56 protein-coding genes and 1 tRNA gene (2 of these 57 running past the window's edge) are annotated in these 55,871 nt (G+C 67.2%); 30 read left to right on the plus strand and 27 right to left on the minus strand.

Annotated features, from left to right (window positions below; all coding sequences use genetic code 11):
- From ACIG5A_RS12780 to ACIG5A_RS12790, 3 genes are all read left to right on the plus strand, one after another.
- Positions 1-482, plus strand: partial view of a hypothetical protein gene (locus tag ACIG5A_RS12780; RefSeq protein ID WP_397240317.1) — the 3' portion only. 76 nt of this gene lie to the left of the window's left edge; the window shows 482 of its 558 coding nt (coding positions 77-558); the start codon falls outside the window, past its left edge; it ends in the stop codon at positions 480-482.
- A gap of 27 nt (positions 483-509) precedes the next feature.
- Positions 510-1,814 (plus strand): carotenoid oxygenase family protein, encoded by a 1,305-nt coding sequence (locus ACIG5A_RS12785; protein WP_397240318.1) that lies wholly within the window; start codon positions 510-512, stop codon positions 1,812-1,814.
- Positions 1,815-1,918: 104 nt separating this feature from the next.
- A complete protein-coding gene (locus tag ACIG5A_RS12790) occupies positions 1,919-2,386 on the plus strand; it encodes an SRPBCC family protein (RefSeq protein WP_397240319.1) in 468 nt (155 codons plus the stop codon).
- Here the strand turns inward: ACIG5A_RS12790 and ACIG5A_RS12795 are convergent, their stop codons facing one another.
- Entirely contained in the window at positions 2,387-2,665 is a 279-nt protein-coding gene (locus tag ACIG5A_RS12795) for a hypothetical protein (RefSeq protein ID WP_397240320.1), read from the minus strand.
- Positions 2,666-2,991: 326 nt separating this feature from the next.
- Here ACIG5A_RS12795 and ACIG5A_RS12800 point away from each other — a divergent pair, with 326 nt between their 5' ends.
- A complete protein-coding gene (locus ACIG5A_RS12800; protein WP_397240616.1) occupies positions 2,992-3,264 on the plus strand; it encodes a hypothetical protein in 273 nt (90 codons plus the stop codon).
- Between the two features lie 93 nt (positions 3,265-3,357).
- Positions 3,358-4,767: a DUF1254 domain-containing protein gene (locus tag ACIG5A_RS12805; RefSeq protein WP_397240321.1), complete on the plus strand. Its 1,410-nt coding sequence runs from the start codon at positions 3,358-3,360 to the stop codon at positions 4,765-4,767.
- Here ACIG5A_RS12805 and ACIG5A_RS12810 read toward each other — a convergent pair whose 3' ends face one another.
- Positions 4,768-5,211, minus strand: coding sequence for a group II truncated hemoglobin (locus ACIG5A_RS12810; RefSeq protein ID WP_397240322.1), 444 nt, complete (start codon positions 5,209-5,211; stop codon positions 4,768-4,770).
- Between the two features lie 111 nt (positions 5,212-5,322).
- On the opposite strand from ACIG5A_RS12810, the gene ACIG5A_RS12815 reads away from it, so the two are divergent.
- The 3 genes from ACIG5A_RS12815 (at position 5,323) to ACIG5A_RS12825 (ending at position 8,703) form a co-directional block, all read left to right on the plus strand.
- Entirely contained in the window at positions 5,323-6,582 is a 1,260-nt protein-coding gene (locus ACIG5A_RS12815) for an epoxide hydrolase family protein (RefSeq protein WP_397240323.1), read from the plus strand.
- Between the two features lie 145 nt (positions 6,583-6,727).
- Entirely contained in the window at positions 6,728-7,957 is a 1,230-nt protein-coding gene (locus ACIG5A_RS12820; RefSeq protein WP_397240324.1) for a cytochrome P450, read from the plus strand.
- 8 nt (positions 7,958-7,965) lie between these two features.
- Complete coding sequence (locus ACIG5A_RS12825; protein ID WP_397240325.1) at positions 7,966-8,703, plus strand: TetR/AcrR family transcriptional regulator; 738 nt, start codon at positions 7,966-7,968, stop codon at positions 8,701-8,703.
- A 13-nt stretch (positions 8,704-8,716) separates the two neighbouring features.
- Here ACIG5A_RS12825 and ACIG5A_RS12830 read toward each other — a convergent pair whose 3' ends face one another.
- Together ACIG5A_RS12830 and pabB are read right to left on the minus strand one after the other, a co-directional pair.
- Positions 8,717-10,543: a TerD family protein gene (locus ACIG5A_RS12830; protein WP_397240326.1), complete on the minus strand. Its 1,827-nt coding sequence runs from the start codon at positions 10,541-10,543 to the stop codon at positions 8,717-8,719.
- A gap of 94 nt (positions 10,544-10,637) precedes the next feature.
- Positions 10,638-12,842 carry an aminodeoxychorismate synthase component I gene (gene pabB, locus ACIG5A_RS12835; RefSeq protein WP_397240327.1) on the minus strand — a complete coding sequence of 735 codons (2,205 nt, stop codon included), beginning with the start codon at positions 12,840-12,842 and terminating at the stop codon, positions 10,638-10,640.
- Between the two features lie 80 nt (positions 12,843-12,922).
- On the opposite strand from pabB, the gene ACIG5A_RS12840 reads away from it, so the two are divergent.
- From ACIG5A_RS12840 to ACIG5A_RS12850, 3 genes are all read left to right on the plus strand, one after another.
- The gene (locus tag ACIG5A_RS12840) at positions 12,923-13,987 is read left to right on the plus strand and encodes a phosphotransferase family protein (protein WP_397240328.1); all 1,065 of its coding nucleotides are present in this window, start codon (positions 12,923-12,925) and stop codon (positions 13,985-13,987) included.
- A gap of 72 nt (positions 13,988-14,059) precedes the next feature.
- Entirely contained in the window at positions 14,060-14,590 is a 531-nt protein-coding gene (locus tag ACIG5A_RS12845; RefSeq protein WP_397240329.1) for a DinB family protein, read from the plus strand.
- 140 nt (positions 14,591-14,730) lie between these two features.
- A complete protein-coding gene (locus tag ACIG5A_RS12850) occupies positions 14,731-15,861 on the plus strand; it encodes an NDMA-dependent alcohol dehydrogenase (protein WP_397240330.1) in 1,131 nt (376 codons plus the stop codon).
- Between the two features lies 1 nt (position 15,862).
- On the opposite strand, the gene ACIG5A_RS12855 is transcribed toward ACIG5A_RS12850, so the two are convergent.
- The 5 genes from ACIG5A_RS12855 to ACIG5A_RS12875 all read right to left on the minus strand — a co-directional run bounded on the left by ACIG5A_RS12855 (position 15,863) and on the right by ACIG5A_RS12875 (position 18,915).
- Positions 15,863-16,213, minus strand: a complete 351-nt coding sequence (locus ACIG5A_RS12855) for an iron chaperone (protein WP_397240331.1) — start codon at positions 16,211-16,213, stop codon at positions 15,863-15,865.
- A 42-nt stretch (positions 16,214-16,255) separates the two neighbouring features.
- The gene (locus ACIG5A_RS12860) at positions 16,256-16,756 is read right to left on the minus strand and encodes a GNAT family N-acetyltransferase (protein WP_397240332.1); all 501 of its coding nucleotides are present in this window, start codon (positions 16,754-16,756) and stop codon (positions 16,256-16,258) included.
- 20 nt (positions 16,757-16,776) lie between these two features.
- Positions 16,777-17,388 (minus strand): uridine kinase, encoded by a 612-nt coding sequence (locus tag ACIG5A_RS12865; protein WP_397240333.1) that lies wholly within the window; start codon positions 17,386-17,388, stop codon positions 16,777-16,779.
- Positions 17,389-17,451: 63 nt separating this feature from the next.
- Positions 17,452-17,988: a DUF3145 domain-containing protein gene (locus tag ACIG5A_RS12870; RefSeq protein WP_397240334.1), complete on the minus strand. Its 537-nt coding sequence runs from the start codon at positions 17,986-17,988 to the stop codon at positions 17,452-17,454.
- A gap of 96 nt (positions 17,989-18,084) precedes the next feature.
- The gene (locus tag ACIG5A_RS12875) at positions 18,085-18,915 is read right to left on the minus strand and encodes a serine hydrolase domain-containing protein (RefSeq protein WP_397240335.1); all 831 of its coding nucleotides are present in this window, start codon (positions 18,913-18,915) and stop codon (positions 18,085-18,087) included.
- A gap of 66 nt (positions 18,916-18,981) precedes the next feature.
- Between ACIG5A_RS12875 and ACIG5A_RS12880 the strand changes: the two genes are divergently transcribed.
- Positions 18,982-20,184 carry a serine hydrolase domain-containing protein gene (locus ACIG5A_RS12880; protein WP_397240336.1) on the plus strand — a complete coding sequence of 401 codons (1,203 nt, stop codon included), beginning with the start codon at positions 18,982-18,984 and terminating at the stop codon, positions 20,182-20,184.
- 7 nt (positions 20,185-20,191) lie between these two features.
- Here ACIG5A_RS12880 and ACIG5A_RS12885 read toward each other — a convergent pair whose 3' ends face one another.
- Positions 20,192-21,136: a hypothetical protein gene (locus ACIG5A_RS12885; protein WP_397240337.1), complete on the minus strand. Its 945-nt coding sequence runs from the start codon at positions 21,134-21,136 to the stop codon at positions 20,192-20,194.
- A gap of 104 nt (positions 21,137-21,240) precedes the next feature.
- On the opposite strand from ACIG5A_RS12885, the gene ACIG5A_RS12890 reads away from it, so the two are divergent.
- The 4 genes from ACIG5A_RS12890 to ACIG5A_RS12905 all read left to right on the plus strand — a co-directional run bounded on the left by ACIG5A_RS12890 (position 21,241) and on the right by ACIG5A_RS12905 (position 25,656).
- A complete protein-coding gene (locus tag ACIG5A_RS12890) occupies positions 21,241-21,723 on the plus strand; it encodes an adenosine-specific kinase (RefSeq protein WP_397240338.1) in 483 nt (160 codons plus the stop codon).
- A 218-nt stretch (positions 21,724-21,941) separates the two neighbouring features.
- A complete protein-coding gene (locus tag ACIG5A_RS12895; protein ID WP_397240339.1) occupies positions 21,942-22,541 on the plus strand; it encodes a hypothetical protein in 600 nt (199 codons plus the stop codon).
- 708 nt (positions 22,542-23,249) lie between these two features.
- Positions 23,250-24,866, plus strand: a complete 1,617-nt coding sequence (locus ACIG5A_RS12900; RefSeq protein ID WP_397240340.1) for a hypothetical protein — start codon at positions 23,250-23,252, stop codon at positions 24,864-24,866.
- Positions 24,867-24,933: 67 nt separating this feature from the next.
- Positions 24,934-25,656, plus strand: a complete 723-nt coding sequence (locus tag ACIG5A_RS12905) for a class I SAM-dependent methyltransferase (protein ID WP_397240341.1) — start codon at positions 24,934-24,936, stop codon at positions 25,654-25,656.
- Between the two features lie 42 nt (positions 25,657-25,698).
- Here ACIG5A_RS12905 and ACIG5A_RS12910 read toward each other — a convergent pair whose 3' ends face one another.
- The 4 genes from ACIG5A_RS12910 to ACIG5A_RS12925 all read right to left on the minus strand — a co-directional run bounded on the left by ACIG5A_RS12910 (position 25,699) and on the right by ACIG5A_RS12925 (position 28,837).
- Positions 25,699-26,550, minus strand: a complete 852-nt coding sequence (locus ACIG5A_RS12910; protein ID WP_397240342.1) for a hypothetical protein — start codon at positions 26,548-26,550, stop codon at positions 25,699-25,701.
- Positions 26,551-26,634: 84 nt separating this feature from the next.
- Positions 26,635-27,405 carry a DUF4239 domain-containing protein gene (locus ACIG5A_RS12915; RefSeq protein ID WP_397240343.1) on the minus strand — a complete coding sequence of 257 codons (771 nt, stop codon included), beginning with the start codon at positions 27,403-27,405 and terminating at the stop codon, positions 26,635-26,637.
- A 193-nt stretch (positions 27,406-27,598) separates the two neighbouring features.
- Positions 27,599-28,423: an SDR family oxidoreductase gene (locus ACIG5A_RS12920; protein ID WP_397240344.1), complete on the minus strand. Its 825-nt coding sequence runs from the start codon at positions 28,421-28,423 to the stop codon at positions 27,599-27,601.
- A gap of 63 nt (positions 28,424-28,486) precedes the next feature.
- On the minus strand, positions 28,487-28,837 hold the full coding sequence (locus ACIG5A_RS12925; protein WP_397240617.1) for a winged helix-turn-helix transcriptional regulator: 351 nt from the start codon (positions 28,835-28,837) through the stop codon (positions 28,487-28,489).
- A 105-nt stretch (positions 28,838-28,942) separates the two neighbouring features.
- On the opposite strand from ACIG5A_RS12925, the gene ACIG5A_RS12930 reads away from it, so the two are divergent.
- Together ACIG5A_RS12930 and ACIG5A_RS12935 are read left to right on the plus strand one after the other, a co-directional pair.
- The gene (locus ACIG5A_RS12930) at positions 28,943-29,806 is read left to right on the plus strand and encodes an NAD(P)-dependent oxidoreductase (protein ID WP_397240345.1); all 864 of its coding nucleotides are present in this window, start codon (positions 28,943-28,945) and stop codon (positions 29,804-29,806) included.
- Between the two features lie 113 nt (positions 29,807-29,919).
- A complete protein-coding gene (locus ACIG5A_RS12935; RefSeq protein WP_397240346.1) occupies positions 29,920-31,293 on the plus strand; it encodes a serine hydrolase domain-containing protein in 1,374 nt (457 codons plus the stop codon).
- A 52-nt stretch (positions 31,294-31,345) separates the two neighbouring features.
- Here the strand turns inward: ACIG5A_RS12935 and ACIG5A_RS12940 are convergent, their stop codons facing one another.
- From ACIG5A_RS12940 to ACIG5A_RS12955, 4 genes are all read right to left on the minus strand, one after another.
- Positions 31,346-32,572 carry a VWA-like domain-containing protein gene (locus ACIG5A_RS12940; protein ID WP_397240347.1) on the minus strand — a complete coding sequence of 409 codons (1,227 nt, stop codon included), beginning with the start codon at positions 32,570-32,572 and terminating at the stop codon, positions 31,346-31,348.
- On the minus strand, positions 32,569-33,780 hold the full coding sequence (locus ACIG5A_RS12945) for an AAA family ATPase (protein ID WP_397240348.1): 1,212 nt from the start codon (positions 33,778-33,780) through the stop codon (positions 32,569-32,571). Before ACIG5A_RS12945 ends, ACIG5A_RS12940 begins: the two co-directional genes overlap by 4 nt.
- A 115-nt stretch (positions 33,781-33,895) precedes the next feature.
- Positions 33,896-35,272, minus strand: a complete 1,377-nt coding sequence (locus tag ACIG5A_RS12950; RefSeq protein ID WP_397240349.1) for a hypothetical protein — start codon at positions 35,270-35,272, stop codon at positions 33,896-33,898.
- A 152-nt stretch (positions 35,273-35,424) separates the two neighbouring features.
- Positions 35,425-36,378 (minus strand): MBL fold metallo-hydrolase, encoded by a 954-nt coding sequence (locus tag ACIG5A_RS12955; protein ID WP_397240350.1) that lies wholly within the window; start codon positions 36,376-36,378, stop codon positions 35,425-35,427.
- Positions 36,379-36,482: 104 nt separating this feature from the next.
- Between ACIG5A_RS12955 and ACIG5A_RS12960 the strand changes: the two genes are divergently transcribed.
- Both ACIG5A_RS12960 and ACIG5A_RS12965 read left to right on the plus strand, forming a co-directional pair.
- Entirely contained in the window at positions 36,483-36,953 is a 471-nt protein-coding gene (locus ACIG5A_RS12960) for a MarR family winged helix-turn-helix transcriptional regulator (protein WP_397240351.1), read from the plus strand.
- A 134-nt stretch (positions 36,954-37,087) separates the two neighbouring features.
- The gene (locus ACIG5A_RS12965; protein WP_397240352.1) at positions 37,088-38,470 is read left to right on the plus strand and encodes an LVIVD repeat-containing protein; all 1,383 of its coding nucleotides are present in this window, start codon (positions 37,088-37,090) and stop codon (positions 38,468-38,470) included.
- A 19-nt stretch (positions 38,471-38,489) separates the two neighbouring features.
- Here the strand turns inward: ACIG5A_RS12965 and ACIG5A_RS12970 are convergent, their stop codons facing one another.
- Positions 38,490-39,071 carry a protoglobin domain-containing protein gene (locus ACIG5A_RS12970; RefSeq protein WP_397240353.1) on the minus strand — a complete coding sequence of 194 codons (582 nt, stop codon included), beginning with the start codon at positions 39,069-39,071 and terminating at the stop codon, positions 38,490-38,492.
- 64 nt (positions 39,072-39,135) lie between these two features.
- Between ACIG5A_RS12970 and ACIG5A_RS12975 the strand changes: the two genes are divergently transcribed.
- On the plus strand, positions 39,136-39,717 hold the full coding sequence (locus ACIG5A_RS12975; RefSeq protein WP_397240354.1) for a MarR family transcriptional regulator: 582 nt from the start codon (positions 39,136-39,138) through the stop codon (positions 39,715-39,717).
- Between the two features lie 41 nt (positions 39,718-39,758).
- On the opposite strand, the gene ACIG5A_RS12980 is transcribed toward ACIG5A_RS12975, so the two are convergent.
- Positions 39,759-40,853, minus strand: a complete 1,095-nt coding sequence (locus ACIG5A_RS12980; protein WP_397240355.1) for a serine hydrolase domain-containing protein — start codon at positions 40,851-40,853, stop codon at positions 39,759-39,761.
- Between the two features lie 211 nt (positions 40,854-41,064).
- Here ACIG5A_RS12980 and ACIG5A_RS12985 point away from each other — a divergent pair, with 211 nt between their 5' ends.
- Positions 41,065-41,952: an alpha/beta hydrolase family esterase gene (locus tag ACIG5A_RS12985; protein WP_397240356.1), complete on the plus strand. Its 888-nt coding sequence runs from the start codon at positions 41,065-41,067 to the stop codon at positions 41,950-41,952.
- Positions 41,953-42,004: 52 nt separating this feature from the next.
- On the opposite strand, the gene ACIG5A_RS12990 is transcribed toward ACIG5A_RS12985, so the two are convergent.
- Positions 42,005-42,358, minus strand: coding sequence for a hypothetical protein (locus ACIG5A_RS12990; protein WP_397240357.1), 354 nt, complete (start codon positions 42,356-42,358; stop codon positions 42,005-42,007).
- Between the two features lie 119 nt (positions 42,359-42,477).
- On the opposite strand from ACIG5A_RS12990, the gene ACIG5A_RS12995 reads away from it, so the two are divergent.
- From ACIG5A_RS12995 to ACIG5A_RS13005, 3 genes are all read left to right on the plus strand, one after another.
- Positions 42,478-43,644, plus strand: a complete 1,167-nt coding sequence (locus ACIG5A_RS12995; protein WP_397240358.1) for a hypothetical protein — start codon at positions 42,478-42,480, stop codon at positions 43,642-43,644.
- A 299-nt stretch (positions 43,645-43,943) separates the two neighbouring features.
- On the plus strand, positions 43,944-45,386 hold the full coding sequence (locus ACIG5A_RS13000) for an aldehyde dehydrogenase (RefSeq protein ID WP_397240359.1): 1,443 nt from the start codon (positions 43,944-43,946) through the stop codon (positions 45,384-45,386).
- A gap of 203 nt (positions 45,387-45,589) precedes the next feature.
- Positions 45,590-46,723 carry a type II asparaginase gene (locus ACIG5A_RS13005; protein ID WP_397240360.1) on the plus strand — a complete coding sequence of 378 codons (1,134 nt, stop codon included), beginning with the start codon at positions 45,590-45,592 and terminating at the stop codon, positions 46,721-46,723.
- Positions 46,724-47,352: 629 nt separating this feature from the next.
- Here ACIG5A_RS13005 and ACIG5A_RS13010 read toward each other — a convergent pair.
- The 6 genes from ACIG5A_RS13010 to ACIG5A_RS13035 form a co-directional block, all read right to left on the minus strand.
- Complete coding sequence (locus ACIG5A_RS13010; RefSeq protein WP_397240361.1) at positions 47,353-47,568, minus strand: hypothetical protein; 216 nt, start codon at positions 47,566-47,568, stop codon at positions 47,353-47,355.
- A gap of 51 nt (positions 47,569-47,619) precedes the next feature.
- Entirely contained in the window at positions 47,620-47,940 is a 321-nt protein-coding gene (locus ACIG5A_RS13015; RefSeq protein WP_397240362.1) for a DUF6247 family protein, read from the minus strand.
- A 137-nt stretch (positions 47,941-48,077) separates the two neighbouring features.
- Positions 48,078-48,149 (minus strand) — tRNA-Val (locus ACIG5A_RS13020).
- A 32-nt stretch (positions 48,150-48,181) separates the two neighbouring features.
- Positions 48,182-48,646 (minus strand): peroxiredoxin, encoded by a 465-nt coding sequence (locus tag ACIG5A_RS13025; protein ID WP_397240363.1) that lies wholly within the window; start codon positions 48,644-48,646, stop codon positions 48,182-48,184.
- 148 nt (positions 48,647-48,794) lie between these two features.
- Positions 48,795-49,217, minus strand: coding sequence for a DUF3052 domain-containing protein (locus ACIG5A_RS13030; RefSeq protein ID WP_397240364.1), 423 nt, complete (start codon positions 49,215-49,217; stop codon positions 48,795-48,797).
- A gap of 126 nt (positions 49,218-49,343) precedes the next feature.
- On the minus strand, positions 49,344-49,901 hold the full coding sequence (locus tag ACIG5A_RS13035) for a hypothetical protein (protein ID WP_397240365.1): 558 nt from the start codon (positions 49,899-49,901) through the stop codon (positions 49,344-49,346).
- A 304-nt stretch (positions 49,902-50,205) separates the two neighbouring features.
- Here ACIG5A_RS13035 and aceE point away from each other — a divergent pair, with 304 nt between their 5' ends.
- The 5 genes from aceE to ACIG5A_RS13060 form a co-directional block, all read left to right on the plus strand.
- Complete coding sequence (gene aceE, locus ACIG5A_RS13040) at positions 50,206-53,028, plus strand: pyruvate dehydrogenase (acetyl-transferring), homodimeric type (protein ID WP_397240618.1); 2,823 nt, start codon at positions 50,206-50,208, stop codon at positions 53,026-53,028.
- Between the two features lie 11 nt (positions 53,029-53,039).
- The gene (locus ACIG5A_RS13045; RefSeq protein WP_397240366.1) at positions 53,040-54,374 is read left to right on the plus strand and encodes a PucR family transcriptional regulator; all 1,335 of its coding nucleotides are present in this window, start codon (positions 53,040-53,042) and stop codon (positions 54,372-54,374) included.
- Positions 54,375-54,503: 129 nt separating this feature from the next.
- Entirely contained in the window at positions 54,504-55,418 is a 915-nt protein-coding gene (locus ACIG5A_RS13050) for an ACP S-malonyltransferase (protein WP_397240367.1), read from the plus strand.
- Between the two features lie 118 nt (positions 55,419-55,536).
- Complete coding sequence (gene acpM, locus ACIG5A_RS13055; RefSeq protein ID WP_397240368.1) at positions 55,537-55,842, plus strand: meromycolate extension acyl carrier protein AcpM; 306 nt, start codon at positions 55,537-55,539, stop codon at positions 55,840-55,842.
- Positions 55,843-55,852: 10 nt separating this feature from the next.
- Positions 55,853-55,871: the 5' portion of a KasA/KasB family beta-ketoacyl-ACP synthase gene (locus ACIG5A_RS13060; RefSeq protein WP_397240369.1), read on the plus strand. Its footprint extends 1,232 nt past the window's final position; only the first 19 of its 1,251 coding nucleotides appear in the window; it begins with the start codon at positions 55,853-55,855; the stop codon falls past the right edge of the window.

Below are 55,871 nucleotides of genomic sequence, written 5' to 3' on the forward strand. Positions count from 1 at the left end.
TGGTCGCGCTGCTCCTCTCCGTGGTCGAGATCGCCAGGCAGACCAAGGCGGGCCGCAAGTGGGACGCGCTGATCATCGATATCGGCACCGCGCTCTTCTTCACCGCGCTGACGGCGCTCGCCTTCGCCGACCCGGATACCGCGCTGCACGACTACACCCCCGCACTGTCCTCCGGCGTGCTCGCGGTGATCGCGGGCGTATCGCTCGCCGTGCGCAGGCCTTTCACCTTGGCGATCGCCAAAAACTCCGCGCCGAGGGAACTGTGGGAGCATCCGGGGTTCATCCGGACCGCGTACGTCATCACCTCGGTGTGGACCGCGAGCTTCGCCGTCGGCGCGATCGCGCTGACCTTCCTCGCGCACAGCGGGACGCCGCGCACCATCGCGCAGGTCGCGGCCTTCGTGGTCCCCATCGTCTTCACGATCCGCTACGTCGCCCACCTCCAGTCGAAGGCGAAGTCGGCCGGTATCGCCACGTCCTGAATTCCGTCGATCGAAATCGGAGCCATCATGACCGCACCCGCCCATCTGGCAGGCAATTTCGCGCCGGTCACCGAGGAACTCACCGCCTACGACCTGCCGGTCACCGGCCGGATCCCCGCCGAGCTGTCGGGCTGGTACCTGCGCAACGGCCCGAACCCGCACGCCGCCGCCTCCGCGCACTGGTTCCTGGGCGACGGCATGGTGCACGGCGTGCGGATCGAGAACGGCCGCGCGGTGTCCTATCGCAACCGGTGGGTGCGCACCTCCACCTTCACCGACGGTGCGCGCGTCTATCAGGACGGCAAGCACGATCTGACGGCCGGTGTCGCGAACACCCACGTCATCCGGCACGCGGGCCGCACGCTCGCACTCGTCGAATCGTCGTATCCCTACGAGCTGACCGGTGAGCTGGACACGGTGGGCCCCTACGATTTCGACGGGACCCTGCGCACCGCGATGACCGCGCATCCCAAGACCTGTCCGACCACGGGTGAGCTGCACTTCTTCGGCTTCGAGGTGACCGGCGCGCCCTACCTGACCTATCACCGTGCCGACGCCGCGGGCACTCTGCTGCTCAGCCGCCCCATCGACGTGCCGGCCCCGACCATGCACCACGACTTCAACCTCACCGCCGAGCATGTCGTATTCATGGATCTGCCGGTGGTATTCGACCTCGCGACCGCGAAAGCCGGTGGCGGCATGCCGTTCCGGTGGCGCGAGGACTATCAGGCCAGGCTCGGCGTGCTGCGCCGGGACGACCCGCACGGCGAGGTCCGCTGGTTCCCGATCGACCCCTGCTATGTGTTCCATTCGCTCAACGCCCACGACGAGCCGGGCCGCATCGTGCTGTACGTGATGCGCTATCCCGAACTGTGGCGGGCGAATTCGGCCGCGTTCGAGCGTTCGAGCCTGTGGCGCTGGACCATCGACCTGACCACCGGCACCGTGGCGGAGGAGCAGCTGGACGACCGCGAGGCCGAATTCCCCCGCGTCGACGACCGTCTCATCGGCCTGGACGCCCGCTTCGGTCATGCCACCACGTCCACCGAATCCGAGGTCGGCGCCCTGCTCCGCTACGACCTGCACACGGGTGCGAGCACCGCCCACGAGTTCGGCCGCGGCCGCATCGCCAGCGAGGCCGCGTTCGCGCCCGCCGACGAGAATGCCGGTGGCGCAGGCTATCTCATGGCGTACGTGTACGACCCGGAGACCGATCGCAGCGACCTGGTCATCGTCGATGCCGCCGATCTCGCCGCTCCCGCGGTGGCCACCATCCACCTGCCCGCCCGGGTACCCCAGGGTTTCCACGGCAGCTGGCTCGCCGACCGGTAACCGATGGCGGTGCGTATCGCGCACCGCCCCAGCCCTTTCCGTTCGGCGGGCAGGCGCCGCGGCGAACGCTTATGTTCGTAGGAGCCGAACAGGAAGGGCATGGCATGGGGCATGTCAGTTATCGCGCCGAAGGCAAGGCTCCGGTCGAGTTCGCGTTCGAATACGTGGCCGACTACCGGAACCTGCCGCGCTGGGTGTCCGTCGTCAAGCACTACACACCGGTGGGGGAGCAGACCCGTGGCGTCGGTGCGGTCTTCGACAGCGCGGTGAATCTGGGCCCGATAACACTGCACCTGCGCGGCGAGGTGATCGAGTGGGAGGACAACGCCGTGCTGGCGCTGCGCGCGCTGAAAGGTATCGAGGGCGTCGTCCGCTGGACGTTCGAGGGGATCGACGAGCACCGCTCGAAAGTCGAAGTGGTGGTCGATTACACGGTGCCGGGCGGACTGGCGGGGCGTGCGCTCGATCGGGTGATCAAGGCGCTCGTCGTCCCGACGATCAGGTACGCCGAGAAGCACCTGCGCCACCAGATCGAATCCGCCTACGCCGATTCGGTCGGGCGTACGCGCTGATCAGCCGATGACCGCGTTCATGATGGTGCCCGCACTGGTGGCGACCACGCCGCCGATCATGGCGCCCGCCACCATCTTCGGGGATTCGAGACCACCGCCGGTCCACTTCTCCCACGCGAAGCGTCCACCGGCATAGATGATTCCGCAGATACCGGACAAAAGGACGAACCAGGTCAGGTAGCGGACGAGAAGCAGGATCTTGTCGGACACCGGCGGCGCCTGCGGCGTCGGGTTGCCGATCTGCGCCAACAGGGTGTCGTATGCGGTGGCCAGGATCATTCGTGCTGCTCTTCCGGATTCGGGACAGGAATGGGGATTCGCTCGGGGGAATGGTATCCCGTTTTGGGCATACCGCGCAGTCGGCTCGGCCATGTTGTCGCCGTTCGCCGAAACCTTGCGGGAGTCGGCGCAGGTCGGGATGATGGGTGCCAGGACGCGGCGGTGGAATACGGCGGCGTGCGCGCGGGCGTTGGCGGACTTGCCCGTATCCTCGGTGGTGGTCGAATTAGCCGGTGGCCGAACAACTTTCAGATGATCTCCGGCAACTCGGCAGCAGCATGGTCGCAGAGGAGAGGGAGCAGACGGTGAGCATCATCCTGACGTCGATGGGGGACACCTTCACGACGCTGGCGCAGATCGGAAACCCGACTCCGCAGGCACCCCCGCTATCGGACAAGCTTCTGCAGATGGTCCGCTACCTGACCTGGTTCGCGATGCTGTCCGGAATCGTCAGCATCATTTACGCGGGCGGCCGTTTCGCCTGGGAGAAGTGGTCCGGCGGGGCACTGCAGTCGCCGAAGATGGTGGCGGGCGCGATGATCGGCGGCGTCGTGGCAACCAGTGCCGGCACCATCATGAACGCCATCATCGGCACCTGAGCGTCGCTGCCGCACTCATGGGCTAACTCCTGGCATACTCTCGCTTCGTCTCTCGAAGTTGTCCGATCGGACCGGTGAGCAGGGAGTAAGCCCATGGGTGTCGGCATATCTCGCAGGATGTTCGGCCTCGCGGCGGCCTCCTCGATGGCGTTGGTGGCGTGCGGAAAATCGTCGGATGACACCGTGGCCGCGCCGACGACGAGCGCGCTGCCGATGGATCCGCGCTCGGTCGCCACCGATGCCTACGTCTTCGGCTATCCGCTGCTGGTGATGGACGCGACCAGGTCGGCCTTCCTGGAATCCGTACCGGTCAACCGGTTTCAGCACGCCACCACCCTGCCGACACCGGCGAACAAGCAGGTGGTGCGGATCAATCTGGACACCCTGTACTCCTCCGCCTGGCTCGACCTGGCCGCCGAACCGCTGGTATTGCAGGTGCCCGCCATGGATCTCGGCCGCTACTGGCTGATGCAGGTGATGGACGCGTGGACCAACACCGTGCACAATCCGAGCAGCGTGCGGCCGCAGACGGCATCCAATCCGGATCCGGCCACCTTCACCTACGTCCTCACCGGACCCGGCTGGACGGGCACGCTGCCCGCGGGCGCGGCCCACCTGCCCATGCCGACGCCGATGGCCTGGCTGCTCGGCCGCGTGCAGGTGAACGGTCCCGGTGATCTGCCTGTGGTGCGCGCGATTCAGGAGCAGATCAAGCTGGTGCCGCTCAGCGCATGGCCCGCGGGCAAGGATCTTCCGGCCGCCGCGCCGACGTCGCCACCGCATCCGGCCGTGCCGCCGCCGCAGCAGGTCGCCGAGCTCGAACCCCGTGCGTTCTTCGACCGCCTGTGCGCACTGCTCGCGGTGAACCCGCCCGCCCCCGCCGACGCGCCCGCCATGGCGCGCTTCGCCACGCTCGGCATCCGGCCCGGTGGCGCCGTCACCGGCATCGCGGACCCGGATCTGGCCGCGGCGGCCGACGCCGCCAAGAAGCAGATCGCGGATTTCCGCGACCCGAAGGCCAGGAACGGCAACGGCTGGTTCTTCGATCCGGATATCGGCAGCTACGGCACCGACTATCCGCTGCGCGCCAATATCGCCCAGATCGCGCTCGGCGCGAACCTGCCGCAGGACGCCATCTATCCGACGCTGGTCGGCAACGCCGACAGCAACGGCGCGCCCAACCGATTCCGGCTGCACTTTCCGCCGGGCAAGACCCCGCCGGTCGACGCCTTCTGGTCGCTCACCGCCTACGACGCCGACAGCTACCTGGTGCCCAATCCCGCCAACATCTATGCCATCGGTCATCAGGTTCCGGTGGTGCTCAACCCCGACGGGTCGCTGGATCTGGCAGTCCAGAGCGAGGATCCGGGTCCGAGCGTGCCCGCGGGCAACTGGCTGCCGATCCCGGCGGCGGGTGTCTTCTCGCTGACGATGCGCCTGTACGCGCCGAAAGAGATAGCGGTGGACGGAAGTTGGTCACCACCCGGGCTCACGCCGGTCTAACTATTCGTCGCCGTCCCAGGTCCACCGCGGCACCGCGCGGATGGGATGGAGTTGGTCGTCGGTTTCGGCGTGCGAATTCTGCTGTGCCACTGCCGATCCGAACTCCACGTGGGAGCGGACCGCGGCGCGGAAGGCGGCGTCGTCGAACAGGCCCGCCTCCTCGAACGTTTCGAGATACACCTCGACGAAACGTTCCCGCTGTTCGTCGGTGATCTGCAGTCCGCGATGCACGGCGATGAGGTAGTCGAACCCCAGCCGATCGGTGAATCGTTCCGGCCCGCCGAAGGATTCGGCGGTGAACCAGGTGAGGTGGTCGACGTGGAGTGGGCGGCGCTCGGTGAACAGGGTCTTGAGCACCGGGTCGGCGAGCGCCTTCTCGTAGAAGGCCGCCTCGACCCGATGCAGCACCTCGTCGCCGCCGGCGTGCTCGTACAGACTGGTCATGGCTTCCATTACAGGCCCGCGCGCGATCCGGCGCATACGGTTTCCGGGCCGAAGATTTTCCCGATTTCGTTAGGAACGAACCTGTCCTAAGGGGTTCCTAGCGTAGGCGTCATGACCAAGACAGCACAGGACATCCGACCCTTCCGCATCGAGATACCGCAGGATCGGCTCGACGATCTGCACGCGCGGCTGGACAACACGCGCTGGCCGACTGAACTGCCCGGGGTGGGCTGGCATCGGGGTGTGCCGGTCGGCTATCTGAAAGGTCTTGCGGCACACTGGCGCAGCGGCTTCGACTGGCGGGCGCACGAGGCGCAGATCAATCGGTACCCGCAGTTCATCACCACCGTCGGCGAGCAGAACATTCACTTCCTGCATGTCCGCTCGCCCGAACCGGCCGCGACCCCACTGCTCCTGCTGCACGGCTGGCCCGGTGGGTTCACCGACTTCCTCGATGTCATCGGGCCGCTGTCGGATCCGCGTGCGCACGGCGGCGATCCGGCCACCGCGTTCCACCTGGTGATTCCCTCACTGCCGGGGTTCGGGTTCTCCACGCCGCTGGCCGGGCCCGGAATGAACGGCGCCGCAATGGCTTCGGCACTGCGCGAGGTGATGGCCAGGCTCGGCTACGACCGCTACGGGGTGCACGGCTACGACACCGGCGCGTGGGTGGCGCCGCACCTCGGCACGCAGGATCCCGAGGCAGTGATCGGCGTGCACGTCAACGCCATGATCACCTTCCCGATGGGGATCGAGGGGGAGATGGACGGTCTCAGCGAGGTCGAGCAGCAACGCTGGCAGCGGATGCAGAACTTCAACGACGCTTACCTGCAATGCAATTCGAAGCGTCCGCAGACCGTCGCCTTCGGGCTCAGCGATTCACCGGCCGGTCAGCTCGCCTGGATCATGGAGAAGTTCAAAGAGCTGAAGGTGCCGGAGGAGGCGCTGCCCGAGGAGATCATTGATCGCGACCGGATGCTGCTCGATGTGTCGCTGTACTGGCTGACCGGGACCGCGGCGTCGGCGGCGCAGATCTACTACGAGGAGATCACCGCGAACGATTGGAGCGCGGCGGCCACCGCCGCGTCGTCGGACGGCGCCGAGTGGTCCGGCGGTGCCGAACAGACGGATGGCGCTGGGCAGGCGGACGACTGGGGTGCGGGCGCGGGCGAGTGGGCCGCCGCCGCGCGCGGCACGGTGCCGACCGCGGTGCTCGTCTCCGCACACGACGTGACCGTCCGCCGCTGGGCCGAGCGTGATCATCACATCGCGCGCTGGACCGAGCTCGGCTACGGCGGGCACTTCCTGTCGATGGAGGCGCCGCAGGCGCTGATCGATGACCTGCGCGAATTCTTCGGCAAGCTGAGCTGAAACCCGATGGCGTGGTCCGGCATAAAAGTAAACAGGTTTTAGTAAACACTGTTCACGAGACCGGTTTCTGTGGTTCCATCTCACTGGAACGTGTTCCACACAACGTTGTGAGGTCTGCGTCAAGCCAGACCGGTAGGAGATAGCCGTGACCACGCCCTCGATCCCCGCGGGATTCGATTTCACCGACCCCGACCTGCTCGCCGCCCGCCTGCCCATCCAGGAATTCGCGGAACTGCGCCGCACCGCACCCGTGTGGTGGTGTGCCCAGTCCGGCCGCGCGAGCGGTTTCGACGACGGCGGCTACTGGGTGGTGTCCAAACTGGCCGACATCAAGGAGATTTCGAAGAATCCGGAGGTGTTCTCCTCGCACGAGAACGGATCCATCATCCGTTTCAACGAGGAGACCACCCCGGAGCAGATCGGCATGCTCAGCGACATGCTGCTGATCAACCTCGATCCGCCCAAGCACACCAAGGTGCGCCGCATCATCTCCAAGGGGTTCACCCCGCGCGCGATCGAGGGCCTGCGGGCCGCGCTGACCGAGCGGGCCGCGCGAATCGTGCACGAGGCCAAGAAGAACGGCGGTGGCGACTTCGTCGAGCAGGTCGCCTGCGAGCTGCCGCTGCAGGCGATCGCCGAACTGCTCGGTATTCCGCAGGTGGATCGCAGGAAGATCTTCGACTGGTCCAACCAGATGATCTCCTACGACGATCCCGAGTTCAACGGCGATCACCACGCCGCCACCGCCGAGGTGATGGGGTACGCGTGGAATATGGCCGAGGAGCGCCGCAAGTGTCCGGCCGACGATATCGTCACCCAGCTGGTGAACGCCGATATCGACGGTGAGCACCTGGCTTCGGACGAGTTCGCGTTCTTCGTGATCCTGCTTTCGGTGGCGGGCAACGAGACAACCCGCAACTCGATCACGCACGGTATGAAGGCGTTCGTCGACAATCCTGAGCAGTGGGAGCTGTACAAGGAGCAGCGCCCGCGCACCGCCCCGGACGAGATCGTGCGCTGGGCCACCCCGGTGAATGCCTTCCAGCGCACCGCGACCCGCGACGTCGTGCTGGGCGGCGCGCAGATCAAGCAGGGGCAGCGGGTCGGATTGTTCTACGGTTCGGCCAATTTCGACGAGGACGCCTTCGAGAACCCGTTCGGCTTCGATGTGCTGCGCAATCCGAACCCGCACGTCGGATTCGGCGGTACCGGCACCCACTACTGCGTCGGCGCGAACCTGGCCAGGATGCAGATCGATCTGATGTTCAACGCCATCGCCGACGCGATGCCCAACCTGCGGCAGAAGTCCGATCCGGTGCGGCTGCGCTCGGGCTGGCTGAACGGCATCAAGCGGTGGGAAGTCGAATACGCTTGAATCGACTGGTGACAGAGCGAAGCGAAGCGGCAAAACCACGTGGCCGCGCGCCGGTGGTGACCGACGCCGACATCCGGCGCACGGCCCGTGCGCTGCTGGTCGAGCAGGGGCCGGACGCGGTGACGCTGCGCGCCATCGCGCGTGAACTCGGCATCACCGCGCCCGCACTGTATCGCTATTACCGTTCGCTCGACGATCTGCTCGACGCGCTCCGCCTGGATTTCTGCGCCGATCTCGCGGCCGAACTGGCCACCGAGCTCGCCGCACTGCCCGACGACGGCGTACTGCAGTTCCTGGCCATCTGCAAGGGTTTCCGGCGCTGGGCGCTGGCGCACTCCAGGGAGTACACCCTGGTGTTCGCCTCGCCCGGGGCAGGCCGGTCCCAGGCGCTGCGGCGGTTCAACGAGCCGTTTGGGCGCATCTTCCTGGCGAGCGCGGGCAGGCTGCTCGCCAACTACGACATCATCACCACGCCCACCGATGCCATCCCGGCGGAACTGCGCGAGGATCTGGTGCACTTCCAAACCGAGCTGCTCGCGGCGCTTTCCGAGTCCGGCCAGAAGTTCCCTGCCGAAAAGCTGGACCTCGGCGTCACCTATCTGATGATCCAGCTCTGGGCTCGGTTGTACGGCCACGTCACCTTGGAGGTGTTCGGCAACTATCCGATCCCGTTCGACAATCCCGAGGTCCTGTTCGACGCTATGCTCGTCGATCTCGGGCGCAGTGCGGGCTTCATCACGCCTTAATCTCCGAAGGCGCTCAGATGCGCGCGCCCTTGGCACGATTGCATGCGCGGCACAGGATCTGGAGGTTGGTCGCCGAGGTGGCGCCGCCGCGGCTGAGCGGGATGATGTGATCGAATTCGAGGTAGTGGCCGTCGCCGCATTCGACGCACTTGCCGCCGTCGCGCTGCCACACCTCGGCCTTCACCTCCTGCGGGATGCTGCGGGTGTCGCGCTGGCCCGGTGTCAGGATGAGGCGCTTGGCCACCCGCAGCGCGCCCTCCAGCGCCGCTGCCACATAGTCGGGATCGTGCACGTCGAAGGTGGCGCCGCCGCGCGCCGACGTTGCCGCGATCACCACGCTGCTCTGCTCGACATGCACCGAAACCACACGGGACCACGGCAATTCGGTCCCGGTGCCGTCACCGACGAAGCGCAGCTTCTTGTTGCTGCCGATCAGCCTGCCCTCGGTGAGCTTCGGGCCGCGGGCGAGCTGGCGGACATGGGTCGCGGCCAGGTCGACGTGCACCCGTTCCTCGGGGTCCAGATGCAGTCCAGGGGTACGCACCGTCGGCAGCTCCCCGGCGCGCAGCCGAGACAGCGTGCGGCCCCGATGCATTCGCCTGCGCAGGTCGTCGATGAGCGGGCCGGTCAGCGTCAGCTCGGTGACCGCGTGCTCGAAGGCGTCCAGCTCGGCCTGCTCGACCTCGCCGTCGGCGAAGGCGAAGGTGACCAGCCGCTCCACGTAACTGAGCCCGACATCGCGCAGCGCTTGCCGCCCCGCCGCTTCGTCGATGCGCTGATATCGCAACGATGCCCACAGCGCGTCCCAATCCGCACCCTGTGTCCCGGAGGTGGTCAACACCCGCCAGGCGCGCGAATGCCAGTGGGTGAGGAATTCGTCGATCTCGCGCGGGCAGCTCTCGCACGCCGCGAGGCCGCCGAACATCTTGCGGCGCAGCGGGTTACCACAGCGGGCGCAATGGCGTGGGCGCAGGGTGGGCGGGGTGTGTGTCGCGGTGGTCCATTGTGCGCCGTCCCACCAGCGCAGGCGCGCGGGACCCTCCGGATCCGGATGCCAGTCCGCGCGTGCCGGATTCGGCGGGGGCGGGGGCGGTGCGGGTTCGGCGGTGTGATTCGTTCGCGTGAGATCCACCCGCCGGGTCTGCTGCGGCCGAGTGGAGTTCGAAGCCTCGATCGGCAGCGGCAGCGGCAGCGGCTCGGTGGCGGTTCGCTGCCGGTCGAGTGGTTCCGTGTGCGCCATTCCCCGCGGCAACGGGTCAGGCTGTGCGGCAGGCCGTCTCGCCGCGACATCGGGCGATCCGGTTGCCGTGCGCGGCCGCTCGGCCGGTCGAGGCGTCTCCGGTTCGTCCACGCTCACACCGAATTCGGTGACCAGCCCGGCCAGCCCGCTCGACCACCCCTGGCCGACCGCGCGAAACCGCCACGCCCCGTCCCGGCGATAGAACTCGCCGAACATCATGGCCGACACCGAATCCGAGTCCTCGATCTCGAAGGCGAGCAGCGCGCCGTCGGCGCCGTGCACGGTCAACGTCAGACCGGCGATATCGCCGAACGATCCCTCGTCGACGGAGCCCGCGACGACGATGCGATCCACCTCGGCCTCGGTGCGCGGCAGCGAGACGCTCAGCCTGGCCGTGCGCGGCGCGGGCTCTTGATCGAGCGTCACCGCCTGCGAAACGTGCCTTGGCGCGTTGAAGAACACCAGATCCCGGTCGCCGCGTACGGCACCGCCGGTCAGCAGCAACGCGTGCGCGTCGACCGCATGCGCGGACTGCCACGAAATGACCACGGCAAGAAGCGATGTCGGGACGGCTGCGTTGGCGCCTTTGCTGAGTTTCATCGTCCTCGAACTATGCCACGAGCCACCGACACGCCGAATTCCTCGCCCCTGATGCTCGGCGATCCGCGCCGGTCGGTATGCCCTCGGGCGGTGCTCAGTGTGCGACGGGATGCTGTGCGGCCCGGAAGGTGGCCGCCGCCTTGAGCACCATCTCGTGATACTCGTCCTCGGCATCGGAATCGAGCACGATGGCGCCGCCCGCGCCGATGCGCCAGCGGCCGTCGTGGCGCACCGCGGTGCGGATCACGATATTGAGGTCGGCGGTGCCGCCGAGCCCGAGGAAGCCGATGGTGCCCGAATAGATGCCGCGCGCTTCGGTTTCCAGCTCATCGATGATCTCCATGGTGCGCAGCTTCGGCGCACCGGTCATCGAGCCGCCGGGGAAACAGGCGCGCACGCAGTCGATCACGTCGACATCGGGGCGCAGCGTGCCGCGCACCGTCGAAACCAGTTGATGCATGGTCGTATACGCCTCGGTGGCCATGAGTTTCGGCACGTGCACGCTGCCGATCTGGCAGACCCGGCCCAGATCGTTGCGCAACAGGTCGACGATCATCAGGTTCTCGGCCCTGGTCTTGGGGCTCGCGGCCAGCTCGCGGGCCAGCCGCTCGTCCTCGGCCGGTGTCGCGCCGCGCGGTGCGGTGCCCTTGATCGGCTTGCTCTCGACCGTGCGCGCGCGGTCGATCTTGAGGAAGCGCTCCGGTGAGGAGCAGGCGATTTCGAGGTCGTCGAACCGGAGGTAGGCCGCGTACGGCGCGGGATTGCAGCGGCGCAGCGTGCGATAGAACTCGAGCCCGTCGGATTCGGCGGCGGGCACGGTGACGCTGTCGGTGAGGCAGATTTCGTAGGATTCGCCCTGGCGCAGGCGATCCAGGCTGATCGCGATATCGGCGAGGTAACGGTCCCGGCCGCGGGTGAGCCGCGCGGCGACCGCCTCGGTATCCGAATCCACCTCGAGTTCGGGCGGATTCGACCAGGTGGGCAGGGATTCCATGATCTCGCGGGTATCGCGCAGCCAATCCGCGCCCGCCCGTAAGGAATCCGCGGCCGCGTGGGTGAGCGCGAGCAGATGGGTGTGCCCGGCCACGTGGTCGACCACCACCAGCCGGTCGGCGAAGATCCACTGGGCATCGGGCGTCGGTGCGCGGTGGACGGCCTTCGCGCCGCAGTCGGCCTTGACCTCGTACCCCAGATAACCGACGTAGCCGCAGGCGAAATCGAAAGGAAGATTGGGGATGTCGGTGCGGCGCCTGCGTAGCTCGCCGGCCAGATAGTCCAGCACATCGCCGGGTACGGTGCGCCTGCCGCCGTCGGCGGATTCGACGACGACCGCGCCCTCGCCCACCCGGTAGCGGACCACCTCCGCGAGCGGGCCGCTCGCGTCGCCGAGGAAGGAGAACCGGTCGAGGCCGAGTTCGACGTGCTCGCTGTCGAGCCAGAACGCGGTGGGTGAGTCGCCGTAGAGGCGGACGAAGGCGGTTTCGGTGTCGATCGGGCGCTCGATGACGGCGTGCTGTAGTCGCCACGATGGCGCGGATTCGCCGGTGCCGTACCGGCTTTCCGCCTCGCCGGGGAAACGGGTCTCGCCCCGGATCGAGGGCATATCGCTCGGATCGCCGACGCTGGCGAAGTGCGGCGGCTCGGCGACCGGCGGCGTCGTCCGCCCGGCCACCGGCGCCGGTGGCTGCGGTCTCGGCACGCCGTCCTGCCGCACCGGATGCGCCGCCGTCAGTTTCGCGAAATTGCGCAGCAGCGCCGCGCCTTGCTCGCTGGAGATGGATTCGGGATGGAACTGCACGCCCCACTGCGGTCTGCTCCGGTGCCGCACCCCCATGATCACGCCGTCCTGCGCGACCGCCGTGATCTCCAGCGTGTCGGGCAGCGGCCGCTCGGCGGCCAGCGAGTGGTAGCGCACGGCGGTGAACTCCGGCGGCACGCCCTCGAACAGGCCGCGCCCGTCGTGCTCGATCCGGTCCAGGTAGCCGTGCCGCGCGATCGGGGCCGCGGTCACCGCCCCGCCCGCGGCCACCACGATGCCCTGATGGCCCAGGCATACCCCGAGCAGCGGGAGTTCGGTGTCGCGGATGATCGCCGCCGAGATCCCCATATCCCTGTGCCGGTCGGGACGGCCAGGGCCCGGCGAGATGACCACGTTGTCGAACCGCGCCAAGTCCAGACCTGCGAGATCGGCGACCTCGTCGTTGCGCACCACCGTCGGCTCTACCCCGTTCACCTCGCTGATCAGCTGATACAGGTTGTAGGTGAACGAGTCGTAGTTGTCGACGAGCAACGTGCGCATGATGGGACGCAATCTACGCCCCGCCGATACCGACCAACTGTGGTCGGTTGCCTTCAGTTTGTGAGCGGGCGTGGTGCACAATGTGGGGCATGTCTGTAGCGCAACCGGTCGAGGTGGATCCCGCCGTTGTCGATTTCGCCGCCGTCGGCAAGTGGATGGATGAGCAAGGTCTGCCCGCGGGTGAATTCGAGCAGGTGGCCGCGCTCGGCGGCGGAACCCAGAACATCATGCTGCGCTTCGCCCGCGGCGGCCGCGACTACGTGCTGCGCCGCGGCCCGAAGCATCTGCGGGCCAAGAGCAATGAGGTCATCCGCCGCGAGGCCAGGCTGCTCGCCGCGCTCGACGGCACCGGGGTGCGCGCGCCGCGGGTGATCGCCGCCTGCCCGGACGACGGGCTGATCGGCGCGGTCTTCTACCTGATGGAGCCGATCGCGGGCTTCAACCCGCAGACCGAACTGCCCGAGCGATACGCGAACGACGCCGAGGCGCGCAAGCAGATGGGGCTGTCCGCGGTGGAGGCGATCGCGCGGCTCGGGTCGGTCGACTACGCGGCGATCGGGCTCGCGGACTACGGCAAGCCCGAGGGCTTCCTGGAGCGTCAGGTGCCGCGCTGGCTCGCCGAACTGGAGTCGTACTCGACGCTCGACGGTTATCCGGGGCCGGAGATCCCCGGCGTCGCGCGGGTCGGGGAGTGGCTCGACCGCAACCGGCCCACCGAGTGGACGCCCGGAATCCTGCACGGTGACTGCCATTTGGCGAACATCATGTTCTCCTACGACCGGCCCGAGGTGGCCGCGCTGGTGGACTGGGAGATGTCGACCATCGGCGATCCGCTGCTCGATCTCGGCTGGCAGATCGCCACCAGGCCCGCGGCGGGCACCGTCGGTTCGGCGTTGATCGGCAAGCTCGGCCAGGTGGGCGGGCTGCCGACGCCGGAGGAGATGGCCGCGCACTACGGGCTGTTCTCCGACCGGGATCTGAGCGCGGTGCCGTGGTACACGGTGCTTGCCTGCTTCAAACTCGGCATCGTGCTGGAAGGGACGCACGCGCGTGCCTTCGCGGGGAAGGCGCCCAAGCAGGTCGGCGACTTCCTGCACGCGGTGACGCTGGAGCTGTTCGAGCAGGCGCATCGCATCATGGAATGAGTGTCGGAATCTCGGCGAGAGTTGGCGGGATATTTATGGATATAGATATTCTGCCACTCTAAGGTGTGGGGCATGCCGATCGTTCCTGATGTGAAGAACTGGACCTGGATACTCGAACGGGCCTGTCCCGAATGCGGTTTCGACGCACCCGCGACCGAATATGCGGCGGTACCCGGCCTCACTCGCGACAGTGCCCGCCGGATGGTCGCCGCCCTCGAGCGCGACGGCGCGTCCGTCCGCCCGGACGAATCCACCTGGTCGACGCTGGAATACGGCGCCCACGTGCGCGACGTGTGCCGCCTGTTCGACACCCGTCTGGGTTTGATGCTCGCCGATACCCCGGAGGGTCCGGTGCCGCGCTTTGCGAACTGGGATCAGGACGTGACGGCGGTGGAGGAGCGCTACTGGGAGCAGGATCCGGCCCGGGTGGCGGTCGAACTCGCCGAGGCGGCCGAAAAGATCGCGGCTGCTTTCGAATCCGTGCCGCCCGTCGACCTCGGCAAGCGCGGTGCGCGCAGTGACGGCTCGGTTTTCACGGTCGAATCGTTTTCTCGCTACTTCATCCACGACCTCGTCCACCACGTGCACGACGTGCGTGCCTGAGCCGTATTTCTAGAACCTGTTCGCAGGCGGATGGCCGCTCTGCTGATGATTTTTCGGCCGACTACTAGAACGCGTTCCAGTTTTCTCGTAGTGTGGGTGCAGTCACATATAAGCACGTGCACGCGAGAGGGTCGACAGGAATGAAGACGAAGGGCGCGATCCTGTGGGGGATCGACCAGCCGTGGTCGGTGGAGGAGATCGAGGTCGGCGATCCGGTCTCCGGCGAGGTGCAGATCCGGCTGGAGACGGCGGGCATGTGCCATTCCGACCACCACATCGTGACCGGTGCGACACCGATGCCCGCCTTCCCGGTGATGGGCGGCCACGAGGGCGCGGGCGTGATCACCAAGCTCGGGCCGAACTGCCCCGCCGACCTCGCCGTCGGTGATCACGTGATCCTGTCGTTCATCCCCGCCTGCGGACGCTGTCCGGCTTGTGTGAGCGGCAATATGGCGCTGTGCGATCTGGGCGCGGGCCTGCTGAGCGGTCTCGCGATCAGCGACGGCACCTACCGGATCCAGGCGCGCGGCCAGAACGTTATCCCGATGTGCCTGCTCGGCACCTTCGCGCCGTATATGACGGTGCACCACACCTCGGTGGTGAAGATCGACCCGACCATCCCGTTCGAGGTGGCCTGCCTCGTCGGCTGCGGAGTGCCGACCGGCTTCGGTTCCGCCACCCACGTCGCGCAGGTGACGCCGGGCGACACCGTGGTCATCGCGGGCATCGGCGGCGTCGGCATGAGCGCGCTGCAGGGCGCGGTGCTCTCCGGCGCGTCGAAAGTCATTGCCATCGACCCGAATCCGTGGAAGCGCGAGCAGGCACAGAAGTTCGGCGCCACGCACACCTACGAGAGCATGGCCGCCGCCATCCTGCCCATCATGGACGCGACCGAGGGCCGGATGGCCGAGAAGGTCATTCTCACCATGGGTGAAATGCACGGCGACTACGTCGAAGAGGGCCTGATCCTCACCGCCAAGGCGGGCACGCTGGTCGTCACCTCGATGGGCCGGATGGACGCGGGCGACGTCAAGATGAACAGCTTCCTGCTGTCCATGCTGCAGAAGACGGTGAAGGGCTGCATCTTCGGCGGTGGCAACGCCCGCCAGGACACCCCGCAGCTGCTGCGCCTCTACAAGTCCGGCCAGCTCAACCTGGACGACATGGTGACCCGCACCTACTCCCTGGAGGACATCAACCAGGGCTACCAGGACATGCTGGACGGCAAGAACATTCGCGGCATCATCAAGTACACCGAAGCCGACTGGTAGATCACCGGCGCCGCTCGGCGAGCAGTGCGGCGATCCGTGCGATCAGGTCGTACGGCACCGGCTTGCCGAGCGGGAATTGCAGCGTGCCCTTTCCGGCACGGTAGGGCTCGATGGCGGCCTCGAATGCCTTGTCGCCCTCCGGTATCGGATAGACGCTGATGTGGTTCTTCCATCCCGCGAAGTGAACGACGCTGTGGCCGTTGAGTTGCACCGTCGGGATCCCGTAGCTCATCGCTTCGGCGCCGCCGGGCAGCGCCTGCCGGAGCGTGCGCCTGATGTCCCCGAGGATCACTCGAACATCCTCGGGGAATGCCGCGATGTACGCGTCGACGGTCTTCGCCTGTTCCGCCACGATCACTCCTCTGTCCGAGAAATATCCGGCCGGCTCAGCAGCCTACAGCTCCTTGCGGTACCAGCACTCGGCATAGGGCTCCCCGTTGTGCGGCGCCGATTCCGCATATCCGTTCCCGGTGTACAACGCCCTGGCCTCCACCAGGTCGCGGCGCGTGTCGAGCACGATGCGCTCGGCGCCGAGCGCACGCGCCGCGTCCTCGGCGGCCGCCAGGAGCGCGGCAGCGCCGCCCATGCCGCGCAGCTCGATGCGGAGGAAGACTCGTTTCAGCTCCGCGGTCGCCGGATCGAGCAGATGGACTCCCGCCGTTCCGGCCGGTGTACCCCGGTACCGTGCGACGAGGAGAGTGCCTGTCGGCGGGGCGAACTCGGCTCCCGTCGCGGCGGCTACTCCGCGGTCGAGCTCGTCCGGGTCGGTGTCGCGACCTTCAGTGCGCCGGTACCAGCGGTCGCTGACCTCGGTGTAGTAGGCGCGCCAGAGTGTGGCCGCGACAGGGGAATCGAAGGGTTCGGGTGCGACGGTCCAGGCGCCCGTGCTGATCATGGGCGCCATTGTTGCCGGAGTCAGCGCGCGCCGGGCAGGTCCTCGGCGATGAATTCGCGATCTTGGTCGTAGTCGATCTCGGCGGCGCCCGCGATGTGGAGATCGGCGCGGTAGGCGGTGCGTGCCGTGGTGAAGTGGGCGGAGGTGCGCGCATCCCAGTCGCGCCAGATCTCGGCGAGGTCGAGGCCGTCTCGGGCGATGACCCGGTTGCCGCGGACGTCCTGGGGTGCGTCGACCCAGATTCGGTATGCCGCTGGTGATTCCGGTCGGGCCGCGCCTACGCCCTCGACGATGAGGATGGGGGACACCGGGATCTCGATCCGTGCGCCGTACTCGTTGCGGTGCCAGTCGTACGGGCGGAAACCGCCGGGCAGTCCCAGGTCGAGTGGTGCGAGCACCTCGGCGGCGAACAACGGCCACCACACCAGTGGATCGCCGTCCCACGGCACCGGGAATTGATCCGAGGTCACCACGGGCGCATCGTCGGCGGCCTGCGCCAATCGGCGCGCGAAGGTCGACTTGCCGGCGCCGCTCGGCCCGTCGACGGCCACCAGCCGGACCGGCCCGACCGACGGTGACAGCGCGCGTAGTCGTCGGACCAGCGACTCGAAGGTAACCGCGGTCGTTTCCATTCGGCCATCGTGTCAGCTCGCGGGCGCGAACGGCCCGCCGACACCGCGCGGCCGCAGTGTGTTTCAGCCGACGTCGCGCCGCAGCCAGGTGACTTCCGCGCCGCTCTCGTAGCCGTAGCGGAAGACCTCGAGGTCGTCGTCCCACGCGGTGCCGAGTGCGCGATCGATCTCGGCGGCCAGGTCGTAGGCCGAGTACTTGCCGAGTTCGCTCGCCGCCCGCAGCATCGCGCGCAGGCGCATCTCGCCGACGGTGACATCGCCGTTCGCACTGGTCGATCCGTGCCAGAGGCCGAGGCCGGGGACGAAGCTGTAGCGTTCGCCGTCCACGCCGTCGCTGGGATCCTCGGTGACCTCGAACCGCAGCACGGGCCAGGACCGCAGCGCCTGTGCGATGCGGGAGGCCGTGCCGACGGGGCCGATCCAGTCGCTGGTGGCGCGCAGCTGGCCGTGCGCTGCGGGCTGCGCGGTCCACCGGAGTTTCGCGGGAGCTCCCAGCGCCGAGGCGAGTGCCCATTCGACGTGCGGGCACAGCGCGGCCGGCGACGAGTGGATGTAGACCACACCCGCCGTCGCGTCCGCGAACTGACTCGATGCGCGCACTACTAACACCTCCAGCTTCGACGTGGACCGTCTTCCCCAACGACCCGTCGTACTGGCTGTTGCCCGAGTGTACTGGAGTGCCCGAAGTTACACGTGTTACTTCGCGACCGTGTTGCGTGCGCGTGATGACTCCGCGATCACCGCATCGCTGAAGGGGGGCCACGCCGCCCGCGCCCAGTCGCCGAAATTCTCATCCGCGAGGGCGAGACACGCCAACGACGACTCGGGGTCAACCCACAAGAATGTCCCGGATTGTCCGAAATGGCCATAGGTCAGTGGCGAATTCGTCTTTCCGGTCCAGTGCGGCGACTTCCCGTCGCGGATCTCGAAGCCGAGTCCCCAGTCGTTCGGACGCTGTGAGCCGTAGCCGGGCAGCACCCCGTTCAGGCCCGGGAACTGCACCGATGTGGCCTCGGCGTGCATCTCGGGCGAGAGCAGACGTGGCTCGAGCAGTTCCGCCGCGAAGCGCGCCAGATCGGCCGCCGTGGATCGTCCCGCGTGCCCGGCCGGGCCCGCGAGCACCGACGCCGTCATGCCGAGCGGTTCGAACACCGCATCGTGCAGGTACTCCTCGAACGCGATGCCGGACTGCTCGGCGACGAACGCGGCGAGCAGCTCGAAACCGGCGCTGGAGTAGATCCGCCGGGTACCCGGCTGCGCGATGACCTCCGTGGTGTCGAAGGCGATACCCGAGGTGTGCGCCAGCAGATGCCGCACGGTGGCCCCCGGCGGGCCCGCGGGCTGATCCAGTTCGATGGCGCCCTCCTCGATCGCGACCAGCGCCGCGTAGGCGACCAGCGGCTTCGTCACCGAGGCCAGCGGGAACACCCGGTCGGCATCGCCGGCCAGCGTCGTACCTGCACGGGAAACCACGGCCGCCGCCGCGTGGCGCACCGGCCATTCGCGGATCTGCTCGAGAGAACGCACCGGACGAGCGTACGAGAAGACCGCCCGTACGATCGAGTCACCGTATGCGAGCAGAGCGAGCGATCCATGAACACAGCCGAACGCACCCTGATTCACGGCGATGTGGCGGCCGGTTTCGGTCCCGTTGCCGATGCCTTCCGCCGCAACTTCGCCCGGCACGGCGAAATCGGCGCCGCCGTCGCCGTTTTCGCGGGCGATCGGCCGGTCGTCGACCTGTGGGCCGGGCACCGCGACCGGCGGCGGACGGTGCCGTGGGAGCGCGACACCATCGTGCCGGTGTTCTCCTCTACCAAGGGCATGGCCGGATTCGTGATCGCGGCGCTGGTGTCGCGCGGGCTGCTCGACTACGAGGAGCCGGTGGCGAAGTACTGGCCGGAGTTCGCGACGCAGGGCAAGGGCGAGGTCACCGTCCGGCAGCTGATCGACCATCAGGCCGGGCTGTCCGGTCTGGACACCGTCGTGAAGCTGCCGCAGGTCGCCGATCTGGATGGGCTGGCGAAGATACTCGCGGCGCAGAAACCCGCGTGGCAGCCAGGCACCAGGCACGGGTACCACGCGATCACGCTCGGTCTCTACGAAGGCGAGCTGGTGCGCCGGGTCGATCCGGCGGGCCGCACGCTGGGTCGCTTCTTCGCCGAGGAGATCGCGCGACCGCTCGGCCTCGACTTCTTCATCGGCCTGCCCGCCGAACAGAGGATGGACCGGATCGCGGTGCTCGCCGCGACCCGCGGCCTCGACATCCTGCGCTACGAACGGGATTTCCCGGCATTGCCGCTGGCCGTCGAGATGGCCGCAAAACGCGGGCATTCCTATGCGGCACTGACCAATCCGCGCTTCGGCGCACCCGCCCGCGCGACCCGCCGCGAGGTGCTCGAGGTCGAGATGCCCGGCTCCAACGGCGTCGGCAACGCCCGATCGCTGGCCAAGGCGTACGGCGCCGCGGCGGCCGGAACCGGCGCACTGCCCATCGATGCCGCGCTGCTCGCCCGCCTCGCCGCCGCCGATACGGCCGACGATGTCCCCGCCGACGACCTCGTCCTGCACACCAAGAGCCGCTACCACCTCGGTTTCCGCAAATCCCGCGGCGCCTTCCGCTTCGGCTCCGACAAACGCGCCTACGGCACCACCGGTCTCGGCGGTTCCTTCGGCTTCGCCGACCCCACCACTGGCCTCGGCTTCGGCTACACCATGAACCGCCTCGGCCTGGCCGTCCTCGACGACGCCCGCAGCCGCAACCTCCGAAAAGCCTTGCTCCGCTGCGGCATCTGACCGCTCGCTATTCGTCGGGAACGACGGCGAAGTGGGTGCGGCCGCCGATGCGGATCGGTTGTCCCGGTGGCAGGCGGAGGGCGGGCGGCGGTGCGTCGAGAGGTACTGCGGCCCAATCTATTTTGAGTGTGTTGTCGCCGGTGCGGTGGAGCGCGTCGTACAGGTCGATCCATCGGGGTGGCTGTCCGGGCGCGTAGGTGACGAGTTCGAAGTCGCCGCTCTGATGGTGGCGGTATTCGTCGGTGCCCCAGGCGGATACCAGATCCGGGTCGCTGAGAATGCGGTAGGACAACACCGATTCGATCATCTCGCGCGCTTCGGCGGGGTCGCTGGTCCGCCAGACTTCCTGCTCCGTGTCACCGGAGTGCTCGATCCGCTCGGCACAGCGCAGAACCCAGAAGAATCGGGAGTGCGGATTCGGCTCTGCGTCCGACTCCGGCCGTTCGTAGTTGTCGTCGAGCTCTAGCGTGCGATCAAGGGCGGGGTAGTCCCATTGGTCGAGTTCGAGGGCCGATTTGTATGCCCGCAACGCCATTTCGGAAGCGCCCGCACATTCGTGGGCCAGCCCCTCCAGGAACACGGCCAGATTGTTGGTCGGATCGACAGACAGGACGTGGCGGGCGGCGGTGACCACCTCGGCGGCCAGCGCCCGTCCCGCGGTGTCGTCGGCCGACATTTCGACGACGGGCGGCCCCTCCTCCCACCACCCCTCGTCCACCTTGTTCACCATGTGATGGCGTAGCTCCGCCCCCGCGAGCACGGCGAGCCCGACCGCGGCTTCGAGATGATCCGCAGCACTGCGCAGCACCTCGGTATAGATCTCGCGCACTGTTCGAACATCCGCGATCCAGTCGGGATGGTCCATATCGACGTATTCCGCGTCACTCGCGATGCCCGCAAGCCGCCGACCCGCCTCGGTCAACCGATCATCGAGGCCCGAATCCACATCCACGGGCGTCGACTCTAACCAGGCTTGGTCAGGTTGCCAGCCCAGGGAATCAGGGGGCGCACCGCGAACCGCCGCCGCAGCGGCCCGGATCGATGCACCATTGATCAATGGAACTGACTGCGGTGCCCATCGATAAGCCCGATGAGCTCAACGTCATCATCGGGCAGTCCCATTTCATCAAGACGGTCGAAGACCTGCACGAGGCGCTGGTCGGGACCAGTCCGCATCTGAAGTTCGGGCTGGCGTTCTGTGAGGCGTCCGGCCCACGCCTGGTGCGGTATTCCGGCAACGACGACGACCTCGCCGACCTCGCCACCAAGAACGCGACCGCCGTCGGCGCGGGCCATTCGTTCATCGTGTTCCTGCGCGACGGCTACCCGGTCAACGTGCTCAACGCGATCCGGAATGTCCCCGAGGTATGCGGAATCTTCTGCGCCACCGCCAATCCGGTCGAAGTGCTCATCGCCGAAACCCCACTCGGCCGCGGCATCATCGGCGTGATCGACGGCGCCCCACCCCTCGGCATCGAAACCCCCGACGACCGAACCGCCCGCAAACAACTCCTGCGCACCATCGGCTACAAACTCTGAGCGAGGGTGTCGCCGATTTCCAGATCCCGCGGCCACCACGGCCAGCGGAGTGCTCGGTCGGCGAGAGCCGAGCCGAGCCATCATGTTTCGGGCTTGCCCCACTGCGGGGAGCCGAACCGGCTGTGTATGCGGGGTGATGGCGGGTACGCGAACACTAGGTCGCCTGGGCTGTGGCGATCGGATTCGAACCGGATACGAGCGTAGGAGGTGAGGGGCCGATGGCTGAACGCGGTGCACCGGTCGGCGGGCGGCGGGCGAGGGTGACCCGGCTGATGTCGTATGCACCGTGGAATCCGAATCCGCTGATGCGCACGGGAGATCGCCTCGAGGCGGTGTTCCGTCTCGTCGTGATCGTCGCCATGCTGGCCGCGATTCCGATCGCCGGAGCATTCGGCACGGCTTCCTACGCGAGCGACGCCGCCAGGATCCGTGCCGAGAGTGCGACGAAATCCGTTGTCACGGCAACGATCACCGCCGAGCCCGGCGTGGTCGACCTGCAACACGTCGAGGCCCGCGTGCAGTGGAACGCCGGCAACCGCACCGGTGCCGCGACGGTGCCGGTGCCGCGCGACGCGCGCCGTGGCGAGCTCGTTCCGGTGTGGCTCGATCGCGCGGGCGAATTCACCACCGCGCCAAGGCCGCCCGCCGCCGCGGCGGCACGCGGGGTCAGCATGGGCCTGGCCGCGCTGTTCGGCACCTGGGCCGGTGGCTGGTGCCTGGTCCAGAGCTTCCGGTGGCTGCTGAACCGCGGCCGAAATGCGCAGTGGGACAGGGAGTGGCGACAGCTCGCCCGGCCGACCACGGAAGGCTGGAAATAGCCCGTCCGATAGAGGCCGCAGCCAGGAAGATCCGGGAAAATGTCCCGGCCATCAGCGGTAGCTCTCCCTTTCATTGAGGTACGGCCCCGGCGCACCGTGAGAGACGGACGTGCGCCGCGGTCCGCCGAGCGGTTTCCCGTCCGCAGGCGTATTCGTGCGGCGGATCCTCGGAAGGAATCAGATGTCAACTCCGATCGATGAATTCGATCTCGATATCCGAATCGGTGACCTGCCGTCGCATGGTCACCGGTTCGTGCCGCTGCGCGGGAAGAGCGATGGTCCTGAGCAGTGCCCCACCGACGAATGCACCAGCTTTCCGACGTGCCGCACCGAATGTAATTGTCAGTAGCGATTCGAAGGAAGTGACATGTCCGCACCGATTGATGAATTCGATCTCGATATTCGGATCAGTAAGTCGACCCGGATGGCCGAGGTGAACTCGGCCCTCCGGACAACCTCCGATTTCGAGGGCTGCGAGTCGGCGTGTGCGACCTGCGGTTGCACCCGGCGACCGTGGTGCACTCCGACCGACAACTGCTGATATGGACCGGCCGGGCGGCCGATGCCGCCCGGCCAGCGGGGCAGGCCGGGCAGGAGATTCCTCGGCCTGTTCCGTGGTCGCCGATCGTGCGGAAATCCCTTGGGGGCGAGCGCCTGGCGACCGCTAGTCTCGGATTACCACCGAGACGAGAGATCGAAAAACTCACCATGACAACGCATGCCGCGTTCAGCGCGCCCATCGACGACCGGTACGACGACTTCCTGAACGGTGTGCGGCGCCATTTTCAGGCGACGGTCACCGAGGGCGCCGCACTGTTCACCGTCGGTGGCGACGACCTGTTCGAGGTGTTTCTCGGCGCGCTCGCACCGGAACTCGTCGCGGTGAACAACTGCGGCACCTGCCGTGCGTTCGTGCGGCGCTACGGCGGCCTCGTGCTCGTCGGTGCGGACGGGACGACGAAGTCCGTGCTGTGGTCGGCGGACAGCGCTCCGCCCGCCTATGCGAAGGCCGCGGCCGCGCTGGCCGAACAGGTCGAGCGCAGGCCCATCACCTCGCTGTTCCGCTCGAGCGCGACGGGTTGGGGATATCCCGAACGCGGCTCGTGGAACCATCTTTCGCTTACTCCGCCGGAGTATCTGGTGCATACGCCGTCGGCGCTCGCGACGACGGCGCAGTACGTCGCCGCGAAGAACGCCGACCGGGAAACGCTCCAGCGTGCCCTCGCCGAATTTCCGCATCCCGTGGTGAAAAAGGCGGTGGCACTGCTGCGTACCGAACAGCTGTACCGCTCGGACGCGATACTCGGCGTCGGGACCTGGTTGTCGGAATTGCATGCGACGCTCGAGGCGGTGCGCGGGCGCGGCGATACCGCGCAGCGGCAGCGCGACAACCTCGTCTGGCTGGCGGCCGCCACGGCACCGGCGGGCCACTGCCATGTCAAGAGCGGCATGATCGGCACGCTCCTCAGCGATCTCGCCGAGGAGTTGCCCTTCGACAGCGTCAAGCGGCGTTTCGCGGAGAAGATGCATCCGCTGCAGTACCGTCGCCCTACCGCGGCACCCACCGCGGCGATGATCGCGCGCGCCGAGCGGGTCATCGCCGAACTGCGCGCAGCGGGTTCGCTGGAGCGCCGCTTCGCGAAACTTGCCGATGTGCGCCCGATCTGGTCGCCGACCGCGGACGCGCCGCGATCCGGTGGTGTCTTCGGGCATTTGGTTCCGGCCGAGAAGCGCAGGAGAGCAACCGATCTCGATACCGAGACAGTGGTCATGACCTGGGACAAGTTCGCGCGCACCGTACTTCCGTCCGCCGAGCGCATCGAATACCAGGTGCCTTCGGCGGCCACCAGCTACGGCGCCATGGTCACCGCGGCGAACCCCGAGGCACCGCCGATCGTGCAGTGGGACAGGCCGGACAACCGCAATCCGGTGACCTGGTACGTCTACGTGAACGGCTCCGCGCCCGCCCAGTGGGGCCTGCGCCCCGGTGAATACCGGCAGGTGACGGCCGTGATCCCGCACCCGGCGACCTGGCACGTCGAATTCGATCGCACCGCACGCGAGCAGTCGGTGCTCTTCGCGCTCGCGGGCGCCACGGACACGAGCTACACCCAGGGCGCGGGCTTCTTCCCGGAATTCCTCAGCAGCGATCTCCACGAGATCCGCAAAACACTCGAGGCCTACGCCAAGGACGCCGTCGTCGCGGGCAAGAAGGACGCGGAAGTATGCGGCCTACTGATCTCCAAGGGCAACAACCTCAACCACACCTTCCGCGTCACCACCGGCGACCTCCGAGTCCGCTACACCCTCGACCGCTGGGACTGAGCTCCGTGGTGCGATTAGCTGGACATTGGCCTTGCGGGGGTGTCGAATTCCGCGCGATGGTGGAGGTATGAGTGATACCAATACCCCCGGTGAAGGCGCAGAACTCGATTTCGATGCGATCTATCGCGGTGAGAGTCCGCTGGGTGATCGCGCACCATGGGATATCGACGGGCCGCAACCCGATTATGTGTCACTGGAGGAGGCCGGTCTGATCAGTGGTGCTGTGCTCGACTCCGGGTGTGGCACCGGGGAAAACGCCCTCTTTCTGGCCGGTCGCGGCTATGCGGTGACCGGGCTCGACCTCGCGCCGACGGCGATCGCGATCGCGCGGCGGAAGGCCGCGGATCGGGGGTTGGCGGCCACCTTCGATATCGCCGACGCCCTCGAATTATCCGGCTATCACGAACAATTCGATACCGTGCTCGATTCCGGCCTGGCGCACCTGTTCGACGACGATGAGTTGACGCGGTACGCGGCGGCGCTGCATCACGCGTGCCGCCCGGGCGCCTCCGTGCACGTATTGGGGATCAGCGATCGAGCGGCGGCATCGATCCGCGAGGGATTCGGCGAACTCGTCGAGCGGATGGAAGCTGAGATGGCCGACGGTGATATGGAATTCGATCAGATGTTGCCGTCGATCACCGCCGACCGGCTGCGCGCCGGATTCGCCGACGGCTGGACGGTGGCATCCCTCGTGGAAACCACGCTGCGCGCGATCCTGCCGTTCCAGGCGAAACCTGTCGACCTGCTCGCCTGGCGCGGTCACTTCCACCGGAGCGCCCCTGCGTGAAATCAGCAGACGGCCAGCGCTATCCGCGTGCCGAGGTCGGAGTCAGCCGGTTCGGCCGCGGGAGCGCTGGACCTCGGCTCGGGTGGTGCGGACCACCGCGATGATCGTCACCACCATGATCGTGACGAGTTCCAGCAGATTCCAGGCCACCGGGCTCAGTGTCGGTTCGAGCGGACGCGGCGGGGCGGCGTACCTCGGCGGGGCGGGTGGTGGTGGCGGAGGCGGCGGGACCGGGAGGGGTGGTGCGGGCGGCTGCTGCTCGATCGGCGGTGCGGGGGGAGCGGGGACGGCAGCCGGTGCGGGGGCAGGCGGTGCGGGGGCAGGCGGCGGTGGCGGGCCGAGTTCCAGCGGGATCCCTGGTTCGGGTGGTGGCGGAGTCGGGATGAGCAGCAGGCAGGTCAGCAGCGCGCTCCCGCTGGCGGCGCTGCCGACGACCGTGCTGCCGAGCCCGGATCCGCTGGACCCGAGCGGTCCGAGATGACCGAGTCCGTTGGATCCGCTGCCGGTCGCCGAACCGAGCAGGAGGGTCGCGCTGCCGACGACGGCGCTTCCGGTGCATGCGGTCAGTACGCTGCCGGAGTCGAGGCCGAGCGATTCGGCGGGGTTGCTCGCGATCGGGTCGACGGACGGAATCTCCTCGGCGGGTTCGACGCTGAGGGGTATCGGCGGTTGGGTGAACACCGGGTTACTCGAATTGCTGCCGGTGCCAGCGCTTCCGGTCGGACCGAGGGCGAGTTCGCCACCGGCGCTGCCGGTCTCGGCCCCGATATCGCCGGTGCTGCCGGTGCCCGCGCTGCCGGTCGCCAGGTCGCCGAAATCCGGTAACCCCGGAAAGGGCGCGTCGGCCGCGGCGGGGTGGCCAGCGAGCAGTACCGCGAGCAACGGCATCGCCACCACCAAACTCCTAGCAGCCCTGCGTGATTCGCCGAGAACCATGGGTGTACCGTCCTAACGCTGTCGTGCTGCCCGGCGAATCCGCTAGCCGATCTGCTGGAATCGGGCCAGCGCCAGCTCGAAGGCATCCCGGGAGACGATGTATCCGCCGGAGAACGGCCGATCGAGGCTGTAGATGGCCAGAATCGTGGTGCCGACCACGATGCCGAGCAGCGCGGTCATCAGCAGGCTGCGCGTGGTCACCTCGACGCCGGACAGTCCGACGCCGAACAGCAGCAGGATCGTGCCGAACCATAGTGCGACATAAAGGAATCCGGGCATGGTGTAGTGCGCGTCCATGGCGCGGTCGAGGCGCGCCTGCGCCGCCTCGTCGAGGCTGGTCATGGCGCTGGTCCGCAGATCGGCGACGTCGGGATCATCGCCCTTCACCGACGCCACCGCGTCACGCAGGGTGTCGAAGGTCTCCTGGGTGGCCGGGCTGAGCCTGCGCTGCTCGTCCATCACCGTCCATTCCTTGCCGACCACCTGTTCGGTGTAATCCCGAAGCAGCCCTTGCACTTTCTGCTTCTCGGCATCCGGCAGCGAATGCGCGGTCCAGTAGGTGTCGACCAGCGCCTTCGCCTCGGCGACGGTGTGATTGTGCGAAGTGTCGAACTGCTGCCAGCAGATGACGATCACGAACGCGACCACGGCCATGAACAGCGTGTTGATCAGGTCGAGTACCAGCGAACCCGCCTTGTCCTCTTCGTCATCGGACTCACGCCACGAGTCGGGCCGCAGCCGATCCCCGGCGACGAACACCCCCACCGCGACGATCGCGGTCAGCACCGGCACAAGCAGTATCAAGATCGACATCGAGCCCCACCTCTCGAAACGACCGACAGGCGGAGCTGGGCCGTATAGCTGAGCCGCCGGGCAGTGCCCAGCGGATGGTGCGTTTCACATGCTGTTGGTCACTTGATATTCGTGGCTGCGACCGGCGTGGATTCGTCAAGGCCCCAATGCACGGCGTGTCCGGTATGTCGGGCGCGCCCGCACCGCGCGCGCGTCAGCGCACCCAGTCGGAGGTGAGGGCCTGTACCCGCGCGCCGTCGAGGTCGGTGATCTTGGTGGCGACGAAAGTCTGTGCCCAGTCGGAGGTTTGCCAGCGCAAGACCGGGGGTTCGGCGGTCAGTGCGCGCAAGACCACGGCGGCGACCTCCTCAGCGGTCTGGCTCGTGGTGTAGGCACCGAGGGTGCGGTCGATGTAGGCCTGGAGGGCGGGGGCGTACGGGCCTGCCTCGGCCACCGCGGCCACCGGATCCACTTTGGCGTTCGCGACGAAGGCGGTCGCGACCGCACCTGGTTCCACCACGCTCACCCCGACACCCACCGTGGCGGCGACCGGGGCCAGGCTCTCCATGAACCCCTCGACCGCGAATTTCGCCGCGCAGTACGCCTCGTTGAACGGCTGGCCGACCACGCCGCCGACGCTGGTCACCGTGATCACCCTGCCCTTGGTGGCGCGCAGATGCGGCAGTGCGGCCCTGGTCATCTCGACCACGCCGAAGTAGTTGACCTCCATCGCCCGCCGGATCTCGGCCATGGGCAGATTCTCGGCGGTGCCGAGCACCGAGACGCCCGCGTTGTTGATCACGGCGTCCAGTCGTCCGTAGTCCGCGACCACCCCGGCGACACCGCCGAGCACGGAATCCGGATCGGTGACATCCATCGCCCGAATGTCGATCCCGCCGGCCGCTTTCCGCAACTCGTCGCCCCGGCCCGGATCGCGCATGGTGGCCACCACGGTGCATCCCGCCTCGGCCGCCGCCACCGCCACTGCCTGCCCGATCCCGGTCGAGGTGCCCGTGATGAGCACTACTTTGTCCGACATGTAGGTCATTGAAGCAGCTGAATGCCCGATCGAGCGGTAACCCGATTCGGGTTGGTGTGGCGATCAGCCGTTGGCGGCCAGCGGGGGTGCGGCGGCGTCCATGAGATGTTCACGGCCCCAAGCCTCCAGGGGCAGCAGGGCGTTATTGAGCAGTTCGCCGAGCGGGGTCAGCGAGTATTCGACGCGGGGGATCACCTCGTTGTACACCTCGCGGTGGACGATCCCGTCGGCCTCGAGTTCGCGCAGTTGCGCGGTGAGGACCTTCTCACTGACTCCCGGCACCTGGCGGCGCAATTCACCGAAACGGTGCGGCCGCTCGCTGAGCGGCCACAGGATCATCATCTTCCACTTGCCGTTCAGTACCGACAGTGTGGCGTCGAGCCCGCACGTATACGCGCCCGGTCTGCGTGTGATCGGCACGACAATCCCTTTCACCTGCCTGTTTTCTTACCCGGAAGTACGTACCCACTCGCAGGTGCGTACTTGATGGACCCGGATGCCACGCCAAGAGTAACGGGCATGTCCGATCACTCGAAGAACTCGCTCACCGTCCTAGGCCTCGGCGATATGGGCTCGGCCCTCATCCGTTCGTGGCTCGCTGTGGGGTGCACCGTCACGGCCTGGAGCCGCAGTGCCAGGCCCGCTCCCGAGGGGACGATCGTCGCCGCGACCGCCGCCGACGCCGTCACCGCGAATTCCCTTGTCGTCGTGTGTCTTCTCGATGACGCGTCGGTCCGTGCGACCCTCGACGGCATCGACCTGACCGGCCGCGACATCGTCAACCTGACCACGAGCACCCCCGCCGAGGCCCGCGCACTGTCCGACTGGATCGCGGCGCGCGGTGGACGTTTCGTGGACGGCGGCATCATGGCGGTCCCTTCGATGATCGGTGTCGCCGATTCCGGCGCCTACGTCTTCTACAGCGGCTCAACCGAACTCCACGAAACCCACGCCGAAACCTTGGCGATTCCGGCCGCCGTCACCTATGTCGGCGCGGATCCCGGTTTCGCCGCCCTGTACGACATCGCGTTGCTCAGCGGCATGTGGGGCATGTTCGCCGGCGCGGCCCATGCCTTCGCTTTGATTGCCCCGGAAGACATTTCACCGGTGGATTTCGCGCCGCTGCTCGTCGGCTACCAGCAGGCGATGGCCGGATACGCCTACGGCACCGCCGCACAGCTGGCCAGCGGCGACTACACCGAGGGCGTCGAATCGAACCTGGCGATGATGGTCACCACGAACGACACACTCCTGCGCACCGCCGCCGAACAGGGCGTGAGCCCCGAACTCCTCACGCCCTTCATGGATTTGATGCGGCGTCGCGTCGCCGAGGGCGGCGGCAACGAATCCAACACCGGTGTCGTCGACCTCCTGCGCCGCTAGCATCGCTCCGATGCGACGGCGGCGCCCCGCTCCGCCCTCTCGCCGTGCCGACTCGCGAATATAGTGCCTAGCCAAGGGTAGGTCAGGCCGCGAGGACGAGGAAGAGGTGCCGGATGCCACGAAGTGCGTTGTTGGCGACGACCGAGCGTGCGTTGCTGCATCGGCTGGCGGAAGAACAGGCGAAGTACCGGGTGCCTTCGCTGGTCGCCGCGGTGGTGCGCAACGGTGAGCTGGTCTGGTGGGGTGCGCGCGGGCGAGTGGACGGGGCGCAGCGGCCGACCGCCGATACGCAATATCGGATCGGATCGATCACCAAAACCATGGTGGGCGTGGTGGTGCTGCGGCTACGCGACGAGGGCAAGCTGGATCTGTCCGATCCGCTGGCCCGGCATGTGCCCGGGGCGCCGATGGGGGACCGGACCATCGCGCAACTGCTCTCGCACACCGCCGGCGTTCGCGCCGAATCGCCCGGCGACTGGTGGGAGCGCACCAAGGGCGGCGACTGGAGTGAGCTGGCGGCGAGTATGGACGGCGAGGCCGTACTGCACCGGGCCGGCCGCAGGCACCACTACAGCAACGTGGGCTACGCCGCGCTCGGCGAACTGATCGCCCGGCTGCGCGGGCAGAGCTGGTTCGACGCCGTACGCGCCGAAGTGCTTGCGCCACTGGGGATGGGCCGCACCACGCCGTCACCGATCGCCCCGCACGCCACCGGCTGGGCGGTGCACCCGTGGGCCGACGTCGTGCTACCCGAACCCGCGCACGATCACGGTGCGATGGGTGCGGCGGGCCAGCTCTGGTCGACCGTCGACGACCTCGCTCGCTGGGCGGCGTTCCTCGGCGGCGACACCGGCGAGGTGCTGTCCCGTGACACCTGGGAAGAGATGCGCGAGCCCGCCGCCGTCATCGACGAGGACGAGTGGACCGTCGGCCACGGGCTCGGCGTGCAACTGGCCAGGCACAACGGCCGCCGGTTGATCGGGCACGGCGGGGCCATGCCCGGTTTCATCGCCATGGTCTGGGCCGATCCGGCCGACCGCACCGGCGTGCTGTTCCTGTCCAACACCACCTACGGCGGCATCCGCGGCAAACTGGACCTGGCCATGCTCGACATCATGGCCGAGCATGAACCGGTGATGCCCGAGGAATGGCTGCCCGCCGAGTCGGCCGACCCGGCACTGCTGGCGCTCACCGGCCCGTGGTACTGGGGTTCGGCGTCCATCGCACTGCACCTGCGGTCCGACGGCTACCTGGAGCTGAAGCCCCTCGCGCACGGCGGACGCCCCTCCCGCTTCCGCCCCGACGGCGAGGACGCCTGGACCGGCCTCGACGGCTATTACGCGGGCGAGCGGCTGCGCGCGGTCCGCGGCCCGGACGGTGCCGTCGACCACCTCGAACTGGTCAGCTACATCTTCACCCGCGAGCCCTACCCGCCCACCGCCCCCATCCCCGGCGGCGTCGACCCGGCGGGCTGGCGCGGCCGGTGACCCCGTCGGCCAGGCCGATCCCTGCTGTTGCCGGGCTGTCCGACAACGGATTTCATCCGATATCGACTACTCGCGCCCAGGCGGGCGGCTGGTCGGGAACGTAGTCGGCGTCGTTGTCGCGCCACGAATCGGACCGGCGGAACAGGCCGACTACGGTCCGGCACGGTGGCTTGCTGGACGGCCAGGGTGTTTGGCCATCGGTCAGCGCCACAAGGACATCGGGCCGGGCCCGAAGCGCTGCGGCGAATCCCTCGCGAAGATCCGTGCCGCCGCCACCAACCAGCGGTATGCCCTCGGCCCGGCACAGCGGGTGCACGATCCCGGCCGCCGCATCGCAGGACAACACGGTGACCAGGTCGCGGCGGCCGCCCACGGCACGGGTGATGGCGGCAACCTCGAGCAGTGCGGTGCCGAGTTCGGCGTCGCTGACCGACCCCGAGGTATCGATGACCACGCTGACCCGCGGTGGCGTGCGCCGCAGGCTCGGCAATACGACACCGGGCACACCGGCCGAGCGCCGGGCGGGCCGGCCGTAGGTGTAGTCGTCGCCGACGCCAGGTGCCGAAACCGCTGAGCGCAGTGCGGCGCCCAGCAGATCGCGCCACGGCTGCGGTGGATGGAACACCTGCTCCGCCCACCGCTGCCAGCCCTTGGGCGCGTCGCCGGGACGGCCGACAATGCCCTGCGCCACCCGGAATCGGACCGCGTCGCGCTCCTGTTCGCTGAGGCCGTCGGCGCCGTCCGGCCCGAACTCCCAGTCACGGTCCCGTCCGTCGGCGCCGCTGCCGCAGTCGAGCCAGGCCATGTTGCGCGTGTACACGCTGAATCGGTACTCGCGCAGGTATTCCTCCATGAGTTTTCCTTCGGGCAGCCCGATGTCCGCGGGCACGACGGCCCCCTCCGGGGTCACCAGTCCGTCGCCGAATATGTCGTCGTTGATTTCGAAGTCCGCGGCGACATTCATGCGCAGTCGTTCGGCGGGGCCGGTCAATTCGTGTTCCCGCGCGTATCTTTCGCTACGGCCATGGTGGTCGCGCAGCAGGTGGGAGGCCTCGTGCACCAGGACGCCCGCCAGTTCCCCGACCGGCATGCTGTCCACGAACGCCGGGGAGACGTAACAGCGCCAATGCCGGTCGACGCTCATCGTCGGTACCCGGCGCGACTCGACGATGTGCAGGGCGAACAGAGCGGTCGCCAGATACGGCCGGACTCGAACGGCGTAGAGACGGGCCGCGTAGAGCTTGTCGAAATCCATTGCCGCCGGGGCATTCCCGGTCATCGACCGACCGCCCGCACGATATCGGCGGCGCGATCTGCTCGCTGAGATACCGACACCATTCCGGCCAGCTTCTCGATCGACGCCGGAACATCCCAATTGTCTCGGCGCAGTGTGGCAAGCGTGGTCGCGGGGACGACCACGAGATCCGGTGCTCCGGATTCCACCGCCGAGACCAGCAGTGTCCACGCGGCATCCCAGCGCGCGCGGGTCGGCCGCTTACGGACCGCCGCCACCACGCCGTCGAGTACGGCCTGGCGCAGGTCGCCGCGGTCGGGCAGGACGGCGGCCGCCGGGTCGGCGAGCAGTTCCTCGGGGTCGGGGAGGTCCATGCGGTCCATGCTGGCAAGCAGTTCGAATCCCGGACCATCGCCGACGGTGCCACGGACCAAGAGGGACAACACATCTCGGGACGAGCCCGCCGCGGTGGCGAAGGCGATCAGCCGCAGTGTCATCTCCCAGCTTCGCGGCGATGCCCATGCACCGCCTCTGCGCGTTTCGCTGCTCGGCATCTGGTGGACGAGCTTGGGGCGCGCCGCCAGCAGCACACACACCGCACGCCGGGCGAAAGTGACTGCCTCCGGTAACTTCTCGGGTTCGAGCCGGGGCATGGTGGCACGCGGCCAAGTACCGCCGAGGCCTCGGACGACGACGTCGTGATCATGCACCCACTGCAGATGCACGAACCGGTTCGCCAGCGGCGGGCTCAGCTCCCAGCCGTCGGCGGCGGAGGAACGCGGGTTCGCCGCCGCGACGATCCGGACACCGGGCGGCAATTGGAGCGAACCGATCCGCCGCTCCAGCACGAGACGAAGCAGCGCGGCTTGTACGGCCGGTGGGGCGGTGGACAGTTCGTCCAGGAACAATAGTCCCTTGCCTGCCCGGACGAGCCGGACCGCCCAGTCCGGCGGAGCCATCGGGACACCCTGATCCGCTGGGTTGTCGCCGACGATGGGCAGACCCGAAAAGTCCGACGGCTCATGCACACTCGCGATCACGGTGGTGAGCGGCAGGTCGAGTGCCACGGCGAGTTGGGTGAGGGCGGCGGTCTTGCCGATACCCGGTTCGCCCCAGAGGAGTACGGGTAGGTCGGCGGCGACGGCCAGCGTCAGCGCCTCCAGTTGGGTGTCGGGGCGAGGTTCGGTGGTCACCGTGCCGAGCAGGGAGAGCAATTCGTCGGCGATATCGAGTTGGGCGGAGTCTCCGGTCATGTATGAATCACCTTTGGTTTGAAGTAGTTCGAGTGCGAAGGGGGATCGAGGGATCCGTATGCGGCCGCGGTGCACCCGACGCGTCGTCAGCGCCCACGATGGACGCGTTCTCGAGTCAGAACGACGCGTTGCGTGGATGCGCGCGGCTGTCGCGGGGACGCCTTCGGCCGGGTGCTACCCGGTCGAATCCGGTTTCGGCCAACCCGGCTCGAAACAGGCCGTAGACGATCCGTTTTCGCGCGGACGCCTCCAACTCGTCACGCAAATCGCCGTCACGCAGCAGTGCCTCGGGACCGAGCAGCGCCTCGACGACGGCCAGCGCACCGGCGGTGTCGCCGTGGTCCAGCCGTTCGCGCACGCCCGCAAGGCAATCCGGATGGCGGTGCGCCGCATCGATGAACCGCAGGCAGGGCAGGGGAGTGCCGGCCAGCGCGACAAGCAGTTCCTCCCGCCGGATCTCGGCCGGGTCGTGGTCGAGCGCGGACAGCACACCATCGACCACCCCGATCCGGTGCCGCTCGCCCCGGCACTCCACCAGCAGCGGCTCACCCGGACGGGACGTGGCCGGGGCAGCGGCGTCGGGCGAATAGCCCGGCACCAGTGCCGAGGCGACCAGCGGATGCAGCCGATCGGGCGAAATCGCGCCGGTGCGAAGCAGTTCCAGGTCGGGCAGCACCCAGGTCGCCGCGTCGGGGAGGACCGGCAGGGCGGTGATGCCTCCGGCGGGATGTCTCCCCGCGCGCAGTGTGGCGTCCTCGGCGAGATCCATGATCAGCCGTTGCCGGGCACTCAACCGGACCAGGAAGGTATTGCCCTGCCGGTCCTCGGCGTCCAGCAGAATGCGCGCCTCGTCCGCCCATCGGTGGATAGCGCAGCCGCGATCCATGGGTGTCGCGGCGATCAGCTCGGGGTCGAGTATCGGCAGATGGTCGCCGGAATGCTCTGCCCCGCACCGCATCCGCAGGTCATCGGCCCTGCGTGCATCCCACACGTGGCGATGCAGATCCAGGCGGAATCGGGGATGCGGGCGCGGATGTGGATGCAAGCTCGGCTCCGAGTGGGGGCCGTCCCACACCGCGAGGCTGAGCCGCTGACCGGAATCCGCCCATGCCGGTGCCGTCCGCACCACAAGATGCACGAAATGTGCTCTGCCACTGGCGTTGTGACGGCCATACCGGGCCAGCGAGATCGTCAGCCCCGGCCGCAACAGCCCATCCGGAGCAACCCTCGGCAGATGCCACCGCAACAGATCCGGCGCCAGATATCGAAGATCGTCCCGGACCCGCGCCGCCAACTCCGACCCGTAAGCCCGTGCCAGCCAACGCACATCGACATCGACATCGAAACCGGCGGCGGCACAAGCCCCTGCCCAGTCCCCGACGCGTCGCCGACCGGTCGCGGTCTCGATCATGGCGGCAGGCACGGCGAATTCACGCACGCGCAGCCAGAAGGAAAAGCGGGAACAGTCCCCATTCGTGTTCGGAATGCCCATCAGCATTCACCTGACACGAACGGGACCCCCAATCTTTGATCAGAATGAGTCATCATCGAGTCGAGCATAGAACCCTTATCGATCCCTGGCTAGCCGGGGGCATGAATGGTGTCTCTGCCGGTGCGGAACCGCGGCAGGCGCTTCTCCTCGGCTCAGTCCGACTGCTGGGCTTCGCGGTAGGCGCAGGGGATGTTGATGTCGAAATGCAGCCACTCGAACAAGGGATAACCGGCGTCGAATTCGCGCATCGGGACCGCCTTCCTGGTGTCCTCCAGGCTCATTCCATCGGACACCGCCTTGCTGACCCGGTCGACGAGCTGTTCGGTGTACTCGACGAAGAAGCGCATCCCCTCCTTGTCGGTGACGCGCCCGTGGCCGGGCACGATGCGGGTGCCTTCGGGGATCCGATCGAAGATTTCGCGCAGCGCTCGCGCGGGTGTCTTCGCTACGCCGTCCAAAAGCCAAGGGATGGCCGGTTTTTCGCAGATAAACGCGTTGCCCGCCCAGAGCACCTTCGCCTGCGGATCGTGGTACCACAAATCGCCGGGTGTCTGGCCCTGTCCGAGATCGAGTACCTCCACGAACTTCCCGCCGCCGAGGTTCACCGACAGCTGTCCGCCTGGCGGCACCAGTAGATCCGCCGGACGATACCGCACGTCCTCGATGCCCTTGCCCAGGTCGAACCAGCCGATCTGGGCCTGCTTTCGCGGCTCGATACCGGACGCTTCGATCGCGTGGAAGGCGTTCTGGTGCTGGACTATTCGTGCCTGTTCCGGCATCAGATAGTTGCCGAAGAAGTGGTCGCCGTGGTCGGAGGTCACCCCGACGTACCGGATCGGCGCGTCGGTCGTCGCGGCGACGAGATCGAGGACCTGCCGCGCCAGCGCGGGGGTCATCATGGATTCGATCACGAACACCCCGTTCGCGCCGACGACGAACCCGCCGGAGGTGGCCTGGGGAATTCCCTGCGTGGTCTGCGCGTCGGCCGTGTCGGCCACGACCGCATAGGCGCCCGCACCCAAATCCTGAGCGATCAGGCGCACCGTGTCGGCATCCCAGATCGGCACAGGCCACGGCACTTTTCGATCGACGGTGTAACTGGTCATCGCACTCATCCTCTCGGAGCCGAGCATCCTTGCAGTTATCTGACTGATCAGTGTCTGACTGTACAGATACTGACTGGTCTCGACAAGTGGTAGCGTTCGCAGCCATGGATTCGAGCAACCTGCTGGCAGACCCCCGCATCACGCTGATGGGCTTGTTCGCCGAGGCATACAGCGAGGTCATGCGGGAGGTCTCGGCACAGGAACGCGACCATGGGCTCTCGGTCGCCGAGTTCGACGTCCTGTTGCGGCTCGGCCGCTCCCCGGACCGGCAGCTGCGGATCACCGACCTCTACACCCAGACCGGTCTCACCTCGGGCGGGATGACCCGGTTGATCGACCGTCTGGACGCCCGCGGGTTCGTCGAGCGCGCCGTCGAACCGGCCGACCGCCGGGTCGTGCTGGCTCGGCTTACCGACAACGGCGCGGCCAAGGCCGCCGAGGTGCTACCCGGCCACCTCGACATTCTGGAACGCGCTCTGGTCCAACCGCTTTCGAGCCCTGAACGCGATGCGCTCGCGCGGGCGCTGCGCAAAATCCGCGACAACGCCCAACGATCCCGCGCGGGTGCCGAGTAGCCTGGGGCGCTCGGTTGCCTGGGGCGCGGCCGACCGCTACCGATTACGCGAAAGCTGTTCCCCAGTTGGGGATATCGCGATCCAACCGCGTCGACACCTACAGTGAGGCATCGCCGGGCCAGGATTCTGGTCGGATGGTGATCACGTCCCACTGGGAGGTAGTCGTGCACCGCTGGTTGTTCCGGTCCTCACTGCTGTTGCTCAGTGCGGCGGCGGCCCTTGTCGCCACCGTCTCGCCCGCCGAGGCCTGCGAGGAGCACGATCCCGGTCAGCATGCCGCCGATCCGCCGGTCGCGGGCGCGCCCGGCGCCGAGAAGAACGTCAAGGTGGTCGGCAATGTCCCGGGTGCGCAGGGGGCGATCTCCCTGCAGTTCCTCCAGTACGGCGAGCGGGACGTCATGGTCGTCTCCGGCAAGTTCGGGCTGAAGACCTACGACCTCACCGCGAATCCGGCGGCACCGCAGCTGATCGGGCAGCTCGACATGCCGGGGATGTGGGAAACCGAGGACACCGAGGTCGATCCGGTTCGCAAGCGGGTCTTCCTCGCCCGTGACCCACGGGCCTTCGGTGGCGACGTCCGCACCGGCGAGTCCGGCATCTACGTGGTCGACCTGGCCGAGCCGGAGAAGCCGTCCGTGCTGAGCTACGTCAAGGTGCCCGCGGGCCACACCACCACCTGTATCAACGACTGTCAGTACCTGTGGACCGGCGGGCCCGCCAAGGCGGATAGTCAACCCGCCGAATGGGGCGGTCGCCCGATCTGGGTCACCGATGTCAGGAATCCTCGCAAGCCGAAGGTGTTCCCCAAGCCGATCGAGCTCGCGCGCAACGACGGCAAGACCGACTACGTGCATGACGTCCAGGTCGATGAGGCCGGTGTGGCCTGGGCATCCGGCCGCGGCGGCGTGCGCGGGTACTGGACGGCGGGCACGCACAGGGACCCGGTGACCGGCAAGAACCGGGTGGCTTCGCCGAGCGACCCGGTCCCCTACGCGGGCGGCGGGATCAAGGAGACGGCCGCGCCATCGAGGTTCATGCACAACAGTTTTCATCCGATCGGCAACCGTGCACAGGACGGCGGCGGTACCGGGAACCTGGGCGGCGGGAACCTCATCTACGCCACCGAGGAGAGCTTCGTCGACGGCTGCGAGGGCGACGGCGTGCTGGTCATCGCATCGCTGGAAGGCTCCTACGGTGGCGAGGGCTGGCGCTCCACTCCGCAGAAGCCGTTCCGGCTCAACACTATTGGCACCTGGGGCGTCGCCGGTCAGGAGGGTAGTGACCCGGCTTCCGCCGATTGCTCCGCCCACTACTTCGACGTGCGAGGCAAGGTCCTGGTGCAGTCGTTCTATGGACAGGGCACTCGGTTCCTGGATATCTCCGATCCGGCCGACCCCAAGCAGATCGCCTACTACCGACCCGCCGATGCGGCCGCGTGGGCGCCGTACTGGCACAAGGGGTTTGCCTACGTTGCCGACAATCGCCGAGGCGTCGACATCCTCGAACTCACCGCCTGACCAGTCGGATTCAGTTGTCCTACCACCTATCTGCGGTGTACGCCCTTAGCCACAGGGCCACCTGCAGGGTGACGGCCTTGAACCATGCCTGATGCATGCGCTCGATGTCGGCGTCGCCGTGACCCGCTTTGGCCAGGTACGGGCGCATGGTCGCGGTGATCGGATAGATGAAGGCCACCATGTAGCGCAGCGGAATGTGCGGTACCGACCCGACCCCATCGGTGCGGTTCTTCCCCTCGTAGGTGTGCCGGACGCCGATCTCGTGGGCGTACGCGAGCCAATCCGCATCGTGCGGGCGGCGGCAGGTGTCCAGTATCCACTGACCGAATCGCGCGCGAACGCGTGCCAGATATTCCTCCAGCACAACGCCTTTCGGGGTGGCGAAGTAGGCGACGAGGTACGGATGGCTCGCCACGAACCCGTACCAGACGTCGAGCACGTCGTCGATCTGGTCTTCGAGAACATCTCCGGTGAGCTGTAAAGCTTCGACATCCTCCGGGGTGAACAGGAGGCTCGCCTCCAACGCCGCCAGTTCGTCCGTCGAGACCGGGCTTGGCGAAGTCGAACCGTAGTGGTAGCCGGCGGGAATCTGTGTGGTCATGGCCAACACCTTCCAGATAGATAGGACTCCTATGTTTGCATAGGAGTCCTATAGAATGTCAAGCATGAATCCCCCTGGCAGCCGCGACGTTTCGGAGAAGACGATCGACGCACTCGAACGCCTGAGCGTCGCGTACCGAACCTTCGCCCAGCAGGCCGCGACCGCCCAGGGGCTGAGTCAACTCCAAGTCCAGCTACTGGCCGCCCTCGCCGCCGGCCCCCCGCCCGCCCCGAGCGTCGACGCCCTGCGCCGCGAACTCCAACTCTCCCAGCCAACCGTCAGCGACGCGGTCGCCTCCCTGATCGCCAAGGGCCTGATAACCCGCCGGCCCGACCCGTCGGACCGGCGCAGGCAACGACTCGTCCCGACCGACGCGGGCCACAAGGTCGCGAAAGCCATTGCCGCCGACCGGCAACAACTGATCTCCGCCGTCGATCACCTACCCCCCGCCGACCGCGACCGCATCCTCGAATCCCTCCTGACCCTGATCGCCGAACTACACCGCGAAAACATCATCACCATCGCCCGAACCTGCCTGACCTGCCGCTTCCACCGCTCCAACACCGAAACCCACCACTGCGACCTACTCGAAATGCCACTGACCCCCGCCGACCTGCGCGTGAATTGCCCCGAACACCAAAGCTGACCGTCTCGCCGCCGAGGACACCGAAGCCGCATTCGGCACCCTCAGCGCGAGCACATGGCGGTTCGGACGAAATGGTCTATGGCGGTGGAGAAGTCGTTGGTGGTGGCGTCGGTGACCGAGAGGGTGACGGCGTGGCGGCCGTCGGGGGTGCGGAGGGCGAGGGAGCCGAAACCGTTGACGTAGCCGTCGTGTCCGTTGGCGAGGCAGCCGTGGTTGTCGAGGCGGAATTCGTAGAGGCCGAGGCCGTAATCGTAGGAATCGTTCACGTGGCGGAAGGTGCGCATCTCGGCCAGCAGGTGCGGTGGCAGCAAGCGGCCGTCAAGCAGCGCGGTGAGGAAGGTGTGGAGATCCCTTGTGGAGGAGACGATTCCGCCTGCCGCCCAGACATACGACGGGTTCTGATCGGTGACGTCGGTCAGGGTGTTGCCGTAGCCGTGGTAGCCGTGGGCATGCGGACCGAGGATCCCTTCGAAGGTTTGCGGGACGCCGGTGCTGATCATGAGCAGCGGCAAGGTGATTCGGGTGTAAATGTTGACGTGGTAGGGCAACCCCGTGACCTTCTCGATGAGCAGGCCCGCGACGATGTAGTTGGTGTTGGAGTACGCCCATCCGCTGCCGGGCGCGAACTGCAGGGGTTTCTCCGTTGCCCAGCGGACGAAATCGGGTGGTTGCCAGGTGTGGCGGATGGCGGCGAGCGTATCGCCGACCATCGGCGCGTGGCCCGCCCCGCCGTTGAGATAGTCGAGCAGCCCGCTGGTCTGGCCGAGGATCATCCGGACGGTGATCCGAGGATCGATGCCGTAGTCCGGAAGCCATCGAGCCACGGCATCGTCCAACCCGACGCGCCCCTCGCCGACGAGCTGCAGCAGTGCGGTCGAGGTGATGGTTTTGGTGATGCTACCGATGCGGAAGCGGCTACCGGCCGGGATCGGCCCGCCCCGCCCCAGTTCGACGCTGCCCGCCGAACCATCCCAATCGCCCGCCGGCGTGTGCACGTGAGCCTGCACGCCCACCGCGCCGCGCGCGACGATATCGTCCAGCGCCCGCTGCCACGCACCGCTCTCGGCGACGGCAGAGGTTTCGGCGGAACCCGCGAGCAGCACCGCGGCAGACAGGACGAGCAGCACTCGACGCATTTCGCGCACAGTAGTGGGCAGTCGGCCTCGAACGTCGGCGACACGCTTCGGTTCCGATCAAGGCGCCGGACGTACGGCCACGTCACCGTCCTGATCCACCGGGGGCTGGGAGTTGTCACAGGGCGTGCGTGAACATATGCGAACACCTCTGTACGGCGATAGGTTTCGGATAGTTCTATTGCTGAATTCAATTGTTGGACAGGTGTATTCGATGCGCTACATCCGTAAGTTCACTGAGGTGCCCGCTGCTGCGGGCAAGGTCTTTGCCGTTCTATGCGCCGTACTCGCGCTGACCGTGCCAGCCGCGGCAGGCGCGGACGACCCGGAGCCAGGCGATTCGGAAGCCTGCTCGCTGGCCGCCACGTCGGCGACCCGCTACATCAACGGTCAGCCGTATCTGATTCGTGTCCCGAGCGGGTTGACCCGTGCCGCGCCGCTGCTGGTCTCGCTGCACGGCGGCGGCAGCAATCCCGGCACGCACGAACGGGAGTCCGGCTGGACGCCGTTCGCCGCCGAGCAGAAGTTCATCGTCGCCTACCCGCAGGGCGGCAAGGACGACATCGACGACCCCAACCGCCCCGACGACCGCAGCTGGTTCTACGAGAACGGCAACAGGCACGACGTCGACTTCCTTCTGAAGGTCATCGCCGACATCAAGGGCAAGTGGTGCGTCGACAGCAAGCGGGTCTACCTGTCCGGCCATTCCAACGGCGGGCAGATGACCTCCCGAATGGCCTGCGCGGCCTCACCGCAGCTGGCCGCGTTCGCGATGTACGCGGGTGGCTCGCACGGCGGATGCGAGGACGGCGTCCCGGTGCGCAAGCTCTCGTTCGGATTCTTCACGGCCGAAAACGATTTCACCCAAGTACCGGTCTTCGCGGCACATCTGCAATGGCGCGGCACCATCGGTTGCGGCAACGACGCGGCCACCGAGACCGGCCCCGAGGTGGCGGAGGGCTTCCGCTACCCCTGCGAGCAGGGCGCCAATGTCGTCTGGCGCAAGTACAAGGCAGGCGGCCACGGCTGGCCGGGCGGCGCCCGAGGCGCCGACGTCCGCGACCGCATGTGGCAGCTCTTCAAGAACCACCCGCTCCCGTGACGGCGAACTCATCGAGGCACGCCGCGCGGCCTCGATGAGTCGGTTCGGTGAATCAGGGCCTGAAGCATCGCGATTCCGGGGCGATGCGCAGACCGTTGATGGGGGTCGGGAGATTGGCGGACTTGCCCGGCTCGATGCAGCCCACGGTGCCGTTGATATCCCGCAGATAGACGACGTCGTCGCGGCGGGCGTTGTAACCGGTGCCCCCGCCGAAATTCACCCGCTGATACCCGGCGGTGATGTCCTGGAAGGCGCCCTTCTTCACGCCGTTGAAGTCGTACAGGCACACGAACGGCCATGGGCAGTTGGCCGGTGCCGCCTGTGCGGGGGCGGCGAGTGGTGTGAGAGCGGCGGCCACGGCCAGCGCGGCGGTGGTGATGCCCAGACGTGCACGGATCGTATTCACTGTCGAACTCCGTTCTCTCGGATGTGATACCGATCCAGAATCACCTGGTCAGCGTTGGTGGCCGGATAATCTGGACAACTTTGGACGGGATTGGTCACAATGCGACCAGGGAGGTCAGCATGGCCGATCCGCTGGATGAGTTGCGCATTCTCAAAACGCAACTGCGCGAACTGCGTTGGACCACGCAGGTCGATTCCCTCATGACGCTCGCGCGAGAATCCGCGAAGGGGCCAGGCGTACGGGGCGGCATCAGCAAAGCCACCATCGGCAACATCATCAATCCGGATAACCCGACCATGCCGCGGTGGGAAACGTTCGAAATCTTCATCGACACTTGCCTGCGCCTCATCGATCAGGCTGGAGCCGAGCCACCCACCGACGGCGGTGATCGCCGGATCTGGCGGTTGCGCTATATCCAGTTGCGAGATGCTCTGGGCGACAACGACGAGCCGGACGAAGCTCCCGACGATGCGGCGGACGTCACCGCGGAGTTCGCGACATCGGCCGAGTCCGGTGTGGCCGAGCCGGATTCGGCCCGCAAAGTCCCGGTGCGGCCGCGGCGAAGGGGACGCTGGCTGCCAGGGCTGACGACCGTTGTGGTGCTGGCGGTCGTAGCGGTCGTCTTCGTGTGGCAGGTGATGGACGACGAGTCCGCACCCGGCGGCGCCCGAACGGAATCGGCGTCGTCGTTCTGCGCGGAGCTGGGTGGGAAGATGCTCTTGGAGGACAGCTTCGCCGACGGGGGTACCGGCTGGCCGCAACGGGACGGCCACACCGAATATGCCTTCGGCGCATACCGTTTGACGGCTGTGTCCGGCACCCAGGTCGTCCAGGCCGGCGCACCGCTACCGGCGTTGACGAATACGTGTATGGAAGCGGTGGTGCGCAAGGAATCAGGGTACGGGGGAGTGGGGCTGTGGTGCCGGGGCGAACCGGGGGACATGACTCGCCGCTACCTTTTCACGGTGAGTAGTACCGGGCACTGGGGTATCGCGATGGGCCTGCCCGCGGAGGCGAGGGTTGCCGTGCTCGCCTCACAGGACAGCTTGCCCGGACTGAACATGGATCAGGAGACCCGCATCGGTGCGTCATGCCGCACCGCCGTCGGCGGCGTCGATCTGGTGGTGAGCGTGAACGGCCATCAGATCCGGTACCGGGATCCGGAATCGCAGCTGACCGGCGGGACCGTGGGCGTGCTCGGATGGTCGTGGCTCATGGATCCGGGTGCCACCTCCAGCTTTCTGGTCGAGGAAGTCCGGATCTGGGAGCTACCTGCCACGGGCTGAGGGGAGGTGCATGCTGTCTCTCCGGCGTGGGGGCGACCAGATCAGCATCGCCACCGGACCGCAGACGAAAAGCGCTGCGATAGGGGGTCGTTCGGACTCTCGTAAGTTCTCGGCACGCATGGAAATACTGTCGCCGCCTCGGGCCTGGCGGCGAATCGGTCAGGTGACGCTGTGAGTGACGTAGTCGGCGGCGCTTTCGGCGACTACGTCATGGTGAGCGTCAGTCGACAGATGTGGCGGTGGGGGCGCGCGAACCACACTGACATGACTACCGAATTCGCCTGCCCAGGAGACAACAGATGATCACTTACGACCGGCTCTACATCGGCGGTTCATGGACCGAGCCCAGCGAACCGGCACTGCTGGAAATTCTCTCGCCGCACGATCGGTCGGTGATCGGCCGGGCGGCGCAGGCGCAGCCCGCCGATGTGGACCGCGCGGTGGCCGCGGCGTCCGCGGCTTTCGAAGGTCGTGGGTGGCGCGACATTCCGCCCGCCGAGCGGATTGCCCTGCTGCGGCGGTTCAACAAGCTGCGCGAGGAAGAAGGCGATCGGATCGCCGATCTCACCACTGCCGAAAACGGTTCCGCCGCATGGTTCACCAAGGCGAGTCAGTCCGGTCTGACCCGGCAGGCGAATGCGTACTTCGCGGCCGCAGAGCATTTCGACTGGGAGCGCACGCTCACTCCGTCGGATCCAGATGAGCAGGTGCGCAGCGTGGTCCGGCGTGAACCGGTTGGTGTTGTGGCGGCGGTGATCCCGTGGAACGCTCCCTTTTCCTCAGCCACTTCGAAGATCCTGCCCGCCCTGCTCACCGGAAATTCGGTGGTGCTGAAGGTATCTCCGGAAAACTCGCTGAGCATGGGTCTGCTCGCCGAGTTGATGGATCGGATCGGCTTGCCAGAGGGCGTGCTCAGTGTGCTGCCCGCGGACCGGGAAACGAGTGAGCACCTGATTTCGCATCCGCAGGTCGACAAGATCGCCTTCACCGGCTCGACCGCGGCCGGTCGCCGGATCGCGTCCATCGGTGGCGCCCAGCTCAAGCGCGTGAGTCTGGAACTGGGCGGCAAGTCGGCGGCGGTGATCCTGCCCGATGCCGATCTGACCGCGGCGATGAACGGCTTGAAGTTCGGTTCGCTGCTGAACAACGGAGAGTCCTGCATCGCCCACACGCGGATCCTCGCCCCGCGCTCCCGCTACGAGGAGGTGGTCGCGGCGCTGGCGGCGATGGTCGACTCCCTGCCGGTCGGTGATCCGAGCGACCCGCACACCTTCATCGGGCCGATGGTGCGCGGCGATCAGCAACAGCGGGTCCGCGACTACATCGAGATCGGTATCGCCGAGGGCGCACGCCTGGTCTGCGGCGGCCCGCAGCTCCCGCCCGGGCTGCAGGGCGGTTTCTATGTCACCCCAACAGTTTTCGCCGACGTGACGCCGACCATGCGCATCGCCCGCGAGGAGATCTTCGGCCCCGTCCTCGCAGTCCTCGCCTACGACGACATCGACGATGCGATCCGCATCGCCAACGACTCCGACTACGGCCTGTCCGGCGGCGTGTGGTCGGCCGACGAGGCCGCGGCGCTGGCCGTCGCCCGCCGAATCCGCACCGGCACAGTCACAATCAACGGCGCCCCGGTCGGATTCGACGGCCCGTTCGGCGGATTCAAGGCCAGCGGCATCGGCCGCGAATTCGGCGCGGTCGGCCTCGGCCAATACACCGAATACCAGACCATCACGATCTGACCGGGTCGAAATAGCCGAGGCCGCTTGCCTTTTCGGTGCAAGGCCGCGGCAATCACGGGTAGTTGATCTGACAGATCAACCGCGGCGGCGGCGTATCCGAGAGAGACTTCAGGGAAAGCAGGCCAGCGTCGAGCGTATCGGCGTGACCCTCGGCGCTATCGGCCGAGTGGGGGACTGCGCCGAGTTGCTGAAAGGACTCTTCCATGGGACGCCGCACCACGATTCCCCTTCTCGGACTGGCCCTATGTGCCAGTCTGATTGTCGGCTGCGACTCCGATTCCGGCCCCGGTGCATCCGCGACCTCCAAGACGGTTGCCGCGTCGACGAGCGTGGCGCCGCCGCCCGCTCCGGGTGCGTTGCCGCGGATCACGATTCTCGCCACCGGCGGCACGATTGCCGGAAAAGCCACGGCCGGATCGGGTGTCGGGTACACCGCAGGGCAGGCCAGCGTGCAGGACTTGATCGCCGCTGTGCCCGGTCTCGAGAAGATCGCGACGTTGCAGGCGGAGTCGATCGCCAATATCGGCAGCCAGGATATGAGCGAGGAGATCTGGCTTACCCTGGCGCGCAGGATAAATCAGCTGTTCGCGGACAACGCGACCGATGGGGTCGTGATCACCCACGGCACCGACACGATCGAGGAAACCGCGTTCTTCCTCGACAACGTGGTCGCCACCGACAAGCCGGTGGTGCTCGTCGGCGCCATGCGCCCGGCCAACGCACTGAGCGCGGACGGCCCGGCCAATCTACGTGCCGCCGTCACCGTCGCCGCGGCACCCGCCGCGCGCGGCAGGGGAGCGCTCGTCGTACTGAACGAGACCATCCACGGCGCCCGCGACGTCACCAAAACCCACACCTCGAGCATCCAAACATTCGTCTCACCCAACACCGGCCCCGAAGGCTACGTCGCCGGAGACTCCGTCCGCTTCGTCAAAAACCCGCTGTCACACCAACGTCCGCGCTTCCCCCTGCCGGAGGGCTCGTCACTGCCGCGAGTCGACATCGTCTATTCCCACGCAGGCATGCGCCCCGACCAGGTACGTGACGCCGTCGACCACGGCGCAAAGGGCATCGTCCTGGCCGGCGTAGGCGACGGCAACACCGCCAAAGCCGTACTCGACGCACTCGCCAAAGCAAACGACGACCGCGTCGTCGTCCGCTCGACCCGAGTGGGCGCCGGCGAGGTGGTCCGAAACGCCGAGGTCAACGACGACGAACTAGGCTTCGTCGCCTCCGCCGACCTGAACCCCGCAAAGTCCCGAATCCTGTTGCAGCTGCTGCTGACCGTCAACATCACCGACCCGCTCCGCGTCCAACAGGAGTTCACTGCCCGGTAGAGGTGGCCCCACAATCGCCGCGTCCTGGCGCTACCAAAGACATTCGGTCCCGCTTCGTCTATGGGCGCACAGGGGATTGAATCCCGACCTCTGGTGTGTACAGCCGATCAGAACCGTGTTCCCTTGTGCGCGAGCGTCTTTCCAGCCCAGGTCAACGGCGGGATTCCGTCCGGCCAGTCCAGCCGGAAGCGGCCTGTCGTGCTGAAAACGCTGAACAAGGCGATGAACGGCGGTACTCGGCCGAGCCAAACTCGGCTACGTCAACGCCCGCGTCCTCGTCGTAGGCCGGCAGGTGAACACAATCAAGATCGACGACGAGTGAGCCCTTGTCGTTCGCGCCTGGGAGCTCTACGCGACCGGCAACTACAACATCGAAGAGATGGAGGCCGAAGTCGCCGACCTAGGCCTCACATGCCAACCCGCAGGCCGTGTTCCGGCCCAAGGATGACTCGAGGGGATAGGGGAGTCTGTGATGGCGTCGAGTGTCGGCGGAGATCTCCATCTTGCGGCCACCGTCTCCAGGGCGCGGACCTTTGCGCATACGCTGCTCGATGGCAGGGTGTTCGTGATGACTCACGTAGACAATCGATTTCCGGGACTCTCGATGCGCCGACAACTCTGCCGGCCATTCAACCCAGCCACTGCACCATCAGCAGATGGACCTCACGCTGTGCTTCGAGCACAAGATAGACGACCTGCCCGGCATTCCTCGGACCGAATGCCCACCGGCGCACGGCGCCGTCGGGATTGGCCTCATTCTGCGGGGAACCCGCCCACGGTGAGACTTCGAGGACGCTCAGTATCTGGGCGTAGTCCGGCAGCGCGTCGACCGGAAGAGCCTGCACCTGCTCGACTGTTTCCGGATCAGGAATGATTCGGTACAAGCGGCAAAAGCCTCAGCTGGCTTGCATGCGTCGCTGGATCAGTGCGCGCATGTCCTCGATTGAGACACCGCTGGACCGACCACCTGCCGATTCGATCTGCGCCGCCTTGTCCAACAGGCGCTGATACGAGCCCGGAGCTCGCAACTCCATCGCCGCGGTGTGCTGCCACTTGTTCAGTAGCTCGTGGATCTCCCTCAGCGAATGCGACTGCTTCGCGCGATCCAGTACCTGAACCCATTCCGTATCGAACGTGTCGCGCAACACGGCAGGTAAGGCGGTCCGCAGGGCTTCAGGATCCGCCGCGGGAATCGGTGGCGGGTCGGGGATCGGCACGGGAGTAGCCATATCTCACGATAACCTGCGGCACCGACAACGACGGCGACCGTCCTTCATGCTGCTGAACACCAACATGATTCGCTTCCAAGATCCAGGCTCGGATCGAACCTGGGCATGACCGAGTGCTTCCTGAGTGGGCGCAGAGGGGATCGAACCCCCGACCGCTGGTGTGTAAAACCAGTGCTCTACCGCTGAGCTATACGCCCGTGTGCCGTCGGTGGGTGCCGACGGCAACGGTCTATGAATCTAGCGCGGCGAGCGCTTTCTCCCAAGCCGCCTGGTCACGGGCCTCGCCGGGGCCGTTCATTTCCGAAAAACGGATGATTCCGGTGCGGTCGACGACGAAGGTGCCTCGGTTCGGGTAGCCGGCTTTCTCGTTGAAGACGCCGTACGCCTGGGCGACCGCGCCGTGTGGCCAGAAGTCCGAGAGCAACGGGAACAGGTAGCCCTGTTCGGCCGCCCAGATCTTGTGGGTGGGCGGCGGGCCGACCGAGATGGCGAGGATCTCGGCGTCGTCGTTATGGAACTTGGGCAGCTCGTCACGCACCTTGCAGAGCTCACCCTGGCAGATACCGGTGAACGCGAGCGGGTAGAACACCAGCAGCACGTTCTTCTTGCCGCGGAAGTCCGACAGTGTCACGTCTTGGTTGTTCTGATCCCTCAGCGTGAAATCTGGCGCGACAGTGCCAACGTCGAGCGGCATCGCGAATCCTTCCGTGTCTGTTGGCGGCGCGCGCGGAGCCCAGCGTGGCCACGCAAGCTACCGCCTCCGGGCCCGTCGCTCCCACCGCGGGTGCCGGGCTGGCACCGGGCGGTGGATCCACCGCCCGGCGACACCATAGCGAAAGTGGTCAGCGCTGCTTCGAGGGCGCCTTCGGCTGCACCAGACGGCTACCTGACCACGAACCGAGGCTGATGGCCGAGGTTTGTGTCAGGCCCGCGGTGGGGGCGGCTTCAGCGATCTCGCTCGGATCGACATGGCCAGGACTTCCGGTCTTGGGAGTGAGGACCCAAATGAAGCCGTCGTCCGCCAACGGGCTGATGACGTCCATCAGCTCGTCGGCGAGATCACCGTCGCCTTCACGCCACCACAGCAGCACAGCGTCGACGACCTCATCGGAGTCCTCGTCGACCATCTCGCCACCACTGGTGTCCTCGACGGCGGCCCGCAGGTCGTCGTCGGTGTCCTCGTCCCAACCCAGTTCCTGGACAACCATGCCGTGTGTAATGCCAAGCTTCTCAGCGTAATTCTGCGCGTCCGCCGCGGCGACCACGGTGGTGTCCTCCTCAACTCCCGACAGTAGGTAGTTGCAAGCGAACATGGTTATCCGTCTCAGCGCAAGCTGATCGGGCGAATTCCCCACCGAATGTCGTGAGCCGGGGGTGTGTTATCGCGCGCGTCAGCGTTTCGGGCAGGCGTCGCGAACCGCGTTGCGGGCGTCGTTGACCCGCCTGCTCGCCACGTTGAGCGGATCGACGGGCGCGGTGTACACCATCCGGCGGGTCTCGGCGGCCAGACCTCTGGCGGCGGTGACGTAGTCGGTGAATTTGGCGGCGAGTTCGTCGGGCAACACGCCGGTCGCCGCGCTCACGCCGGTCTCGACCTTGGTCGCGGCGTCCTCCAGGGTTGACGCGGCGAGGTCGCGCTTGGCGACGTAGTCGGGGGCGTTCTTGTCGTGCGCGTCGACGAATTCGTTGTACTTCGACACGCCGACGCCGGTGGTGGTCGGGAACTGCCCGCAGTTGTCGGAGATGGCCTTGGCCTGTGCCGCGGCCCGTTTGGACGAGGTGGCCGCCGCCGATGACGACGCGGCATCGGACTTGTACGCGGCTAGATCCGATTGATTCGGGTTCGCGGTGCCTTGAATCTGACTGCCGCACCCGGCGACGACCAGTCCGACGGTGATCGCGGCGAGCGCGCACACCAACCCGAACCCACGTGGGTCCAGCACCTTCATCTTCCTCCCCGCTCCTGTTTCGGTCCGGCGGTCTCGACTCACGTTCCCTGCGGAACCGTACTGGATTTGCGACTGACATGATGACCTGGGACACATCATCCGCAAGGATGGAGGGTGCCCACAGAACCTTTCGTAACGGACGGTCCGCCACCACGCGTGCCCTTCCGCGGGAAACAGACGCCATCAGCATGTCCAACCCCTTGTACGAGGAGCAGATTTGACCGACGTGATCCACTCTTCCGCTCCAGCGAAACCCGCTGTGCCGAACACCGCCCCCGCCGGCGGCGACCCGAACGGGGCGCCGATGCACCAGTCGGCTGCGCGGGTGCGGGTGATCCGCGAAGGAGTGGCGTCCTACCTACCGGACATTGATCCCGAGGAAACCAGCGAATGGCTCGAGTCATTCGATGAGATGCTCGACCGGGAAGGTCCCGGCCGTGCGCGCTACCTGATGCTGCGCCTCCTGGAGCGCGCGGGGGAGCGCAGGGTCGCCATTCCCTCTTTGACCTCGACCGACTACGTCAACACGATCCCCACCGAGAACGAGCCGTGGTTCCCCGGCGACGAGGAGGTGGAGCGCCGCTTCCGCGCCTGGATCCGCTGGAACGCCGCGATCATGGTGCACCGCGCGCAGCGGCCCGGTATCGGTGTCGGCGGCCATATTTCGACCTACGCGTCCTCCGCGGCGCTGTACGAGGTGGGGTTCAACCACTTCTTCCGCGGTAAGAACCATTCCGGCGGTGGCGATTCCGTCTTCATCCAGGGCCACGCGTCGCCGGGCATCTACGCCCGTGCCTTCCTCGAGGGCAGGCTGAGCACCGACCGGATGGACGGGTTCCGTCAGGAGTACAGCCACGGCGGCCCCGGCCACGGCCTGCCGTCGTATCCGCATCCGCGGTTGATGTCGGACTTCTGGGAGTTCCCGACGGTCTCGATGGGCCTCGGCCCGATGAACGCCATCTATCAGGCGCGGTTCAACCACTACCTGCACGACCGCGGCATCAAGGACACCTCCGATCAGCACGTGTGGGCTTTCCTCGGTGACGGCGAGATGGACGAGCCGGAGTCGCGCGGCCTCGCGCACGTCGCGGCGCTGGAGGGTCTGGACAACCTGACCTTCGTCGTCAACTGCAACCTGCAGCGCCTCGACGGCCCGGTCCGCGGCAACGGCAAGATCATCCAGGAGCTGGAGTCGTTCTTCCGCGGCGCGGGCTGGAACGTCATCAAGGTGGTGTGGGGCCGCGAGTGGGACGCGCTGCTCGGCGCGGATCGCGATGGGGCGCTGGTTAATCTGATGAACACCACCCCCGACGGCGACTTCCAGACCTACAAGGCCAACGACGGCGCCTACGTCCGCGATCACTTCTTCGGCCGCGACCCGCGGACCAAGGCACTGGTCCAGGACATGTCCGACGCGAGCATCTGGAACCTCAAGCGCGGCGGGCACGACTACCGCAAGGTGTACGCGGCCTATGCCGCGGCGATGGCGCACAAGGGCCAGCCGACGGTGATCCTGGCCAAGACCATCAAGGGCTACACCCTCGGCAAGCACTTCGAGGGCCGCAACGCCACGCACCAGATGAAGAAGCTGACGCTGCAGGATCTCAAGGACTTCCGTGACCTGCAGCGGATTCCGATCACCGACGCCGAGCTGGAGAAGGATCCGTACCTGCCGCCGTACTACCACCCCGGCATGGAGGCACGCGAGATCCAGTACATGCTGGACCGGCGCAAGGCGCTCGGCGGTTACCTGCCGGAGCGGCGCACCTCGGCAAAGCCGCTGCAACTTCCCGGCGACGAGGCGTACCGCTCGGTGCGCAAGGGTTCGGGCAAGCAGAACGTCGCCACCACCATGGCGCTCGTGCGGCTGATGAAGGAGCTGTTGCGGGACAAGGAGATCGGTAAGCGGATCGTCCCGATCATTCCCGACGAGGCACGCACCTTCGGTATGGACTCGTGGTTCCCTTCGTTGAAGATCTACAACCGCAACGGGCAGTTGTACACCTCCGTCGACGCGGAATTGATGCTTGCCTACAAAGAGAGCAGCGTCGGGCAGATTCTGCACGAGGGCATCAACGAGGCCGGATCGACCGCGTCGTTCACCGCGGCGGGCACCTCGTACGCGACGCACGGCGAGCCGATGATCCCGCTGTACATCTTCTACTCGATGTTCGGTTTCCAGCGCACCGGCGACGGCCTGTGGGCCGCGGCCGATCAGCTGGCACGCGGTTTCGTGCTCGGAGCGACCGCCGGGCGAACCACCCTGACCGGTGAGGGCTTGCAGCACAACGACGGTCACTCGCTGCTGCTCGCCTCGACCAATCCGGCCGTCGTCACCTACGATCCGGCGTTCTCCTTCGAGATCGCGCACATCGTGCGGGACGGGTTGCGGCGCATGTACGGTGGCGGCGCGCCGCAGGCCGTGCCCGGCGCGGTTCCCGGCACCGTCGCGCATCGGCCGCAGCAGGACGCCTTCGGCGGCGAGGACATCTTCTACTACATCACCCTCTACAACGAGCCGTACCAGCAGCCCGCGGAGCCGGACGACCTGGATATCGCGGGTCTGCTCAAGGGCATCTACCTGTACAAGCGCGGTGGGGCGGGTGCGGTGCGCGCCCAGATCCTGGTCTCCGGCGTCACGGTGCCCGACGGCGTGCGTGCGCAGGCGCTGCTCGCCGAGAAGTGGGGTGTGCAGGCCGATGTCTGGTCGGTGACCTCGTGGGGCGAGCTCCGCAAGGAGGCGCTCGGCAAAGAGATCGCGGCGCTGCGCGATCCGGGTACCGACGCGGGCGTGCCCTACGTCACCGAGGTGCTGTCGAAGGTCGACGGCCCGATCATCGCCGCGACCGACTGGATGCGCGCGGTGCCGGATCAGGTGCGCAAGTGGGTGCCAGGCGATTTCACCACGCTCGGTACGGACGGTTTCGGTTTCTCCGATACCCGTCCCGCCGCGCGCCGGGTGTTCAACGTCGATGCCCAGTCGATCGCGGTCGCGGTGCTGGCCGGTCTGGCCCGCGCGGGCACGATCGATCAGGCCAAGGTCCTCGAGGCGGCGGCCGAGTACCGCATCGATGACGTCGACGCCGCGCCGAAGTCGGCGTCCAGCGCCGACGACGAACTGGCATAGCGGAACATTGGATGGTGGATCGTAAACCGCCGCGGCCGCGACGGATCTCCGAAGGCTCCTCCGAGCACGAGGTGTATCTGCCGACCGGCGCGCTCTCCCCGAACCGGCAGAATCGTGACCCGCTCCCGGACACACTGCTCAAACGCGTGAAGCAGTTCTCCGGGCGCCTCTCCACCGAGGCGGTCGGGTCGATGCAGGATCGGTTGCCGTTCTTCGCCGATCTGGACGCCGCGCAGCGCGCGGGCGTGCAGATGCTGGTGCAGACCGCGGTGGTGAACTTCCTGGAATGGCTGCAGGATCCGGAGAGCGATATCCGGTTCAGCCTGGACGCCTTCCAGGTGATCCCCCAGGATCTGGCGCGGCGGCTGACGCTGCGCCAGACCGTCGACATGGTCCGGGTGGCCATGGAGTTCTTCGAGCAGTGGCTGCCCGCGCTCGCGCGCAACGACCGGCAGCTGGTCGCACTCACCGAGGCGGTGCTGCGCTACGGGCGTGAGCTCGGGTTCGCCGCCGCCTCGGTGTACGCCAGCGCCGCCGAATCGCGCGGCGCGTGGGACACCAGGCTCGAGGCGCTCGTGGTCGATGCCGTCGTGCGCGGCGATTCCGGTCCGGACATGCTGTCCAGGGCGGCGACGCTGAACTGGGACGCCACCGCCCCGGCGACGGTGCTCGTCGGCACCCCGCCGCGGGAGGAGGGCGTCTCGGCGGTGGGCGCGGTCCACGCGATCGCCGCGCGGCACGGTCGCGCGGCGCTCGCGGTGGTGCAGGGCACCAGGCTGGTGATGGTGGTCAGCGGCCACCTCGGCGACATGACCTATATATCCCCGTTCCTCGCGGATCTGCTCGCCGAGGTGTTCTCCGATGGACCGGTGGTGATCGGCCCGACGACGAGGACGCTCGGCGCGGCGCACGCCAGCGCGGTGGAGGCGCTGGCCGGTATGGAGGCCGTGGTCGGCTGGCGCGGTGCGCCGCGCCCGGTGCACGCGACGGAATTGTTGCCCGAACGCGCCTTGTTGGGTGATCGTGCTGCGGTCGACGCGTTGAACGAGTACCTTGTCCTACCGTTGGCCGCGGCGGGTTCGTCGCTGGCGGACACTCTCGATGCCTATCTGGACTGTGGTGGCGCCGTCGAGACGTGTGCCCGTCAGCTGTACGTCCATCCAAATACTGTTCGGTATCGCTTGAAGCGAATCGCCGAAATCACGGGCCGCGACCCGATGAATCCACGGGACGCGTATGTGCTCCGGATCGCCGCGACCATAGGTCGTCTGACACGAACCCGTAACGAATCGTCAACATCTACCCCAGAGGCCACACATATCCCTGTTGGCCCCGAGGGGCTGTAACAGAACTCGCGAACCGGTCGATCGGGACAATCCCAGGTGGGGTTTTGTGGGGTTCACACAAAACCGATCCGGAAGCTTCATTCGCGTCGACATCTCCTGCGGCGTACCTCACAGTGTTTTCTTAGAGACGTGATCGCGTTGTTCGCCCCAGGACAGGGCTCCCAGACTCCCGGCATGCTGACGCCGTGGCTTGATGTACCCGGCGCCGGTGATCGACTCACCCTCTGGTCGAAGGCCGCCGGCCTCGACCTGCTCCGTCTCGGTACCACCGCGACGGCCGAGGAGATCACCGATACCGCCGTGACCCAGCCATTGGTCGTCGCCGCGGCATTGCTCGCGTTCGCCGAGGTGGACCAGGATTCACTTGCACCGGCTACCATCGTCGCCGGGCATTCGGTCGGCGAGCTCGCCGCCGCCGCGGTCGCCGGAGTCATCTCCGCCGACGATGCGGTGGCGTTGGCCGCCCTCCGCGGTGCGGAGATGGCCAAGGCGTGCGCGCTGGAGCCGACCGGAATGTCCGCGGTGCTCGGTGGCGATGAGGCCGCCGTGCTCGCGCGGCTCGAAGAGCTCGAACTCGTCCCCGCCAACCGCAACGCCGCGGGTCAGATCGTGGCCGCGGGACGATTGGCCGCCCTGGCGGAACTCGCCGCGAACCCGCCCGAGAAGGCGCGGGTGCGCGCGCTGCCCGTCGCGGGGGCTTTCCACACCGCGTTCATGGCTCCGGCCCAGGACGCTGTGACGGACGCCATAGCGAAGATCGTGCCGAATGAGCCGACCCGTGTGTTGTTGTCTAACTTCGACGGCAAGCCGGTGAGCTCGGGCAAGGATGCGATCGACAAGCTCGCCGCGCAGGTCACCAGGCCGGTCCGGTGGGATCTGTGCACCGAAACTGTCCGCGCCGCAGGTGTTTCTGCGGTGGCGGAACTGCCGCCGGCGGGCACGCTGGTCGGTATCGCCAAACGGGAGCTGAAGGGCACGCCAACATTGGCCCTGAAAACCCCCGAAGACCTCCCCGCGTTGGCCGGACTCACGACTTCCGGCTAGCTTTCCACCCGCGGCCATGCAAGTGACGCATGGGCGTGACCGAACGAACGTAACCATCGCTCGTTCAGACCCGAAAAAACAGTAAAGCCCTACACCGTAACAAGAAGGGAGCCACCAAGTGGCCGCTCTGACCCAGGAACAAATCGTCGAGGAACTCGGCAAGATCATCGAAGAGGTTACGGGTATCGAGCCCTCCGAGGTGACCATCGAGAAGTCCTTCGTCGATGACCTGGACATCGACTCGCTGTCCATGGTGGAGATCGCGGTGCAGACCGAGGACAAGTACGGCGTCAAGATCCCGGATGAGGATCTGGCCAGCCTGAAGACGGTCGGCGACGCGGTCGCGTACATCCAGAAGCTCGAGGCGGAGAACTCCGAAGCCGCCGAGGCTATGAAGGCCAAGTTCCAGAACGAAGCCGAGTAGGGCCGACACTGTGACCACTCCTTCCACCT

This window comes from Nocardia sp. NPDC052566, from assembly GCF_044547285.1.
Lineage (GTDB): Bacteria > Actinomycetota > Actinomycetes > Mycobacteriales > Mycobacteriaceae > Nocardia.

What these genes read in the sequence shown, in the direction of transcription:
- ACIG5A_RS12785 (WP_397240318.1), top strand. Translation starts at nt 510, where the DNA reads ATGACCGCACCCGCCCATCTGGCAGGCAATTTCGCGCCGGTCACCGAG.
- ACIG5A_RS12790 (WP_397240319.1), top strand. Translation starts at nt 1,919, where the DNA reads ATGGGGCATGTCAGTTATCGCGCCGAAGGCAAGGCTCCGGTCGAGTTC.
- ACIG5A_RS12795 (WP_397240320.1), bottom strand. Translation starts at nt 2,665, where the DNA reads ATGATCCTGGCCACCGCATACGACACCCTGTTGGCGCAGATCGGCAAC.
- ACIG5A_RS12800 (WP_397240616.1), top strand. Translation starts at nt 2,992, where the DNA reads ATGGGGGACACCTTCACGACGCTGGCGCAGATCGGAAACCCGACTCCG.
- ACIG5A_RS12805 (WP_397240321.1), top strand. Translation starts at nt 3,358, where the DNA reads ATGGGTGTCGGCATATCTCGCAGGATGTTCGGCCTCGCGGCGGCCTCC.
- ACIG5A_RS12810 (WP_397240322.1), bottom strand. Translation starts at nt 5,211, where the DNA reads ATGACCAGTCTGTACGAGCACGCCGGCGGCGACGAGGTGCTGCATCGG.
- ACIG5A_RS12815 (WP_397240323.1), top strand. Translation starts at nt 5,323, where the DNA reads ATGACCAAGACAGCACAGGACATCCGACCCTTCCGCATCGAGATACCG.
- ACIG5A_RS12830 (WP_397240326.1), bottom strand. Translation starts at nt 10,543, where the DNA reads ATGAAACTCAGCAAAGGCGCCAACGCAGCCGTCCCGACATCGCTTCTT.
- pabB (WP_397240327.1), bottom strand. Translation starts at nt 12,842, where the DNA reads ATGCGCACGTTGCTCGTCGACAACTACGACTCGTTCACCTACAACCTG.
- ACIG5A_RS12840 (WP_397240328.1), top strand. Translation starts at nt 12,923, where the DNA reads ATGTGGGGCATGTCTGTAGCGCAACCGGTCGAGGTGGATCCCGCCGTT.
- ACIG5A_RS12845 (WP_397240329.1), top strand. Translation starts at nt 14,060, where the DNA reads ATGCCGATCGTTCCTGATGTGAAGAACTGGACCTGGATACTCGAACGG.
- ACIG5A_RS12850 (WP_397240330.1), top strand. Translation starts at nt 14,731, where the DNA reads ATGAAGACGAAGGGCGCGATCCTGTGGGGGATCGACCAGCCGTGGTCG.
- ACIG5A_RS12860 (WP_397240332.1), bottom strand. Translation starts at nt 16,756, where the DNA reads ATGATCAGCACGGGCGCCTGGACCGTCGCACCCGAACCCTTCGATTCC.
- ACIG5A_RS12865 (WP_397240333.1), bottom strand. Translation starts at nt 17,388, where the DNA reads ATGGAAACGACCGCGGTTACCTTCGAGTCGCTGGTCCGACGACTACGC.
- ACIG5A_RS12880 (WP_397240336.1), top strand. Translation starts at nt 18,982, where the DNA reads ATGAACACAGCCGAACGCACCCTGATTCACGGCGATGTGGCGGCCGGT.
- ACIG5A_RS12890 (WP_397240338.1), top strand. Translation starts at nt 21,241, where the DNA reads ATGGAACTGACTGCGGTGCCCATCGATAAGCCCGATGAGCTCAACGTC.
- ACIG5A_RS12895 (WP_397240339.1), top strand. Translation starts at nt 21,942, where the DNA reads ATGGCTGAACGCGGTGCACCGGTCGGCGGGCGGCGGGCGAGGGTGACC.
- ACIG5A_RS12900 (WP_397240340.1), top strand. Translation starts at nt 23,250, where the DNA reads ATGACAACGCATGCCGCGTTCAGCGCGCCCATCGACGACCGGTACGAC.
- ACIG5A_RS12905 (WP_397240341.1), top strand. Translation starts at nt 24,934, where the DNA reads ATGAGTGATACCAATACCCCCGGTGAAGGCGCAGAACTCGATTTCGAT.
- ACIG5A_RS12915 (WP_397240343.1), bottom strand. Translation starts at nt 27,405, where the DNA reads ATGTCGATCTTGATACTGCTTGTGCCGGTGCTGACCGCGATCGTCGCG.
- ACIG5A_RS12920 (WP_397240344.1), bottom strand. Translation starts at nt 28,423, where the DNA reads ATGTCGGACAAAGTAGTGCTCATCACGGGCACCTCGACCGGGATCGGG.
- ACIG5A_RS12930 (WP_397240345.1), top strand. Translation starts at nt 28,943, where the DNA reads ATGTCCGATCACTCGAAGAACTCGCTCACCGTCCTAGGCCTCGGCGAT.
- ACIG5A_RS12935 (WP_397240346.1), top strand. Translation starts at nt 29,920, where the DNA reads ATGCCACGAAGTGCGTTGTTGGCGACGACCGAGCGTGCGTTGCTGCAT.
- ACIG5A_RS12940 (WP_397240347.1), bottom strand. Translation starts at nt 32,572, where the DNA reads ATGACCGGGAATGCCCCGGCGGCAATGGATTTCGACAAGCTCTACGCG.
- ACIG5A_RS12945 (WP_397240348.1), bottom strand. Translation starts at nt 33,780, where the DNA reads ATGACCGGAGACTCCGCCCAACTCGATATCGCCGACGAATTGCTCTCC.
- ACIG5A_RS12950 (WP_397240349.1), bottom strand. Translation starts at nt 35,272, where the DNA reads ATGGGCATTCCGAACACGAATGGGGACTGTTCCCGCTTTTCCTTCTGG.
- ACIG5A_RS12955 (WP_397240350.1), bottom strand. Translation starts at nt 36,378, where the DNA reads ATGACCAGTTACACCGTCGATCGAAAAGTGCCGTGGCCTGTGCCGATC.
- ACIG5A_RS12960 (WP_397240351.1), top strand. Translation starts at nt 36,483, where the DNA reads ATGGATTCGAGCAACCTGCTGGCAGACCCCCGCATCACGCTGATGGGC.
- ACIG5A_RS12965 (WP_397240352.1), top strand. Translation starts at nt 37,088, where the DNA reads ATGGTGATCACGTCCCACTGGGAGGTAGTCGTGCACCGCTGGTTGTTC.
- ACIG5A_RS12970 (WP_397240353.1), bottom strand. Translation starts at nt 39,071, where the DNA reads ATGACCACACAGATTCCCGCCGGCTACCACTACGGTTCGACTTCGCCA.
- ACIG5A_RS12975 (WP_397240354.1), top strand. Translation starts at nt 39,136, where the DNA reads ATGAATCCCCCTGGCAGCCGCGACGTTTCGGAGAAGACGATCGACGCA.
- ACIG5A_RS12980 (WP_397240355.1), bottom strand. Translation starts at nt 40,853, where the DNA reads ATGCGTCGAGTGCTGCTCGTCCTGTCTGCCGCGGTGCTGCTCGCGGGT.
- ACIG5A_RS12985 (WP_397240356.1), top strand. Translation starts at nt 41,065, where the DNA reads ATGCGCTACATCCGTAAGTTCACTGAGGTGCCCGCTGCTGCGGGCAAG.
- ACIG5A_RS12995 (WP_397240358.1), top strand. Translation starts at nt 42,478, where the DNA reads ATGGCCGATCCGCTGGATGAGTTGCGCATTCTCAAAACGCAACTGCGC.
- ACIG5A_RS13000 (WP_397240359.1), top strand. Translation starts at nt 43,944, where the DNA reads ATGATCACTTACGACCGGCTCTACATCGGCGGTTCATGGACCGAGCCC.
- ACIG5A_RS13005 (WP_397240360.1), top strand. Translation starts at nt 45,590, where the DNA reads ATGGGACGCCGCACCACGATTCCCCTTCTCGGACTGGCCCTATGTGCC.
- ACIG5A_RS13025 (WP_397240363.1), bottom strand. Translation starts at nt 48,646, where the DNA reads ATGCCGCTCGACGTTGGCACTGTCGCGCCAGATTTCACGCTGAGGGAT.
- ACIG5A_RS13035 (WP_397240365.1), bottom strand. Translation starts at nt 49,901, where the DNA reads ATGAAGGTGCTGGACCCACGTGGGTTCGGGTTGGTGTGCGCGCTCGCC.
- aceE (WP_397240618.1), top strand. Translation starts at nt 50,206, where the DNA reads ATGCACCAGTCGGCTGCGCGGGTGCGGGTGATCCGCGAAGGAGTGGCG.
- ACIG5A_RS13045 (WP_397240366.1), top strand. Translation starts at nt 53,040, where the DNA reads ATGGTGGATCGTAAACCGCCGCGGCCGCGACGGATCTCCGAAGGCTCC.